The organism is Methylobacterium sp. P3_A11, assembly GCF_056403155.1.
Window position 1 is genome coordinate 1 of sequence record NZ_JBFUGA010000030.1, and the last position, 54791, is coordinate 54791.

A 54791-nucleotide genomic window follows, 5' to 3' on the forward strand; every position below is an offset into this window, starting at 1 on the left:
GGGCGGCCCCATTCGTGCCCGGCACCTGGAGCGAGGCCTGCGCGATCCTCTCGACTGCCCTCGCGATCGGCCGCCAGGCGCCCGAGGTCGCCCTCGCCGGAGCCCAAGCGCGCCTCGACGCGGCCCGCGCGCTGGCCCCCGCCTGATCAGGCCGCGGCGGGCGCGGCGTCGAGATCGAGCGCGATGGAGCCGCAATTCTCCAGGAACGTGCCGGTCAGATGGTAGAAGAACGTCCCGTGCCCCACGACCGCGATGGCCCGCTCGGGCCGGGCGCGCAGCCAATCCCGGAACGCGGCGACGCGGGCGTCGAACAGGGGACGCGGCTCGACCGGATAGCCGCCCACCTCCGAGCCCGGCTCGGCGTGCCACCAGACCTCCGGCAGATGCCCGACATCGAGGTGCGGGAACTCGGCGGCGATCTCTGAGGCTGCCCGACCGACGTCGCAGCTGCTCTCCTGGCATTCCCGATGCAGCACCTCGACCAGCACGCGCGGCTGGCGCGGATGGTCGCCGAACAGGATCGCGGCGGTCTCGATGGCACGGGTCAGGGGCGACACGACCACGAGGTCGAACGGGTGCGCCCGGAGCCGGTCCCGCGCCGCCCGGGCCTGGGCCTTCCCCAGTTCGGTCAGGCGGGCGTCGGGGAAGCCGGGATCCCCGCCTCCCGACCTGTGCGCGGCATTGAACGTGGATTGCCCGTGGCGGATGCAGAGGATGCGTGGCGTGTCCGGCATGGTTCTCAAGGATGCGTCTCGAAGGGGCGAGGCGGGGACGGCCAGGCGAAACGGCCGCCGCGCTGGATGACCTCGATCTTGTAGCCGTCCGGATCCGTCGCGAAGAAGAACCGGGCGAGCACCGCGTCCGCGTGCTTGAGCGTCTTGACGTCGGTGACCGTGAAACCCTCGCGCCGATGCCGCGCGTGCTCGGCGTCGAGGTCGTCGACCACGAAGGCGATGTGACCATAGCCGTCGCCGAGGTCGTAGGGCTTGTCGCGCCCCTTATTGACCGTGAGTTCCAGTTCGAACGGTGAATTCGGGTCGCGCAGGTAAATGAGGGTGAAGTCCGGAAAGTCGAACCGGTCGGAAAGCTCGAGCCCGAAGGCACGAGTGTAGTAGTCGCGCGCGCGCTCCTCTTCGAGAACGCGGATCATGGCGTGGACGGGCTTGGACATGCGCTCGTGATTCCGTGAGCACGCTGGCGACGTGCCGAGCCCCCTATGTGGCGTCCCGCCGGACGCTGAAAAGGTTGGCGCCCCGGGCATGCCTGTCCGGCACCATGCCCCGCCGATGAGGCTGCAGCGGTGTCATGAACCCAATAGGCGCGGAACGCTCTGATCACAAATATGCGGCGTCTAGACTACAATTCGAGATTTTAAGAGCTAAAAAGTATGTTTTCAAGTCAAACATCGGTTCTATTCGAAATGCAATCGATTATTATTCATGACACAGAACGTTGATTTGAAGGCGACGTAACAATCATGTCTTGACAAAAACGCAAAATTAGGATTTTTTTACTCATGATAGCCAAGATCGATCCCGCCGACACTCAGCCGTGCGTCATTGATTTCGAACGGGGCCCGAAGACCGTGCTACGATTGTCAAACATCAAGGTTCTGCCCAAACTGGCCACCGTCATCGCGTTGATCAGCCTGATCGTCGGCGGCTGTGTCTGGTACGCACAGTCGCGAATGACCACGATCGACGACGGATACAGTCGCTTCATCGTGAACGAGGCAGCGGCCGTCGCCGAGGCGCGCCGGCTCAACCGCCTGATGATCGAACTCAATTATTACGTGTACCGGGTCATCGCGGAGACCGAGCCCTCCCAGATGCAGGAGGCCAACAGGGGCTTCGAGGCCGCTCTACCGAAGGTGAARGAGCTGCTCCCGGTCTTCCGCGCGCACGCGCCGAGCTTCGCCACGCGCATCGACGAGCAGTCCGCCCGCGTCGAGCGCTACGTCCGGGACGTGAGCGAGGTCCGCCGGCTCGGTTCCGCCAACCAGAACGATCAAGCCATCGCGCTGGTGCATTCGGCGATCGATCCGGTCTTTTCCAGCATGTTGGCCGACGGCAACGCCCTCGCAGAGGATATTAACGCCTACATGCAGAAGGGTTCGGACGACCTGACCGACCAGACCAACACCACCCGCCAGACCTTGATGATCGTCAGCGCCCTCGGAATGCTGGCCGGCCTGCTCGCTGCGGTCGTGATCGCGACGATCGGAATCACGCGCCCGCTCGACCGCCTGGTCAAGGTCCTGCAGCGGATGGCCCAGGGCGAGATCGACGCCGAGATCACGGAAGCGCAGCGCCGGGACGAGATCGGGGCGGTGGGCAAGGCGGTCGAGGGCATCAAGGCCATGGTCGCGCGCAAGGCCGCCGAGGAGGCCGAGGTCAAGCGCCTCGCCGACGAGGCCGCGGCGGCCGAACGCAAGCGCACCATGCTGGAACTGGCGGACGGGTTCGAACGGGCGGTCGGGAGCATCGTCGGGATGGTATCGTCCTCGGCCACCGAGCTTCAGGCCACCGCCCAGACCATGACGGCGAGCGCCACCGAGACCGCCAGCCAGTCCACCACCGTGGCGGCCGCGGCCGAGCAGGCCGCCGCCAACGTCCAGACCGTAGCAGCCGCGGCGGAGGAGCTGGGGACGTCGGTGCAGGAGATCGGCCGGCAGGTCCTGGGCTCGGCCGGCCTCGCGCAGACGGCGGTCGGGGAGGCGGATCAGACCCAGCACCTCGTGCAGGCCCTGAGCCAGGCGGCCACCCGCATCGGCGACATGGTCGGGCTGATCTCGAACATCGCCGGTCAGACCAACCTCCTGGCCCTCAACGCCACGATCGAGGCTGCCCGCGCCGGCGAGGCGGGCCGCGGCTTCGCGGTCGTCGCCTCCGAGGTGAAGGAGCTGGCGGCCCAGACCGCCCGGGCGACCGACGAGATCAGCCAACAGATCGGCCAGATCCAGGGCGTGACGGGTCAGGCGGTCTCGGCCATCGACACGATCACGGCGCGCATCCGCGAAATCGACGGGGTGGCGGCCACGATCGCGGCGGCGGTGGAGCAGCAGGGCGCGGCCACGCAGGAGATCGTGCGCAACGTCTCCCAGGCCGCCACCGGCACCGACGAGGTCACCAGCAACATCACCGGCGTGGCCAAGGCCTCCGAGGAGACGGGCGCGGCTGCCGCCCAGGTGCTCGGCGCGGCGGGTGAGCTGTCGCGCCAGTCCGAGCATCTCGGGGCGGAGGTCTCCCGCTTCCTGAGCACGGTGCGGGCGGCCTGAGGCCCGTCAGGCCCCGATCCGGAGCACCTGGGTCCGGGCGCCGGCCTGCGCGAAGGCATCCGGGTCGGCGCCGGTCATCCAGACCTGTCCCGGCAGCGCCTCCAGGGCCTCGAACAGGCCGGCCCGCCGCCGCGGGTCGAGATGGGCCGCCACCTCGTCGAGGAGGATGAGGGGCGCGATCCCGCTCATGGCCCGCACCAGCCGGGCATGCGCGAGGACGAGCCCGATCAGCAGCGCCTTCTGCTCCCCGGTGGACGCCGTTCCCGCCGGCACGTCCTTGGGACCGTGGCGGACCACGAGGTCGCTGCTCTGCGGCCCGATCAGGGTGCGGCCGGCGGCCCGGTCCCGGTTGCGGCCGTGGCGCAGCGCCATGCGGTAGCGGTCCTCCGCCTCGATGGCGGGCCAGACCGCCACGAGGTCGTCGAGGTCGCCTTCGAGGCGGATGGAGGCCCAGGGAAAGGGCTGCCCGTCGTCCCGGGTCTCGGCGATGAGCCGGTCGAGGCGCTCGGCGGTCTCCCGGCGGGCAAGGGCCACGGCGACGCCCAGCTCGGCGACCTCCCGCTCCACCGCGTCGAGCCAACGGTCGTCGTCGGGCCGCTCCTCCAGCAGGCGGTTGCGCGAGCGCAGAGCCCGCTCCATCGCGGAGACCCGGGCGCCGTGCGCGGCATCGACTGCCAGCACGAGACGGTCGAGGAACCGCCGCCGGTCCCCGGCCGCCCCGCGGAACAGCCCGTCGAGGTCGGGGGTCAGCCAGACCACCCGCAGGAACTCGCTGAACGCCACCGGCGAGGAGGCCGTGGCGCCGTCGATCCGGCAGAGCCGGCTCGCCCGCCCGTCGGGACCCGGCGGCTCGAGACCCGTACCGAGCCGGTGCTCGGCGCCATCCCGGTCGAGGGTGAGCGAGACCGCGAACCCTCCCGGACCGCCATCGCGCGCCATCGCGGCGAATTCCGCCCGGCGCAGGCCCCGGCCCGGCACGAACAGCGAGAGCGCCTCGAGCAGGTTGGTTTTGCCCGCGCCGTTCTCTCCGACCAGCGCCACAAACCGGGCCGTTGGGCTCAGCTCGAGATCGGCGTGATTGCGGAAATCGCGGGCGATCAGGCGGGTGACGCGCAGATCCGACCCGTTGGGCTCGACCCGCGGATCGACGACATCGCTCATCGGTGAACCCGGAGGTCGAGCCGCACCGCGCTCAACCGTCCCTTCCTATCTGACATCCCATTCAACACCCTCCTCCTGAGGTGTCCGCGTCGGCGGGCCTCGCAGGAGGGCTCCAGAACCCATGTCGCACTCTGGCGACCTCTCGCGAGGCCCCCGCTACGCTCCGGCACCCCAGGACGAGGGCAGGAACAGGACGTGCCGCGGCGGTCTCACACCCGCATCGGCATCAGCACGTACAGCGCCGGCGCGCCTTCGCGGTCTTGGATCAGGGTCGGGGAACCGGGATCGGCGAGCTTGAACAGGGCGGTGTCGCCCTCGAGCTGCGCGGTGATATCGAGGAGGTACCGGGCGTTGAACCCGATATCGAGATTGGCCGCCTCGTAGTCGACATCGAGTTCCTCGGTGGCACTGCCCGAATCCGGGTTGTTCACCGAGAGCGCGAGGCGACCCTCGACGAGCCCGAGTTTGACGGCGCGGCCGCGCTCCGACGAGATCGTCGAGACCCGGTCCACGGCCTTGGCGAAGGCGTCGCGCTCGACGGTCAGCCGCTTGTCGTTGTTGGCCGGGATCACCCGCTGGTAATCCGGGAAGGTGCCGTCGATCAGCTTGGAGATCAGGGTCAGGCCGCCGGCGAAGCGCAGGCGGATCTTGGCGGGCGACAGGTCGACCGCGACGGTCTCACCGCCGTCGTCGAGGAGCTTCTGGATCTCGGCGACCGCCTTGCGCGGCACGATCACGCCCGGCATGCCGACGCTGCCCTGCGGGGCCGGAAGCTCGACGCGGGCGAGCCGGTGGCCGTCGGTGGCCACCGCCCGCATCACCGGGCCGCCCTCAGTCTCCAGCGTGTGCAGGTAGATGCCGTTGAGGTAGTAGCGGGTCTCCTCGGTGGAGATCGCGAACTGGGTCTTCTCGATCAGCCGCTTCAGGTCGGCGGCGGCGATCTCGAAGCCGTGCGGCATCTCGCCGGCGGCGAGATCCGGGAAGTCGCCCTCCGGCAGGGCGCCGAGGGCGAAGCGCGAGCGGCCGGACCGGATCGTCATCTGGCCGGATTCGCCACCGGTCTCCAGGGAGACCTGCGCGCCGTCGGGGAGCTTGCGCACGATGTCGTAGATCACGTGCGCCGGCACCGTGGTGGCGCCCGCATCCGACACGTCGGCCGGCACGCTCTCGGTCACCTCGATGTCGAGATCCGTCGCCCGCAGCTGGAGCCCCGACCCTTCCGCCCGCAGGAGCACGTTCGACAGGATCGGAATCGTGTTGCGGCGCTCGACGACCCGGTGCACGTGGCCGAGCGACCTGAGCAGGGCCGCGCGCTCGACAGTGACTCTCATCGCAATACTCAAGTGATGTGGACGGCGCCGCGGCCGGCAGCCGTCGCGGAATATGGCCGTTCAGCTTGGCGAACGGGACCGGGGAACGCAAGGCCGCCGCTGGTGCGCCGCACAGCGACCTCCGAGCCCCCGTCGCCCGGCCCTGTCGGGTACCCGGTCGGGCAGCCGAGAGGGTCGGACAAGTCCGGCAGCCCCGTCGGGCACCCATGCCGAAACCGGGGTACCCGCGTGGGCCGCCCCGTGCGAAAGCGCCGCAATCGCCCCGGCCCCCTCCTTCCGCACCCCGATCATGTTGCAGACCGTCGACACCGCAGGCACGCCGCTTGCCGCACCGAGCGCCGCCCGGATCCTCGCCGCGAGCTTCGTCGGCACGGCGATCGAGTTCTTCGACTTCTACATCTACGCCACCGCCACCGCCCTGGTGATCGGCCCTGTCTTCTTCCCGGCGGGCGCACCCGGCGTCCAGCAGCTCAGCGCCTTCGCGACCTTCGCCATCGCGTTCATCGCGCGGCCGGTGGGCGCGGCCCTGTTCGGGCATTTCGGCGACCGCGTCGGCCGCAAGGCGACGCTGGTGGCGTCGCTGCTGATCATGGGTCTCTCCACGGTCCTGATCGGCTGCCTGCCGACCTATGCCGCCGCCGGCTGGTGGGCGCCCGCCGCCCTCTGCGTCCTGCGCTGCGGCCAGGGCATCGGGTTCGGCGGCGAGTGGGGCGGAGCGGCGCTCCTGGCGGTCGAGAACGCGCCGCCGGGTCGGCGGGCATGGTACGGAATCTTCCCGCAGCTCGGCGCGCCGGTGGGCTTCATTTTGGCCAATCTCGGCTTCCTGGCCCTCAGCTTCGGCCTGTCGCCGGCGAGCTTCCAGGCCTGGGGCTGGCGCCTGCCGTTCCTGGCCTCCGCGGCGCTCGTGGGCGTCGGGCTCTATGTCCGCCTCAAGCTGACCGAGACGCCCGCCTTCAGGGCGGCGCTCAGCGAGGCGCGGCCGGAGCGCGTCCCCTTCGCGACGATGCTGACGCAGCATGGACGCTCGGTCCTGGTCGGCACCCTCGCGATGGTGGCGGTCTACGCGGTGTTCTACCTCTCCACCGTCTTCGCCCTGGGCTACGGCACCGGGACCCTCGGCTACAGCCGGCCGACCTTCCTGCTGTTCGAGTGCATCGCGGTCTGCTTCATGGCGCTCGGCACCGTGGTGTCGGGTGCCGCGGCCGATCGCTTCGGGCGCCGGCCGGTCCTGCTCTCCGGGATGGCGGTGACGTTCCTGCTGGGTTTCCTGATGGGGCCGATGCTCGGTCACGCCGCCGGCAGCGGGACCTGGCCGCCCGTCCTGGGCTTCCTGTGCCTCAGCCTCCTGACGATGGGCTGGGTGTTCGGGCCGATGGGTGCCGTCCTGCCCGAGCTGTTCCCGACGCGGGTGCGCTACACGGGTGCCTCGGTCACCTACAACCTCGCGGGGATCCTGGGCGCCTCAGGTGCGCCCTACATCGCGCAGGAACTCGTGGCGTTCGGCGGGATCGGCTTCGTCGGGTTCTACCTGTCGGCGGCCGCGATCCTCAGCTTCCTCGCGGTCCTGGCGATGCAGGAAACCGCTGGGCGCTGACGGCACGCGGCTGCGCGGCTCGGTGCGCCCTCAAGACCGAAGGATCGCCCCCCGCCCCCGCGAAGCCGGTTCCGGTTTCAGCGTTCCAGCTGGGCCGAGGGATCCAGCCCATCGGACACGACGGGCTCGAAGCGCCCGAGGAACCGGGTCCGTTCCCAGAGTTCGATCGCGTCGCGTTCGACCATCGCCCGGGCGCGGCGGCGCGCCTGCGTGTCGTCCTCGGCTGGCACGATCTCGGCCGCGAAGACCCGGCCGGCCCGGTCGAGCCTGAAGGCCCTGTAGGCGCGACTGCGGTGAGCGGTTTCGGCGTTCGTTGCGAGCATCGGACAACCTCCGCGACCGAACGTCCCGGATGAGGGTTAACCGATGGTTAATGGCAGGTCTCGTCGCCCTGCTCCGCCGACCGAGACGCATTCCGACGGCCCTGCAGGCGAAACGCGACGGACCCCGTTTATGGGCGTGCCTGCCTCGCGGACAGACTGCATTGCGCCGCGATGCGGGCGTTCAGCTCCGCTTGTCGAGGGGGCGGCCGAGAAGGCGGGCGAACTCAGCCTCGATCTCCTCCACGGAGAACGGGTTGCCGGATGACTTCGCTTCCGGGGGCTCTACGGCGGGCGGGGGTGCCGGCGGCGGCGGCGCGAAGACCGGAGCGGCCTTCGGCATAGCCGGAGGCACAGGCGGCGCGGGAGGCGGCGGCGCGGGTACAGGAACGCTCGGCGCCTTGGTTGGGGGCGAGGGCGGGGTCGCCACATGCTGGGCAGCAAGGGGCGGCCCCGGATCAGCGGGGGCGGAGGCCATTGCGGCCGCGACCGGATCGACGCCCTGGGTCGGGGCGGGGGACGGCGCGATCTGGGGCGCCGGGGTCACCGCCGAGGACGAGCGCGACAGAGCGGCCTGAAGCTGTCGAGCCATGTCGGACAGGACGACCGGATCGACCGACCGGCGCTCGGAGGGCACGGCGAGGGCCGGCGCCGGACGGGGGGGCTCCAACTCCGCGGGTACCGTCTCCGGCTTGCGCTCGGAGGCGGGATCGGGCCGCGGTTCGACGAGGGGCGGTGCGGTCCGGCTCAGGATCCGCCGGGGGATGGTCGGCTCGCGCGCAGGGGGGGCGGGCGGCTCTGCCACCAGAGGAGGCGCCGGCGGGCGCAATGGTGCCGGCGGCGGGGCGAGTGGCACGGGCGCGGGGATATCCTGGCCGGGCTCATCGCCAACGAGCAGGGCGGCATCGAGGGGGAGCCGCACCGACGGGCCAGCCGCAGAACGCGGCACCGGCGGCGGTACCACCACCGGCATCTCAAAGCCCGGATCGAACAGGGGCTCCGCGCGGCGCCCCGCTGACTCGGGCAGGACCCGCGGCGGCTCGGGCAGGCGACCGCCCTGGACGAGCGGGTCCTGGAGCGGCTCGGCGAGAGGCTCGGTCGTCAGTTCCGGCCGAAGGGCCGCCTCGGGCAGCGGTCGCTGGCTGCGCTGGATGTTGCGCTCGACCACCACGTCGTTGGGGCCGCCCACGAGCAGCAGGTGCTCGACGTTGTCCCGGCGCAGAAGGATCAGTTGCCGAGCGCGGTCGAGTTCGTAGACGTCGACGATCCCGAGACGCGGCTGCCGCCCGCGATTGCCGGTACGCCCCGGGAGCGCCAGGCTTCGGCCCGTCAGCCGGCGCACCGTGAACACGATGGCCGCCAGCGCCGTGAAGATGACGGCGAAAATGACAATATACTGGACGATGGGGGAGCCGTCAGAGCCGAACACGAATTGCAGCCATCGCAAGGTTACGCACTCGTCCGTTCCGGCCGCCGCGGATGCGTGCCGGCACGGCTTCATCCTTACCACGCCGGGGGGGCGGCAGGGCAAACGACGTTAAGAGTTCGTTAACAGACCTTTTAATTGTCGGCGATCAAGACAATAGGGCGAGGATCAGGGACCGGCGCGTCGCCATCGCGCATCGACGATCCCCTGTGGACCGGCGCGCGATGCACCTCCCACCATATCTCTCCCTGGCTCCGCGATCCGAACGGCGCCTTCGCACGCGAAGCGGGGACGAACCTCGCCTTCCCGAGAGCACCGGTCACGAGACCGGGTCGACGGCGTCGAACGGCTTAACGCGGCGTTAACCATGCGCGCGGCAGATTTTGCCGAGCCCGCTCGTTCCGGCGCGGCCACGCCACAGCGGAGGCGACCTTGGCCCTCACCGACCTGCCCGTGCTGGGCATGCTGCGCACGCGGATGCAATGGGCGCAGGCGCGCCAGGGGTTGATCGCCGAGAACGTGGCCAACGCCGACATGCCGGGCTTCAAGCCCCGCGACCTCGTGGAGCCGCACTTCGACCGGGCCAGCGGCGCCCTGGCCGCGACCGCGTCAGCGACCGCGGCCAGCCTGTCCCTGACGAGCCCCGGCCACATGGCTCCGGCCGGGCAGGGGGTGGGGACGGATTCCAAGCGCGCGAAGGGCTTCGAGATCCGCCCCAGCGGCAACGGCGTCAACCTCGAGGACGAGATGATGAAGGCCGGCGACAACCAGTCGGATTATCAGCTGGCCGCCTCCCTCTACCAGCACAGCCTCACCACCCTGAAGATCGCGATCGGCAAGAGCTGACGCGCGGCCGCCGGCAGTCGAGCGCCGTCTCCATACGGTCGCGGTAGGATAGAGGGTCCCGAACCATGGAATTCAGCAAGTCGCTGGCGGTGGCGGCCTCCGGCCTCAAGGCCCAGTCCGGCCGGATGCGCATCATCGCGGAGAACATCGCCAACGCCGATTCCGCGCCGGCCTCCGCCGGGGCGCAGCCCTACCGCCGGAAGATCCCGAGCTTCACGAGCCATCTCGACGACGAGACCGGCGCCCGGCTCGTGGAAGCCGGACGGGTCAAGCGCGATCCATCGGCCTTCCGGACGAAGTACGAGCCGGGCAACCCCGCGGCCAACGCCCAGGGCGAGGTGCAGATGCCCAACGTCAACGCGCTCATCGAGAACATGGACCTGCGCGAGGCCCAGCGCTCCTACGAGGCGAACCTCAACATGGTCAGCGCCACCCGCAAGATGCTGGCGCAGACCCTCGGGATCCTGAAGTGACCGGTCGGGACGCTTAGCAAGGACGCATGGCGATGGCTTCGAGCAACTTCGCGGCGGGTGCCTACGCGGCCGTCCAGGGCCTCGCCGGCGGCCGGCCCGCGCCCCGGGTGCAGCCGACGACCGGCACCGGCACCGACTTCATGCAGATGCTCGGGCAGACCCTGGACAGCGTCGGCGATACCGGCCGCCGGGCCGACGCCCAGGCCGTCTCGGCCGCCACCGGCAAGGCGAATGTCGTGGATGTGGTCACCGCGGTGGCCGAGAGCGAGACCGCCCTCCAGACCATGGTGGCGGTTCGCGACCGGATGATCTCCGCCTACGAGGAGATCATGCGCATGCAGATCTGAACGGCCGTCCGGCACGTCCTCCACCCGCGCCACCGCCCATGCCCCTTGCACAGATCGCATCCCCATGACCGGCCTCGCCATCCTCGACATCGCCCGCGACGGCATCTTCGTCTTCCTCAAGGTCGCCGGGCCGCTGATGCTGGTCGCCCTCGCGGTCGGGCTCGCCGTCTCCCTGGTCCAGGCTCTCACGCAGATCCAGGAGCAGACGTTGATCTACGTGCCGAAGGTCGTGGCGGTGTTCGCCACCCTGCTGCTGATGCTGCCTTTCATGGGCGACGCCATGGCCGGCTACATGACCCGCATCGCAGCCCGCATCGCGGCCGGCGGCTGATGCGCGGGCCGGCCGCGACAGGCGAGGACCGCGCGTGCCATACGGGCGGCGATGAACCTGCTCCTGCCCGGCATCGCCTCGGCCTACCTGATCACCTTCGCGCGCATCGGCACGCTGATCATGCTGATGCCGGGCATCGGCGAGCAGACCGTGTCGCCGCGCCTGCGCCTCGCCTTCGCGCTGCTCACGACCCTGGTGCTGTTTCCGACCGTGCGGCCGCTGCTCGGCGGGACGGAGGGCGTAGCCGGCCCGCGGCTGATCGGGCTCCTGTTCGGCGAGACGATCGTGGGCCTGGTGCTCGGGCTGACCGTGCGCATGGTCCTCGCAGCCCTGCAGACCGCCGGTGTGATCATCTCGGCGCAGGTCGGCCTGTCCTACGCCATGTCGGTGGATCCGAGCCAGGGCGGCCAGCAGGTGGCGATCGGCAACTTCCTGTCGTTGCTCGGGATCACGCTGATCTTCGCCGCCGACCTGCACCATCTCGCGATCGAGGGTGTGGCCCGCAGCTACGAGGTGCTGCCGCCCGACGGCGTCCCGGCCTTCTCGGACGCGCTGATGCTGGCCACGAAGGCCCTCGCCCGGGGCTTCACCCTGGCGGTGCAGATCTCCGGTCCGTTCATCGCCTTCGGAATCCTATTCAACCTCGGGCTCGGCGTGCTCTCGCGGCTGATGCCGCAGTTGCAGGTCTTCTTCCTGGCGGTCCCGGCCTCGGTCCTGATCGGCATGCTGATCCTGATGGGCTGCCTGGGCGTCATGATGGGCGTGTTCCTGGACGATCTGGGCCGGTATCTCGGGGATTACGTCGGCCGCTGAGCGGCCGCGCCGCCCGCACCCCGATCCCTCGTCCGCGCTGAGAGCGACGCCCGATGGCCGACGATACCGACGACGAGGACAAGACCGAGGAGCCGTCCCAACGGCGGCTCGATCAGGCCATCGAGCGCGGCGACGTCGCGACCAGCAGCGAGATCAACACCTTCGCGATGCTGGGCGCGTTCACCCTGACGCTGCTGGTCGCCGCCCCCGGCATCGCCACCAACCTGCTGCACGGTCTCAAGGCTTACCTCGCCAACGCCTCCACCTTGCCGGACGACGCCACGGCGATGCGGGCGGCCATGACGCACGGACTGTGGCTGTGGCTCCAGGCGGTGGCCGTACCCGTGGGGGCGGCCATCGTGGCCGGGTTGGCCGCGGGACTCCTGCAGCACCCCCTGGTCTTCACCACCGAGACGCTGATGCCGAAATTCTCGCGCCTCTCGCCGATGGCGGGCGTGAAGCGGCTCGTCGGCGTCGAGGCCTTGTTCCAGTTCGGCAAGGGTCTGGCCAAGATCGGCGCCGTGGGCATCGTCGGCGGCGTGGTGCTGTGGAACGACCGCGACCGGCTGGAGGTGTTCGCACGCCTGGACCCGGCGGCGTCCCTGCCGGCGATCCTGTCCCTCAGCCTGCGGCTGCTCGCCGGCATGCTGTGCATGCACCTCGCGATCACGCTCGGCGATGCGCTCTACGCCCGGTTCCGCTGGCGCAAGCGCCTTCGCATGTCGAAGGAGGAACTCAAGCAGGAGATGAAGGAGTCGGAGGGCAACCCGGAGGTCAAGGGGCGCCTGAAGCAGCTGCGGATGGCCCGGGTGAAGAAGCGCATGATGGCTGCGGTCCCCACTGCCACCGTGGTGGTGACGAACCCGACCCACTACGCGGTGGCGCTGCGCTACGAGACCGGCATGGGCGCGCCCGTCTGCGTCGCCAAGGGCGTCGATGCCCTGGCGCTGCGGATCCGCGCAGTGGCCGCCGAGCACGGCGTCGCGGTGATCGAGAACCCGCCGCTCGCCCGGGCGCTCCACGCCACCGTGGAGATCGACCGCGAGATTCCGGCCGAGCACTACCGGGCGGTGGCGGAAGTCATCGGCTTCGTGCTGCGCCTGCGGAAGCGGGCGGCGTAGGGCGCGCGGGCGACAGCCGGGACCGTGAGGCGCGTGGAACCGGACGGCATTGTGAGCCGGAGACGGTCGCCGTGTCGGAAGGCCACGCTTCCTCCACCTTTTTTCGCGAGGCTGTAGCGAGGCTTGGCGCGACGAGAGTGGTGCCGCCCCGCGCGTGTCCTGTTATGGCCGGCAAGCCCAACCGGGTGACTGTTCTGGAATGAAGCCGATGGCCGATGTCACTGGACCTCCGGCGCCCGCCGCGAGCCCGCAGAATTCGGGTCTTCCGGTCTCGCAGGCGTCTGCCCTGGTGGGGACGGGCTCGATCGACCGCTCGGAGCAGCCGGGTCGGGTCGGGCTGCTGCTCGTGCTCGCCGGCCTCCTCGTCGGGGCGGCCATCGGCCTGTCCTTCGTGGCCAACGAACAGGCCCAGTCGCTCATCGTGTGGCTGCTCGCCCTGCTGGCCATGGCGGGCGTGTTCTTCCTGTTCGCCCTCGCCATCGGGGCGCTGCAGCTGAGCGGCAGCGCCGCCCGGGACGACATCACCAAGGGCATCGTCGATGCCTCGCCCGACGGGCAGCTCGTCGTCGAGGAAGGAGGCCGCCTGATCTACGCCAACGAGGCCTATCTGCGGATCGCCAGCGGCAACACCTTCTCCAACCTCGTGCCGGTGGAACGCATCCTCGTCGGCTCCCCGGAGGTCTCTGAGGCCGTCTATCGCCTGTCGCAGGCCTCGCGCGACGCCCGCGCCCATACCGAGGAGGTCCGGATGTCGCCGCCGCTCGGGCCGACAGCCGGCGATCGCGGCTTCGGGTGGTACCGGGTCTCGGTGCGGCCGCTCGCCCGTCCACGCCGGGCCGCCTCGCTCTGGACCGTGGCCGACATCACCGCCGAGCGGGAGCGGCAGGAGAACGTCTTCCAGGAACTCCAGCACGCCATCGACTACCTCGACCACGCCCCAGCGGGCTTCCTGTCGATCGATCCGGCCGGCGCCATCGTCTACATGAACGCGACCCTCGCGGCCTGGCTCGGCTACGACCTCGCCAGCGTCGGCCCCGGCGGCCCGCATCTGACCGAGATCGCCCCGGAGGCGGACGTCCTCGTCCGGACCGCAGGCCTGCCGGGCGAGGTGCGGACCGACCGCTTCGACCTCGACCTGCGCCGCCGCAACGGCCACACCCTGCCGGTGCGGCTCTATCATCGGGTCGCCTTCGGCAAGGACGGCAAGCCCGGGTCGTCGCGGACCTTCGTGATCAACCGGTCGGCCGGGGCCGAGACCGACGAGCCGCAGCGCGCCGCCGAGGTGCGCCTCGCCCGCTTCCTCAACAACTCGCCGATCGCGATCGCGACCCTCGACCGCGCCGGCTGCATCGCCCGGGCGAACGCCTCGTTCACCCGGCTGTTCGGAACCGTGCCGCGCCAGGCCGACGACGGCGCCCTCGACGGGGAGGGCACGCCCCGGGTCGAGCCGAACGTCGGCGACTCGGTGGCCGACCGCACCGCCCTGGAGGCCGGGCTCGCCCGTGCGGCGAGCGGCCGGACCGATCCGGAACCCATCGAGGTCCAGCTGTCGGGACCGGGCGGCCGCTCGGCCCGGGTCTGGCTCAGCCCGGCCGACGGCGGCGATCCGGGACAGCAGACCGACGAAGCCGAGCGGGTGATCCTGTACGCCCTCGACACGACGGCGCAGCGGCAGCTGGAGCAGCAGGTCGCCCAGGCCCAGAAGATGAACGCGGTGGGCCAGCTGGCAGGCGGCATCGCGCACGATTTCAACAACGTGCTGCAGGCGATCATCGGCTACTCGGACCTGCTGCTCGCGAGCCACCGGCCGACCGATCCGGCGTTCCAGGACATCATGCAGATCAAGCAGAACGCCAACCGGGCGGCGGGCCTCGTCCGCCAGCTCCTGGCGTTCTCCCGCCGTCAGACCCTGCGCCCGGAGGTGATGAACGTCGGGGAGGCGCTCTCCGAACTCACGCTCCTGCTCAAGCGCCTCCTCGGCGAGCGCGTCGCCCTCGAATTGAAGCACGGCCGCGAGGTCTGGCCGGTGAAGGCCGACGTCAACCAGTTCGAGCAGGTGATCGTCAATCTCGCGGTCAACGCCCGGGACGCCATGCCGGAGGGCGGCAAGCTGATGATCCGCACCGAGAACGTCACCGATCCGGGAGCAGCCAGCGGCGCCGAGGGACGTGGCGGGGCGCCGGCTGGCGACCATGTGCTGATCGAGGTGCGCGATACCGGCCAGGGCATCCCGCCCGAGCTGATGGAGAAGATCTTCGAGCCGTTCTTCACCACCAAGGAGATCGGCAAGGGCACGGGACTCGGCCTGTCGACGGTGTTCGGCATCGTCAAGCAATCCGGCGGCACCATCGACGTGCAGTCGAAGATCGGGGAGGGGACGGCGTTCCGGATCTACCTGCCGCGGCACGTGCCCGTGGCGGAGCCCGAGGAGGTGCCGTCCCTGCCTTCCGACACCACCCTGCCGCGGGCGGAGCCCCTCACGGCGATCGCCGCCTCGCCGAAGTCGGACGCCAAGCCTGGCGAGCCCGGCGCGGCGCCCGGCACCGCGACCAAGAGCGAGAAGCCAGCGCCGCGCAAGCCCGCGGCCGATCATACGGGGCAGGGGACCATCCTCCTCGTAGAGGACGAGGACCCCGTCCGCGCCGTCAACAGCCGGGCGCTCTCGGCCCGTGGCTACACCGTGCTGGAGGCCGCCTCCGGCCTCGAGGCGCTGGCCATCGTCCGCGAAGGCAGCCAGCCGATCGACCTCGTGGTCTCGGACGTGGTCATGCCCGAGATGGACGGACCGACCCTCCTGCGGGAGGTCCGCAAGCACCAGCCCGACCTGAAGGTGATCTTCGTCTCCGGCTACGCCGAGGATGCGTTTCGCAAGAACCTGCCGGAGGGCGAGACCTTCAACTTCCTGCCCAAGCCCTTCAGCCTCAAGCAGCTGGTCGAGACCGTCAAGAAGACCATGGCCGATTGAGGGACGGGCGCGCCCGAACCCTTCGGAACGGCGCGGGCTCGTGCGGAGCCCGTGCCACCCGCTCTCCGCGGGAAACCACCCACCGGCCCTTGCCGAAAGAGAACAAAACAGGTACACAAAGCGGGTGTTGGCGCGCGTTGTGAACTGCGCCCAACCCCTTCATAAGGAGCCCGCCAGATGGCCCAGCCCGCATTGAAAGTGGTCGACATGCCCCCGGTGGACAAGGACAAGTCCAAGGCCATTGACGCCGCCCTGGCCCAGATCGAGCGCGCCTTCGGCAAAGGCTCGATCATGCGGCTCGGCAAGAACGACAAGGTCCAGGAGGTCGAGACCATTTCCACCGGCTCCCTCGGGCTCGACATCGCGTTGGGCGTCGGGGGCCTGCCGCGCGGGCGCGTGATCGAGATCTACGGTCCCGAATCCTCCGGCAAGACCACGCTGGCACTGCACACGATAGCGGAGGCCCAGAAGAAGGGCGGTGTCTGCGCCTTCGTGGATGCCGAGCACGCCCTCGACCCCGTCTATGCCCGCAAGCTCGGCGTCAACCTCGATGACCTGCTGATCTCGCAGCCCGACACGGGCGAGCAGGCCCTGGAGATCACCGACACGCTGGTGCGGTCCGGCGCCATCGACGTCCTCGTGGTCGATTCGGTGGCCGCGCTCACGCCGCGGGCTGAGATCGAAGGCGAGATGGGCGAGAGTCAGCCCGGACTCCAGGCACGCCTGATGAGCCAGGCCCTGCGCAAGCTCACCGGCTCGATTTCGCGGTCGAACTGCATGGTGATCTTCATCAACCAGATCCGGATGAAGATTGGCGTGATGTACGGAAGCCCGGAGACGACCACGGGGGGCAACGCCCTGAAGTTCTACGCCTCCGTGCGCCTCGACATCCGCCGGATCTCGACCCTGAAGGATCGCGACGAGGCGATCGGCAATCAGGTCCGCGTCAAGGTGGTGAAGAACAAGGTCGCGCCGCCGTTCAAGCAGGTCGAGTTCGACATCATGTTCGGCGAGGGCGTGTCGAAGGTCGGCGAACTCATCGATCTCGGCGTGAAGGCCGGCATCGTCGAGAAGTCCGGCGCCTGGTTCTCGTACAATAGCCAGCGCCTCGGCCAGGGTCGCGAGAACTCGAAGGGCTTCCTGCGCGACAACCCGGAGATTGCGTCCAAGATCGAGGCCTCGATCCGGCAGAATTCCGGCTTGGTGGCCGAGAAGATCCTGGAGAACGCAACGCCGACGGCCGACGATCTCGAAGAGGGCGACGCCTAGGCGCTCGCGGCCGAACCCGTCGACGACCCGGATCGCCAAGCATTGAAGGCGGTCGCAACCCCTTCCGGGACCTGAGGGTCGCGGAGGGGGTTTCGCTTTGCGCCGGGACCGCCGCCCGTCGCATTCGCGGCTGGATGCAGCAACTGGATGCAGCAACGGGGGCCAACCGCGCGGCGGCAACACCCTAGGTCGCGCCGAACCGGAGCACCGGCATCGCTGCAACGCCTCTGGACGCAGCCGCGCCAACCGCGGCGGGCATTCCGCCTCGAGAAGCCCCGGCCCCTGACGGCGAACGCGCAAACGACGACGCCCGGAGCGAATCCGACTCGGGTGAGCCGAACTGCTTCCGGGCGTTCGTCGTTCGACCCTGGTGTTGCCGTCACCCAAGCGCTCAGGAGCGCATGCCGCTCGGCAACCGGATCGACAGAGACCGGGCGGATGCGGAAGACCGCGCCTGCCGCAGCCCCAGGATCAGGCGGCCTCGCCAGCCTCGGGGGCCTGGGCCACGTCGCCCTCGACCAGCTTCCAGGTCTTGGTCTTCGAGAACGGGCGGCACTCCTCGATGAACACCGTCTGCCCGACCTTGGCGACATTCGCCTCGTCGTGCGCGTGGTAGTTCTTCGAGCGACGCACGGTCTTCTTCATCACCGGGTGCGTGAAGCGACGCTCCACCTTCACCACGATGGTCTTCTCACCCTTGTCGCTGACGACGGTGCCCTGAAGGATGCGCTTCGGCATGGTGTTCTCCTAGAGGCCCGCGTCAGCTCTTGGGCTGCTGCAGCGTCTTGGCGCGCTGCAACGTCCGGACACGGGCGATGTCGCGTCGGACCTCACGGACGCGAGCGACGTTCTCGAGCTGGCCGGTGGCCCCCTGGAAGCGCAGGTTGAACTGCTCCTTCTTGAGGTTCAGCAACTCGTCATTCAACTGATCCGGCGACAACGCCTTCAGATCAGACACTCTCTGGGTCGACTTCACGATATCCTCCGTTCAGTCGGCGATGCGCTGGACGACCCGCGTGCGGATCGGGAGCTTCGCGGCGCCGAGGCGGAGCGCCTCCTTGGCGATGTTCTCGGCAACGCCGTCGACCTCGAACATGATCCGACCGGGATGCACGCGCGCAGCCCAGTAATCCGGGGCGCCCTTACCGGAGCCCATGCGGACTTCAGTGGGCTTCGACGAGACCGGCACGTCCGGGAAAACCCGGATCCAGACACGGCCCTGACGCTTCATCTCGCGGGTGATCGCGCGGCGGGCCGCCTCGATCTGGCGGGCGGTGACGCGCTCGGGCTCCACCGCCTTCAGGCCGAACTGGCCGAAGTTCAGCTCGAAGCCGCCCTTGGCCGCACCGTGGATGCGGCCCTTGAACTGCTTGCGGAAGCGGGTCTTTTTCGGTTGCAGCATGGCTTCCTACCTTACGCGTGCTCGCGCTCGCGGCGTCCGCGCTCGCGGCCGCCCTCGCCATCGCGCTCACGGCGTCCGCCGGAGCGGCCGCCCTCTTCCTGGGCCTTCTTGTCCTGGGCCATCGGGTCGTGCTCGAGGATCTCGCCCTTGAACACCCACACCTTGATGCCGCAGGTGCCGTAGGTCGTGAACGCCGTGGCGGTCCCGTAATCGACATCGGCGCGCAGCGTGTGCAGCGGGACGCGACCCTCGCGGTACCATTCCTGGCGAGCGATCTCGGCGCCGCCGAGACGGCCCGAGCAGTTGATCCGGATGCCCTCGGCGCCCAGACGCATGGCCGACTGAACGGCCCGCTTCATGGCGCGCCGGAAGGCGACGCGGCGCTCGAGCTGCTGGGCGATCGAGTCGGCCACCAGGGTGGCATCGATCTCGGGCTTGCGCACCTCGACGATGTTGATGGTCACGTCGGCCTTAGTCATCGTGCCGACGAGCTTGCGCAACTTCTCAATGTCCGCGCCCTTCTTGCCGATCACCACGCCCGGACGGCCCGAGTGGATGGTGACCCGGCACTTCCGGTGCGGGCGCTCGATGACGATCTTGGAGACCGCCGCCTGCTTCAGCTGCTTCATGAGGGCGGCGCGGATCGCGACGTCCTCGTGCATGAGCTTCGCGTAGTCGCCCTTGTTGGCGAACCAGCGGGAGTCCCAGGTCCGGTTGATGCCGAGCCGGAGACCGATCGGATTGACTTTCTGGCCCATCAGATCCTCCTCAGGCCGCTTCGGCCTGGCGGACTTCGCGAACCACGATGGTGAGGTTCGAGAAGGGCTTCAGGATACGCGCGCCGCGGCCGCGGGCGCGGGCGTGAAAGCGCTTGAGAACCAGCGCCTTGCCCACGAAGGCCTGGGAGACGACTAGGTCGTCCACGTCCAGATCGTGGTTGTTCTCGGCATTGGCGATGGCGCTCTCGAGGCACTTCTTGACCTCGGTTGAGATCCGCTTGCGCGAGAACTGCAACTCGGCGAGCGCCGTGTCGACCTTCTTGCCGCGGATCATCTGCGCCACGAGGTTGAGCTTCTGCGGGCTGACGCGCAGCATGCGCGCGACGGCCTTGGCCTCGTTCTCGGGGAGCGCGCGGGGGGTGGCTTGCTTGCCCATCTCAGCGCCTCTTCGCCTTCTTGTCGGCCGCGTGGCCCGGGAAGGTGCGGGTCGGCGAGAACTCGCCGAACTTATGCCCGACCATTTCCTCGGTGACGTAGACCGGGATGTGCTTCTGCCCGTTGTGCACACCGAAGGTGAGCCCGACGAACTGCGGGAGGATCGTGGAGCGGCGGCTCCAGATCTTTATGACCTCGGAGCGCGAGGAGCCCCGCGCCGCCTCGGCCTTCTTGAAGAGGTAGCCGTCGACGAACGGCCCCTTCCAGAGAGAGCGTGCCATAGCGATTACTTCTTGCGGTTGTGGCGGCTGGACAGGATGAACACGTCGGTCCGCTTGTTGGACCGGGTCTTCTTCCCCTTGGTGGGCACGCCCCAGGGCGTGACCGGGTTGCGGCCGCCCGAGGTGCGACCCTCGCCGCCGCCGTGTGGATGGTCGACCGGGTTCATTGAAACGCCACGGTTGTGCGGGCGCTTGCCGAGCCAACGGTTGCGCCCAGCCTTGCCGAGCGAGATGTTCATGTGGTCCGGGTTCGAGACCGCGCCGACGCTGGCGAAGCACTGGCCGTGAACCAGGCGCTGCTCGCCCGAGTTCAGGCGCAGGGTCACGTAACCCTGGTCGCGGCCTACGATCTGCGCGTAGTTACCCGCCGAGCGGGCGATCGCGCCGCCCTTGCCGATCTTCAGCTCGACATTGTGGACGATCGTGCCCACCGGCATCGAACCGACCGGCGCAGCGTTGCCCGGCTTGATGTCGACGCTCTCGCCGGCCACCACCTTGTCGCCCGGCTGCAGGCGCTGCGGGGCCAGGATGTAGCTCTGCTTGCCATCGGGGAAGTTGATCAGCGCGATGAACGCCGTGCGGTTCGGATCGTACTCGATCCGCTCCACCGTGGCGGCGACGCCGAGCTGCTCGCGCCGCTTGAAGTCGACGTTGCGCAGGACGCGCTTGTGGCCACCGCCGCGGAAGCGGACGGTGATGCGGCCCAAATTGTTGCGGCCGCCGGAGGACGACTTGCCCTCCGTCAGCGCCTTCACCGGCTTGCCCTTGTAGAGCTCACGGCGGTCGACGAGCACGAGCTGGCGCAGGCTCGGCGTGACCGGTTTGAATGTCTTCAAGGCCATCGGCTTGGATCCCTAAAACCCGTCCTCAGAGCCCGGTCGTGACGTCGATCGTGTGGCCCTCGGCCAGGGTCACAATCGCCTTCTTCACGTCGGAGCGCTGTCCGCGGAGGCCGCGGAAAATCTTCTTCTTTCCCTTGGTGACAAGGGTGTTCACGGCCGTGACCTTGACGTCGAACAGCTTCTCCACGGCCTCCTTGATCTGAGGCTTGGTCGCCTTGGGGGCGACCCGGAACACGACCTTGTTCTGCTCGGTCAGGTTTGTCGCCTTCTCGGTGATGACCGGGGAGACGATGATGTCGTAGTGGCGCGGATCGGCACTCATTTGAAACGCTCCTCCAGCGCGTCGACGGCGGCCTTCGTCAGGACGAGCGTGTCGCGGCGCAGGATGTCGTAGACGTTGATGCCCTGCACGGGCAGCACGTCGATCTGCGGGATGGCGCGGGCAGCCCGACCGAAATTCACGTCGACCTCGGCCCCGCCGATGATCAGCGCGTTCGACAGGCCCATCTTGCCGAACCGCTCGACGAGACCCTTGGTCTTGTGATCCTCGATCTTGATGTCGTCGACGACGATTAGGGTCGAGGCCTTGGCCTTGGCCGAGAGCGCGTGGCGCAGGGCCAGGGCACGGACCTTCTTGGGAAGGTCGTGGCTGTGGTCGCGCACCACGGGACCGAAGGCCCGGCCGCCGCCGCGGAACTGCGGCGCCGAGGCCGCGCCGTGGCGGGCATTACCGGTGCCCTTCTGCTTGTACAGCTTCTTGCGGGTCCGGTTCACGTCTGAGCGGTTCTGCACGGCATGAGTGCCGGCGCGACGCTTGGCGAGCTGCCAGCGGACCATGCGCTGCAGCAGGTCGGCGCGAGGCTCAAGGCCGAAGATGGCCTCATTCAGCTCGACCGAACCGGCGCCGGCGCCGTCGAGAGTGGTGATATCGAGCTTCATCACGCGGTCTCCTCAGCCGCAGCGGCCTCGGGAGCCGGGGCGGACGCGCCGTTTTCACGGAACTTGCCCGGCAGCGGAACGTCGGCGGGCAGCTTGCGCTTCACCGCGTCGCGGATCTGGATCCAGCCGCCGGCCACGCCCGGAACCGCGCCCTCGACCAGGATCAGGCCGCGCTCGGGATCGGTGCGCACGACACGGAGATTCTGGGTCGTGACCCGCTCGACGCCGAGGTGACCCGGCATCTTCTTGTTCTTGAAGGTCTTGCCCGGATCCTGACGCCCGCCGGTCGAACCGATCGAGCGGTGCGAGATCGACACGCCGTGGGTGGCGCGCAGGCCGCCGAAGTTCCAGCGCTTGATACCGCCCGCGAAGCCCTTACCGGTCGTGGTGCCGGTGACATCCACGAACTGTCCGGGGATGAAGTGGTCCGCGGTGATCTCCGCGCCGACCGGGATCAGCGCGTCCTCGGAAACGCGGAACTCGGCGAGCTTCTTCTTCGGCTCGACCTTGGCGACCGCGAAGCGGCCCCGCTCGGCGGCCGAGACGTTCTTGACCTTGGCCTTGCCGACGCCGACCTGCAGCGCAACGTAGCCATTCTTCTCGACGGTGCGGTGGGCAACCACCTGGCACTGGTCGATCTTGAGCACCGTGACGGGGACATGCTCCCCCGCGTCCGTAAAGACGCGGGTCATGCCGACCTTCTGTGCGATGACGCCTGAGCGCATAGGTTCTCTCCCTCGCGCGATGAAACGGTAAGCTCTAAGTCCTCAGCGGACTCAGAGCTTGATCTCCACGTCCACGCCGGCGGCGAGGTCGAGCTTCATCAGCGCGTCCACGGTCTGCGGCGTCGGATCGACGATATCGAGCACACGCTTATGCGTGCGCATCTCGAACTGCTCGCGCGACTTCTTGTCGATGTGCGGCGAGCGGTTCACGGTGAACTTCTCGATATGCGTCGGGAGCGGGATCGGACCCCGGATGGTCGCGCCGGTGCGCCGGGCCGTGGAGACGATCTCCTTGGTCGACGCATCGAGGATGCGGTGATCGAACGCCTTCAGGCGAATACGGATGTTCTGACCGTTCATGATCCTGGAACCTTGAGAGGGACGGCGGGGTGTGCGGGGCCTGGACCCCGCCGCGCCCTGCTAAGGATGCTTTCTCGAGCTCAATCGTTGATGGCGGCGACGACGCCGGCACCGACGGTGCGGCCGCCCTCGCGGATGGCGAAGCGCAGCTTCTCCTCCATGGCCACCGGCACGATCAGCGCCACGTCCATGGTCACGTTGTCGCCTGGCATCACCATCTCGGTGCCCTCCGGCAGCGTGCAGATCCCGGTCACGTCCGTCGTGCGGAAGTAGAACTGCGGCCGGTAGTTCGTGAAGAACGGCGTGTGACGGCCACCCTCCTCCTTGGTCAGGATGTACGCCTCGGCCTTGAACTTCGAGTGCGGCTTCACCGAACCGGGCTTGCACACGACCTGGCCGCGCTCCACGTCCTCGCGCTTCGTGCCGCGCAGCAGCACGCCGACGTTGTCGCCCGCCTGACCCTGGTCGAGCAGCTTGCGGAACATCTCGACGCCGGTGACCGTCGTGGTCTGCGTGTCGCGGATGCCGACGATCTCCACCGTCTCGCCGACCTTCACGATCCCGCGCTCGACCCGGCCCGTCACCACCGTGCCGCGGCCCGAGATCGAGAACACGTCCTCGATCGGCATCAGGAACGGCAGGTCGATCGGGCGCTCCGGCTGCGGGATGTAGGCATCCACCGTCGCCATCAGCGCCAGCACCGCCTCCTTGCCGATCTTCGGCTCCTTGTCCTCCAGCGCCATCAGCGCCGAGCCCTTGGTGATCGGGATGTCGTCGCCCGGGAAGTCGTACTTCGACAGAAGCTCGCGCACCTCAAGCTCGACCAGCTCCAGCAGCTCCTCGTCGTCGACCATGTCGACCTTGTTGAGGAACACCACCAGCGCCGGAACGCCGACCTGACGGGCCAGCAGGATGTGCTCGCGGGTCTGCGGCATCGGGCCGTCGGCCGCCGACACCACCAGGATCGCGCCGTCCATCTGCGCCGCGCCCGTGATCATGTTCTTCACGTAGTCGGCGTGGCCCGGGCAATCCACGTGCGCGTAGTGCCGGTTGGCCGTCTCGTATTCCACGTGCGCCGTCGAGATCGTGATCCCGCGCGCCTTCTCCTCCGGAGCCTTGTCGATCTGGTCGTAGGCCGTGAACGTCGCCCCGCCCGTCTCCGCAAGAACCTTCGTGATCGCCGCCGTCAAGGACGTCTTGCCGTGGTCAACGTGCCCAAYCGTGCCGATGTTGCAGTGYGGCTTGGTGCGGGAGAACTTTTCCTTGCCCATGATTCCCGTTCCTGCGGCGGGGACCGGATCGGTGCCCCGGATCTACTCGACCGCCCCGAACTCGGAACGGGGCGAAAAGCGGGGTCCGCTTAGAGGCTCGGCCGCCAGGGATCAAGCTCCAGCCTGTCGGAGGCGCCCGACCGCAGGTTCGACTGTCAAGCCGCGGCGGCGAATCGTGAACTTGGAAACATCAGTCTCCGGGAATATCGGGGACGCTTTCGCGACACACTGTGGCATTGCGGGCATAGCGCGATTCCTGCGGCCGAGCTTAACTGCGACCAACAACGCAGCACCTCGGACCCCGCCATGATCAAGAAGTTCCTCCTCGCCACTGCCGCGACGGCGCTGGTCTCGACGGCCGCCTCCGCTGCCGATCTGCCGCGCCGCGCCGCGCCGCCGCCGGTCTTCACGCCGGTGCCGGTCTTCACCTGGACGGGCTTCTACGGCGGTCTCGAGACGGCCTACACCTTCACCGACCGTGAGCGAATCTCCACCGTCGGCGTCCTGCCGGGCAACGCCAACAACGTCGCCCTCGGCCGCCGGCCGTTCCTGACCTCGACCTCGCAGGACGGCTTCGCCAACATCGGCGGCACCGCCGGCTACAACTACCAGTTCACGCCGGGCTCCGGCATCGTCGTCGGTCTGGCCAACAGCATCGACTGGACGGACATCACCAAGAACCGGGTCGTCCTCGGCACCGGCAACGTCGCCGGCGGCCCGCCGAACATCAGCCAGTTCCGCCAGAGCCTCGACTGGCTCGGCACCCTGACCGGCCGCGTCGGCTACGCCTTCGACCGGGTCATGGTCTACGGGATGGGCGGTCTCGCCTACGGCAACGTCTTCCACGACGCCAATTTCTACACCCCCGGCGGCCGCCTGCAGTTTGCCGGCCGCTACGACGACTTCAAGATCGGCTACGCCTATGGCGGCGGCATCGAGTTCGCCCTTCCGACCGACAGCTTTCTGAACACCTTCGCGCTCGGCCGCTACATCGGCATCAAGTACGACGCCATCACCGTGAAGGCCGAGTACCTGCATTACGATCTCGGCAGCCAGAACGTGCTCGTCGGCGCGGTCCCGGGCGTGGGCACCGGGTCGTACATCTCGCGCTTCCGCACCGAGGGCAGCATCGTTCGCGCTGGCTTCAACTACAAGTTTGGCGGCCTCTAAGGCCTGCCGCGTCGGGATCGTCCCCGGCGGATTGCAATCAGGGTGGGTGCCGGCAGCGGCGCCCACCCTTTTTCGTGTCTGCATCGGCGCGACATGGTCAGCCCGCGGGGCGGGCCGATCGGCGTGAACAGCGCATCCCGAATCGAAAGTGCCCCGTCAGCAGGCGCGCAGATGCGCGACCAGCTTCGCCGCGGCTTCATCCGGTGCGCCGGTATTGAGGATCGTCAGATCCGCGGTGACGCCGCCCGCGCGGGCGAGACGCGCGGCGAGGTCGCCGTCCTGGGGCCGGCCCCGGGCGGCGAGGCGCTGCGCCAGGATCTCGGGCGGCGCCGTGACCTCCACGACGCTCACCCGCGGGCAGGTTCTGCGCGCCTGCGCGACGACGCGGCGCGAGACGTTGCAGATCACCACAGAGCCGCCGGCGGCGCGCCTTCCGGCCTCCGCCGGGAGGGCGTAGCCGAGGCCGTGGGCGTGCCAGCTCAGGGTGAAGCGGCCTGCCGCGCAGCCCTCGGCGAAGGCGACGGCGTCGATCTCGTCGTTGTCCTCGTCCGCCGAGGGCGGCCGGGTGACGAGGCGGCGCGGGAAGACGTAGCGCGGATCGTCGGCCAGGGCCGCCCGGGCCAGCCGGATCAACGTGTCCTTGCCGGCGCCGCTCGGGCCGACCACGAGGACGAGGCAGCCCGGCATCAGGCGACCCGCCGGCCGGCGCGCCAGACCTCGCGGACCACCGGCACGCCTTCGGCCCGCTGCACGCGCACGAGGTCGGCGCGCAGCCCGGGCGCCAGGGCGCCGCGGTCGGTCAGGCCGGTGGCGCGGGCGGGGTTGGCCGTCACGGTGGCGAGCGCCTCGGGCAGCGTGATCGCGGGCGCCCGCTCGGGCAGCAGGAAGGCCGCCATCAAGAGGCTCGCCGGCACGTAGTCCGACGACAGGATGTCGAGGTGCCCGGCTTCCGCCAGCGCCAACGCCGCGACGTTGCCGGAATGCGAGCCGCCGCGGATCAGGTTCGGCGCCCCCATCATCACGGTGAGTCCCTGCCCGTGCGCGGCCTCGGCCGCCTCGCGGGTGGTGGGGAACTCGGCGAGCCGCACGCCCTCGCCGACCGCGAGGTCGACATCGGCCAGGGTGGTGTCGTCGTGGCTCGCCAGCGGGATGCCCATCTCGCGGGCGAACTGGACGAGAGCCGGGCGGTTCTTCGCGTTCAGCGCCCGGCCGTCGCGGAACTTGCGCTCGGTGTTGGCGCGGATCTCCTCCATGGGCCGGCCGCCGCGGGTCGCGTATGTGTAGTACTTCTCCATGTCGCGGAACTGCCGCTGGCCCGGGGTGTGGTCCATCAGCGAGATCAGGCCGACGGGGTAGCGGGCCGTGAAGGCCGCGACCGTGTCGAGCACGTCCGTGGAGGGCAGTTCGCAGCGCAGGTGCGTGAAGTGCTCCGCCCGGAACAGGTCGCCGGCCCGCGCGGTGGCGATGGCGCCGGCGAGCTGCTCCAGTTCGGAGCCGAGGCCGCTGCCGTCCGGGTCGCTGCCGGCGCGGAGCGAATCGAACACCGTGGTGATGCCGGAGGCGGTGATCTGCGCATCGTAGGCGAGCACGGCGCCGAGCGGGTGCCAGCGCACCTTGGGGCGCGGCGCGTAGTGGCTCTCGAGATGGTCGGTGTGCAGCTCGATCAGGCCGGGGATCAGGTGGTCGCCGCCGCAATCGAGGCCGCGGGCGGGCGGGCGGCCCTCGCCGATCTCGGCGATCGCCCCGTCCGAGACCGCGAGCCAGCCCCGCTGCACCCGGTCCGGCAGGACCAGGGTCGCGTTCTCGAGGATGAAGTCGTCCATCGTGAAATCCTCAGGCTGCCCGGGCTTGCGGCGCGAAGCGGGTGACATCGACCACCCGGGTCGCCACAGCGTCGCGCATCTCGCTGTCGTGGAAGATGCCGAGCACGCCGGCGCCGGCCTTCAGCTTCTCGCGGACCAGCTCGGCCACCACGGCGCGGTTCTCCGCGTCCAGGGAGGCGGTGGGCTCGTCGAGGAGCAGCAGCGGCCGGTCGGCGATCAGGCCCCGGGCGATATTGACCCGCTGCTGCTCGCCGCCCGAGAAGGTCGCGGGCGGCAGGACCCAGAGCCGCTCGGGCAGGTTCAGCCGGGCGAGCAGGGTCTTGGCCCGCGCGCGCGCCGCGTCTTCGGACAATCCGCCCTCGCGGCCGGCGGCCTCGACGACGTCGAGGGCCGAGACCCGCGGGATCACCCGCAGGAACTGCGACACGTAGGCGATGATCCGCGCCCTGAGGGCCAGCACCGCCCGCGGATCGGCCCGGACGACATCCACCAGGGCGTCGCCGTCGCGGACCAGGATGGCGCCGGAATCGCAGCGGTAATTGCCGTAGGCCATCTTGAGCAGCGAGGACTTGCCCGCACCGGAGGGACCGCCGAGCACCACGCACTCGCCGGGCTCCACCGCGAGGCTCACGCCGCCCACCACCGGCAGGACGATCCCGCCGCGCAGGTGCAGGGTGAAGCTCTTGGCGACGTCCTGGAAGGTGAGGAGCGCGGTCATGCGGCGAGCACCGAGGAGACGAGGAGCTGGGTGTAGGCGTGCTCGGGATCGTCGAGCACCCGGTCGGTGAGGCCGGTCTCGATGACCCGGCCGGCGCGCATGACCATGATCCGGTGCGAGAGGAGCCGCGCCACCGCGAGGTCGTGGGTGACGATGATCACCGCGAGCCTCAGCTCGGCCGAGAGCCGGCGGATCAGGTCGAGGAGCCGGGCCTGGACCGAGACGTCGAGGCCGGAGGTCGGCTCGTCCATCAGCACCAGGCGGGGGCCGGTGACGAGGTTCCGGGCGATCTGCAGGCGCTGGCGCATGCCGCCGGAGAAGCGCGTCGGCGGGTCGTCGATCCGATCGGCGGCGATCTCGACCCGGCCGAGCCAGTCGAGGGCCTGGGCGCGGATCCGGCCGTAATGGCGCTCGCCGAGCCCCATCAGCCGCTCGCCGACATTCCCGCCGGCCGAGACCGCCATGCGCAGGCCCTGGGCCGCGTCCTGGCGGACGAAGCCCCACTCGGTGCGCATCAGCGCCCGGCGCCCGGCCTCGCTCAAGGTGCCAAGGTCGCACAGCGCGCCGTCGCGCATCCGGTAGGCGACCGTCCCGGAATCGGGCGCCAGCTCGGTGGCGATGAGGGAGAGCAGCGTCGACTTGCCGGACCCGGATTCGCCCACGATGGCCAGCACCTCGCCCGGGACGAGGTCGAACGACACATCGGCGCAGGCGAGGCGGGCGCCGTAGCGCTTGGTCAGGCCGCGGACCTGAAGCAGGGATTCGCTCATCGGGTCACCTCAGCGAGGTCCGGCACGAAGGGGGGATCGAGGCGGAAGCTGTAGCCGTAGCGCTCGAAGCCGAGGCTCTCGTAGAAGGCGTGGGCCGGCTTGGCGTCGACGTTCGACGACAGGGCGACCTTGTAGCAGCCCCGCGCCTCGGCGAGGCGGGACGCCGCCTGCATCATCGCCCGGCCGAGACCGCCGCCGCGGTGCCGGGACGAGACCACGACGCTCTCGACCAGCGCCGAGGGCGTGCCCCAGTGGGCAATGTTGTCGAGGATGACGAGGCAGAAGGTACCGACGACCGCGCCGTCGCGTTCGGCCACGTGGAGCCCGTAATCGGGATAGGCCGCGAGCCGGTCGAGGAGCGCCCCGGCCTGCTCCAGGGTCGCCACCCGCCCGCCGTTCAGCTCGGCGTAGAGGTCGAGGGTCGCGGGAAGGTCGGGCTGTCCAGCCTGGCGGACCGTGAGGTCGCTCATGTCGCGTCCCCCGTGCCGACATGGCCGTCCGCGCGGCGCCCCTCGCAATGGTCGGTGTCCGAGCACACGAACATCCGCCGGCCGGCATCGTCGAGCAGCATCTCGTCGAGGTAGACGCCCTCGGCGCCGCACAGGGCGCAGGGCTGATCGAAGTGCTGCACCCGGAACGGGTGGTCCTCGAAATCGAGGCTGCGCACCCGCGTGTAGGGCGGCACCGCGTAGATCCGCCGCTCGCGGCCCGCGCCGAAGAGCTGGAGCGCCGGGCAGTCGTCCATCTTGGGATTGTCGAATTTCGGCGTCGGCGACGGGTCCATCACGTAGCGGCCCGCCACCTCCACCGGGTACGCGTAGGTGGTGGCGATGTGCCCGTGGCGGCTGATGTCCTCGTAGAGCTTCACGTGCATGGCGCCGTACTCGGCCAGCGCGTGGAGCTGGCGCGTCTCGGTCTCGCGGGGCTCCAGGAAGCGCAGGGGCTCGGGGATCGGCACCTGATAGACCAGGGTCTGGCCGTCGGTGAGCGGCGTCTCCGGAATGCGGTGGCGGGTCTGGATCACCGTCGCCTCCGCGGTGCGGGTGGTGGTGGCCACCCCGGAGGTCCTGGCGAAGAAGCGGCGGATCGAGACCGCGTTGGTGGTGTCGTCGGCGCCCTGGTCGATGACCTTGAGCACGTCCGAGCGCCCGAGGATCGCCGCGGTGACCTGCACGCCGCCGGTGCCCCAGCCGTAGGGCATCGGCATCTCGCGGGAGGCGAAGGGCACCTGGTAGCCCGGCACCGCGACGGCCTTGAGGATGGCCCGGCGGATCATCCGCTTCGTGCCCTCGTCGAGATAGGCGAAGTTGTAGCCGGAGCCGCGTGCGTCTCCTGCCGCGTCGAGAACGGACGCAACGGGCTCCCTCTCCCGTTCGGGAGAGGGTTGGGGTGAGGGGTCAGGTCTGTCCGGAGAGGTCGCATCCCTCACCCTGTCCCACTCCCGCACGGGAGAGGGAACCTGCGCGTCATCCGGTACGCGGCCCGGAAGCTCCCGCGAAACGGAGCCACCACGGAAAGGAGACATCCCTGTCGCGCTCATTCGGCGGCCTCCTGGATCTCGCTGGCGTCGGACGTCGCCTCGAACTCGGCCCGCAGGCGCCGGACCAGCTCCAGCTCCGCCTGAAAATCGACGTAATGGGGCAGCTTCAGGTGCTCGACGAAGCCGGTCGCCTGGAGGCTGTCGCAATGGGCCAGGACGAATTCCTGGTCCTGGGCGGGGCTCGCCACCGGCTCGCCCAGTTCCTCCGCGCGCAGCGCCCGATCGACCAGGGCCATCGCCATGGCCTTGCGCTCGCTCTGCCCGAAGCTCAGCCCGTAGCCGCGGGTGAACTGGGGCGGGGTCGCCCCGGCGCCCTTGAACTGGTTGACCATCTGGCACTCGGTGAGCCGGACCCGGCCGAGGGGCACCGCGAAGCCCAGTTCCTCGGGCACGAACTCCACCGCCACCGTGCCGACCCGGATCTCGCCGACGAACGGGTGGGTGCGGCCGTAGCCGCGCTGGGTCGAGTAGGCGAGGCTCAGGATGAAGCCCTCGTCGCCCCGGGCCAGGGCCTGGAGCCGCAGCGCCCGGTCGGCGGGGTAGTCCACCGGCTCGCGGGTGAGGTCGCCCACGGGGGCGCCGTCGTCAGCGGGGGAGGCCTCGATCAGGCCGTCCCGGCCCAGCATGTCGGTGACCCGGGGGCAGCTCCCGGCATCGGCACGGGGCTCGGCCTCGGCGGCGGGCTCCACCGCACCCTCGGCCGCGAGGGCGAAGTCGATCAGCCGGTGGGTGTAGTCGAAGGTCGGCCCGAGCACCTGCCCGCCCGGCAGGTCCTTGAAGGTCGCCGAGATCCTGCGATCCACCGCCATGGCGCCGGTCTCCACCGGCACGGAGGCGCCGAAACGGGGCAGCGTCGTCCGGTAGGCGCGCACCAGGAACACCGCCTCGACCACGTCGCCCCGCGCCTGCTTGAGGGCGAGCGCCGCGAGGTCGGGGTCGTAGAGCGAGCCCTCGGTCATCACCCGGTCGACGAGGAGCGCCATCTGCTCGCGGATCTGAGCCACGGACAGCTCCGGCACGGCGGGATCGCCCCGGCGCACCTCCGCGAGGAGCCTGTGAGCGTTGTCGATGGCGGCCTCGCCGCCCTTGACGGCCACATACATGGGCTAGGCCTCCGTAACCGTCGTGGAGCGCGGCAGACCGGCCACACGGCCGGGGGCCGTGAGGATCAGGTCGACGCCGAGCGGAAAGTCAGCGCGGTTCTCGGCGAGCTGCGCCGCGAAGCCGTCCGGCAGGGGCGCCAGCGCCATGCGGGCGCCGCCCCGGATGCCGGGGCCGGCGAGGTGCAGCCCCGTGCCCTTCAGGATCGCGTCGAGGGCGAACACCAGGGTGGTGGACGTATCGGGATAGGCGGGCGTGCCGGGGGCGAAGCGGGCCAGCGGCGGGCAGCGGGCGGGCTCGCGGACCAGCGCGAAGGCGGCCCCGGCCGGGTCCTCGGTGAGTGGCGCGCCGGTATGGAAGCGCAAGTAGGCGGCGACCTCCGGTGCCTCGGCGAGGGCGGCATCGAGCCAGACCGGCGTGTCGGCATCGGTGAGCGCCAGGGCGATGGCGGCCAGCTCGGGCGTCAGCGGCGCGGGCGGCGCGAGGCCCGTAGCGAGGGGCCGGACGCGGCCGGGCCGGGCGAGGGCGTCCATCACGGCACGGAACGTCCCCTGGGCGTCGTGGACGGGATCGGCGAAACCGGGTGCGAGCATGCTCAATCCTCCCCGCGGGCGAGGGTCAGGAAGTCGACCCGGGTGGCGGCGGTGCGCCGGGCCGCCTGCGCCCGGGACGCCTCGATCCGCCGGGCGGCGGCCTCCAGGGCGGTCTCGACGCCTGCGCGCCGGGCCGGATCCTGCCAGAGGGCATCGAGGATCGCGGCGAGCCGCGCCTTCGTGCGGTCGCGCCCGAGATGGTAGGCGAAGCCGGGCGGCCCGTCCGCGAGGCGGATCGCGGCCCGGGTTACGCTGACCTCGCCGAGATTGAACGGCCGCCCGTCGCCGCCGATCCGGCCGGTGGCCATCACGAGCCCGGTCTGCGGCGGCCGCAGATCCACGCTGGCGGGGCTGCGCAGGGTCGACAGCGCCGCCTCCAGGTCGGCCCGGCTCGCCTCGGCGCAGAGCGCCATCACGGCCTGGCGCGCCGCGACCTCGCCCTGGGGGCTCGGCTTCCTCGGGCTCGTCGTCATCGCGAATCCCTCCATCGCACGGTTGTATAGGTGTATAGACAACTGGCGTGCCGGTCACAAATGAAGTTTGGATGACAGGATGGATGCGCAGGAGCAGGCGCCCGGTCTCGTCCGGGGCGAGGGACTGACGGCGTGGCGCCAGATCGCCGACGCGCTGACCGCCGAGATCGCGGCCGGCCGCTACGCGGCGGGACAACAGCTGCCCGCCGAGGCCGCCCTGGCGGCGCGGTTCGCGGTGAACCGGCACACGGTGCGGCGCGCCCTCGCGGCGCTGGCCGAGAGCGGCCTCGTGCGCGCCAGCCAGGGCCGGGGCACCTTCGTCGAGGAGGCGCCCCTCGCCTACCCGATCGGGCCGCGCACGCGGTTCTCCGAGATCGTCGCGGGCGCCGGACGCGAGGCCTGGGGCGACCTGATCACAGCCGCCACGATCGCGGCCGGCCCCGAGCAGGCAGCGGCCCTCGCCCTCCCCCCTGGTGCACCGACCCTGGAGCTGCTGACGGTCCACCGGGCGGACGACGCGCCGCTCTCGACGGCGCTGACTTGGCTGCCGCTGCCGCGCTTCGCGGGCTTCGCCGAGGCCTATGCCGAACGCGGCTCGATCACCCGGGCCTTCGCGGCCTGCGGCGTCCACGACTACACCCGGCTCTCGACGCGCATCCGCGCCCGTCCGGCCGATGCCGCGGAGGCGCAGCGCCTCCAGATCGCGCCGGGGCGGGTCGTGCTCGCGGTATCGAGCGTCAACGTCGATCCCGCCGGCGTGCCGATCCAGGCGAACCGCACCCTGTTCGCCGCCGACCGGGTGGAGCTGGTGATCGGGGAGTGATGCGGCGTCCGCGCGACCGCCTCGGCACAGCGTCTTTGCGAGCGGAGCGAAGCAATCCAGGGCAGCGCGACAAAGGCCGATGTCGCGCGACCCTGGGTCATTTCGCTTCGCTCATGATGACCGAGAGGTCCGTCACCCGAGGGCGCTAACCGGAAGCCGTATGATACGAGGCCTCGTTCAGCGCGCCGCCGGCCCGATGATCGCCCGGCGCAGGCGGGTCGAGACCCAGTCGATCGCCGCCACGGTCACGAGGATCATCAGCACCAAGAAGGCGACCTGCTGCAGTTCCAGCACGCGGATCAGCTCGGTGAGGTACTGACCGATGCCCCCGGCCCCGACGATGCCGATGATCGTCGCCGAGCGGGTGTTCGATTCGAAGAAGTACAGGACCTGGCTCGCCAAGACCGGCAGCACCCCGGGGATCAGGCCGAAGCGGATGCGGTGGAGCGCCGAGCCGCCCGAGGCCACGACGCCCTCGCCGGGGCGCTTGTCGCAGGTCTCGATCGCCTCGGAGAACAGCTTGCCGAGCGCCCCGAAATCCGAGCACGCGATGGCGAGCGCCCCGGCGAACGGACCCAGGCCCACGACGTTGATCCAGATTAGCGCCCAGATCAGCACGTCCACCGAGCGCATCACGTCGAGGCCGCGGCGGACGGCGAACCGCGCGAAGGGGTTCGGCACGACGTTCCGGGCCGCCAGGAACGCCACCGGGAAGGCGAGGATCGCCGCCGTCAGCGTGCCCAGGAAGGCGATGCCGAGGGTCTCGCCCAGCGCGTGCAGGAAGGTCCAGAACTGGCCCTCCGGCGAGGGCGGCAGCATCAGCACCGCGAAGGTGCCGAGCCGCCCGAGCCCGTGGAGGATCCGCGCCACCGAGAAGTCGAGGCGCCAGGTGCCGAACGCCGCGAGCCCGACCAGGACGACGAGCAGGGCGGCCAGTCGCGCCCGTCCCGGCCAGTCGGTGCGGAACTGCGCGGGATAGCGCGCGCGCAGGCGGGCAAGGTCGGCCCGGGCCGCCGCCCGCAGGGCCTCGGGACGCGCACTCATCGGGCGGCCTCCGGGCCGATCAGCCGGTGGCGGACCCGCTCGGTGGCGAGGTCGATGCAGAACACGGTCAGGATGATCAGCACGAGGATCGCGCTCACGTCCGCGTAGTAGAAGTTGCGGATCGCCACGAGGAATTCCTGGCCGATGCCGCCGGCACCGACGAAGCCCATCACCCCGGCCCCGCGCACGTTGATCTCGAAGCGCAGCAGCGCGTAGGAGGCGAAGTTCGACAGCACCTGCGGCAGCACCGCGAAGCGCACCGTCTGGACCCAGGTGGCGCCCGAGGCCGACAGGCCCTCGACGGGACGCATGTCGATGTTCTCGACCACCTCGGAGAACAGCTTGCCCAGCGCCCCCGTGGTGTGGATCGCGATGGCGAGCACGCCCACCATCGGGCCGAGGCCGAAGGCGATCACGAAGATCAGCGCGAACACCACCTCGGGGACGGTGCGGCACAGCTCCAGGAGGCGCTTCGCGCCGAGCCGCAGCAGGCGCGACCGCACGAGGTTGGCGGCGGCCACGAAGCTGAGGGCGAAGCCCGCGAGCCCCCCGAGCAGCGTCCCGAGATAGGCCATGAGCAGGGTCTCGCCCAGCAGGCCGAGCCACTTGGGCAGGCCCCAGTACCAGGCGCGGACGTCCTCGAGGGGGTGCTCGAGGCCGATCGGCGGCAGGATCTGCCGGATGTAGGCGGTGAACTTGCCGATGTTCTCGGCGAAGACCAGCGGCCGCACCTCGGCGGCGAGCCCGGCCACGACGGCGAGCAGCGCCACGACGGCGAAGCTCGCCAGCGTGCGGCGACGGGCGGCGCCGGTCGCCGCTGCGTAGAGGCCGGAGAGGGCGGCTGCCCGCTCCGGCGACAGGGGTGTCGGACCGCGCAAGTCCGGCGGCTCCGGATCAGGACTTCCGGCGCTGCTCGTCGTTGAACCGCAGCATGTCGATGATCGGCTGGTAATCCTTGAGGGTCACCGGCGTGAGATCCTGGTCCTTGCCGTCGGAGAGCCGGTCGAAGGCGGCCTTGTCGGCCTTCGGCAGGGCCACGAAGGCGGCGCGGATCTTGGCCTTCAGGTCGTCCGGCAGGCTCTCCAGCATGGCGAAGGGTCCCTCCGGAAGGAAGTCGGACTTGAACACGACCCGGAAGTCCGACTGCTGCATCGGCGTCCCGTCGGGCTTCTTGAGCATGCCCTTGGCGGCCATGCGGGTGACCATCGTGTCAGTCTCGGAATTCCACAGGTTGGCGGCGGCGTCGGCCGTGCCCTGGGTGAGCGCCAGCACGGCGTTCTCGTGGCTGCCGGCGAAGAAGGTCTTGCCGAAGAACTTCTCGACGTCGTAGCCCGCCCGCTTCAGGAAGAAGCGCGGCGCCTGGTTGCCGGAGGTGGAGTTCGGATCGACCAGGGCGAGGTTCTTGCCCTTGAGATCCTCGACCGTCTTGTACGGGCTGGAAGCCAGCACGTAGACCACCGAATAGTAGCCCGAGGCGCCGGTCTCGTGCTTCTGGTTGACGATCGGCTCGATCTTCACGCCGGTCATCACGGCCCGCGCGAAGGAGGCCGGCCCGTACCACGCAATCTGGATGTTCCCGGCCCGCTGGCCCTCGATCACGGCCGCGTAGTCGCTCGCCACCCGCAGCTTCACCGGCACGCCGAGGGTCTTGGTCAGGTAGGCGGTGAGCGGCGCCCAGCGGTCGGACGTGCCCGAGGCGTTCTCGGCCGGAATCACGCCCAGGGTCAACTCGGGGTACTGGGCCTTCCAGTCCTGGGCGGCGGCCGGCAGGCCGAGGAGGGCGAGGGCCGCGGCGGCGGCGAGGGTGCGTCGGGTGATCATCGTGTCGTCCTTCGTGTCGGCGTGTGTCGCGGGTTCGGCCGGCCGCGGGGCCGGCCGGGCGTTTCCCGATCCGTCGTTGGTGTTGGGGCCGGATGGCCCGGTTCAGGCGCCGAGGGCGGCCTCGCGCACCGGCCGGGCCGGCACAAAGCCGGGCCGGCCCGGCATCGCCGCCCGCTGCTCGGCCTCGCGCTGGGCCGCATCATCGAGCACCTCGCCGGCCTCCAGGCCGTAGAGCCGGCGGGCGACGTCCTCGGTGAGGTCGAACGGGCCGCCCTCGAACACGACGCGGCCGGCCGCGAGGCCGACGAGGCGGTCGCAATAGGCGCGGGCGAGGTCGAGGGAGTGCAGGTTGCACAGGACCGTGATGCCGTAGCGCCGGTTCACCTCGGCCAGCGCGTCCATCACCAAGCGGGTGTTGCGCGGGTCGAGGGAGGCGACGGGCTCGTCGGCGAGCAGGATCTCGGGCTCCTGCACGAGGGCGCGGGCGATGGCGACACGCTGCTGCTGCCCGCCCGACAGGCCGTCGGCCCGCTGGCCGGCGAACTCGCCCATGTCGAAGCTCTCCAGGGCCGCGAGCGCCATGGCGCGGTCCTCCTCGGACCAGAGGCGCAGCAGGGATCGGTGGCTCGGCGCGTGGCTGAGGCGGCCCATCAGCACGTTGGTCATCACGTCGAGGCGGCCGACGAGGTTGAACTGCTGGAAGATCATGGCGCAGCGGGTGCGCCACGCCCGCAGGGCTCGGCCCTGCAGGGCCGTGACGTCCCGCCCCTCGTGGAGGATGCGCCCGGACGTGGGGTCGGCCAGCCGGTTGATGAGGCGCAGCAGCGTCGACTTGCCGGCACCCGACCGGCCGATCACGCCGACGAAGCTCCCCGGCTCGATCCGGAGCGACACGCCGTCGACGGCGCGCCGGTCGCCGTATTGGCGCGTGAGACCCTCGATAACCAGCATGCCACCATCCGCCGGGGAATGGCCGCAGCTAAACGCCGATTTCACGACGATTGGATGACGAATACAGGTCGATTAAGTTTGCCGGCGCAGCGACTGTAGTTCGATAGCCGACTTAATCTTCGTATCTCTCCAGGAATGCTTCGATGGGCAGCCTGCGAAAATCCGGGAGCGCCCGGCGCAGGCGCTCGTGATCCCAGTCCCACCAGGCCAGACGCATCAGGCGCGCGGCGACGCCTTCGGGAAAGCGGCGCCGGACCGGCTTGGCGGGATTGCCGACGACGATCGTATAGGGTTCGACGTCGCGGGTGACGATGGCGGCCGCGCCCACCACGGCGCCGGTGCCGACGGTGCGGCCGGGCAGCACCACGACGCCATGGCCGATCCAGACATCGTGGCCGATCGCCACCGGGCTCGACCGGCGCCGGTCGAAGAAGGCCGGCTCGTCCGCCTCGTCCGGCCAATAGGCGTGCGCCCGGTAGGTGAAGTGCGCCTGCGACGCGCGTTCCATCGGGTGGTTGCCGGGATTGATCCGCACGCTGGCGGCGATCGAGCAGAACTTGCCGATCGTCGTGTAGATCACCTCGCAATCCTGGCCGATGTAGGAATAGTCGTCGAGGATCGTCTCGGTGAGGCGGGTGCGGGCGCCGACCTCCGTGTAGCGGCCGAGGCGGCCATCGACGACCCGGGCGCTGGGATCGATCGCGGGTTCGAGTCCGAGGGCGCGGTCAACCACGGGCCTCTCCGAAGGGCAGGCGCGCCAGGAGCCGGAACGAGCCCGACCCGTCCTGGGTCAGGAGGCAGACGGCGTCGATCACGAGGGGATCCGGCCCGGCGGCGGCATAGGCCTCGGACAGGCGCCGGTGCCACGCGTCGCGCTCCGCCTCCGGCAGGGCGTCGGTCAAGGTCATGTGGAAGCGGAAGGCCTCGAACACGTACGGGTAGCCCCAGCGCGCCAGCAGCGCCCGCCCGCGCGGGTCGAGGCGCTCCGGGCGGCGTCTGGCCCGCTCGGTCTCGGTGAGCGGCGCGCGGAACGGGTCGAGGGCGGCGACGCACTCGGCGGCGAAGAGCCCCAGGCCCGGCGGCGGGGCCTCCGGCACCAGGGCGAGGAACGGCCCGAGGGCGGCGACCACCAGATTTCCGACCGCCACCGGCGGGTGGGCGGCCGCGAGGTCGCGGGTGGCGGCGACGAGATCCGCCTCCGTGGTGCCCGTCGCGAGGCGCAGGGGCGCCTTGAGGGTGGCGTGGAACCCGTAGACCCGGGCGCCCGCCGTGACGGCGGCGAGGTCGCTCAAGCCCTCCGGGTGCGGGACCGCTGCCCCCGCGACGGAGTCGGTGCCGAGGACGGACCGGCCGAAGGCTTCCAGCCGGGAGCCCGGGGCAGGCAGGCAATAGAGGGCGTAGCGGCGCGACACGTCTCGGCCTCCGATCGTCGAGCGGTCAGGCCGTCGGCGCGTAGGGACGCGCATCGGCGGCCCGCCGGGGACGCACATCCATGGCGTTGCCCCGCCACACGATGGCGCTCTGCATCCAGGCGCCGAGCCAGATCGCCGGGATCAGGACGTCGCGCGCCAGGAAGGCCGCCAGCATGCGGGGCGAACGGTGCCAGCCCGCGCGGAATGCGAGCCGGTGCTCGGCGGCATAGCACAGGGCGGCGAGGCCGGCAGCGCCGGCGAGGCCCGCGAGGCTGCCGGCCCAGAGGGCGACGAGGAGGGCCGGCAGCAGGACGCCGCTGCCGATCTCGGGGGCGAAGAACAGCGGGAAGGTCACCCGCCGCAGCCGTGCCCAGCGCAGCTGCCGCGCCCAGACCTCGCGGAAGCCGCGCGGGCCGAGCGGCTGCTCGAACGGACTCGCCACGAGGTGGACCCGCTTGCCGGCGGCGCGCACCAGCTTGGTGGCGGCCGCGTCCTCGGCGATCTCGGCCGCGAGCGCCTGAAGGCCGCCCTGCGCCTCCAGAAAGGGCTTGTGCCAGAGCATGCTCTTGCCCTGCGCGAAGCCCAGCCCGAAGGCCTCGGCGGCGTATTGCCAGCGGGCCTGCAGGGTATTGAGGAAGGCGCATTCCACCTCGGCCATGAAGCTGCGCGGGCGGGCGCCGGCCGGCGCGGAGCAGACGAGGCCGGTGTCGTCCCGCCACGCCGCCTGGAGGCGCTGGAGGTAGTCCGGCGGCATCGCGACGTTGGAATCGGCGAGCACCACCCAGTCGTGGGCGGCGGCGCGCCAGCCGCGCAGGCAGTTGTTCAGCTTCGGATTCGCGCTGACCCGCTCGTCGCCGAGGATCAGGCGGGCGGGCACCTCCGGATGGGCCTCGATCAGGCGCCGGACCATCGGGAGGATCGGGTCGCCCGGATCGGCCACGCAGAAGATCAGCTCGTAGGACGGATAATCGAGCCGGAAGCTCCGGGTGAGCATCTCCTCGCTGTAGGCCTCGACCCCGTGGAGCGGGCGGACCAGGGACACGGGCGCGCCGGCCGGGAAGCGCGACGGTCCGGGGCTCCGGCCGGGCGCCCCGCCGAGGCGCCGGCCCGCGACCGCGATGCTGCCGATCTGGACGAGGGCCAGGAGCGCGCCGAGGGACAGGGCCGGCACCGTGGCGTCAATCATGCGGATCCCTCGAGCGAGAGGCGAGCGGTCCGGTCCGCTAGCGGCCGGACCGCGTCAGGCGTGTGACAGAGGCGGCCGCCGGGTGCTCCTCAGAACCGAAAGGTGAAGTTGCCCTTCACGGCCTGGTCCTGCGCCCGTGCGCCGGTCTGGCCCGTGTAGGCCACGCCCAGGCTCGCGTTCGGCGCCACCGCGAGGTCGAGTCCCACCTCCGCCACGAAGGCGTCCCGGTCGATCGGCACGCCCGCGCTCAGGAAAGCCGGCCCCGTGCCGAACCGCAGCAGCGCCGCCGGCACCACGTCCCCGAACGCCCGCCGGTAGCCCACCAGCCCGCGCGCCGCCACCGGCAGGCCCAGGCCCAGATCCAGGCTCGTCTGCGCCCGCACGCCCACGGTCGCCGCGCCGAGATCGTAGTCCCGCGCGAGACTCGTCAGCGCCGCGGCACCCCCGGCCTCCACGAAGGCGTCGCGCCGGATGCCGACATAGGCGGCGCCGACGAACGGCTCGACATAGGCCGCCGCGGGCTGAACCGCGATCGCGCCGGCTCCGTCCTGGGAGACCAGCACAGCCGCGGCCGGCGCGGCCAGCGGGATCTTCCAGCCGATCTCGCCGAAGCCCTGCACCGTGTGGCCGCCACCGTGCCCGGTCGGGGTGTCGGACAGGCCGTACAAGACCACGCGGCGGGTGCGCGTATCCGTATCGGCGTAGACTGCGCCGAGCCGCAGCGAGACCGACCCGACTTCATAGCCGCTGTAGACGCCGCCGAACCCGCTCTTGAGCGTGGCGCTTTCCAGACCGCCCGTGCCGCCGAGCCGGCCGGCGCTGTCGAGATACGCCTCGGTGTAGCCCCCGACCACGCCGAACCGCATTCCGCCCGGCAGGCGCAGGTCCGCGCCGGCGGCGAAGCCCGCGATCTGCCGGTTCAGGTCGGCCGCGTTGCCGCCGCCGTCGGCGGTGCCGAACGCCCCGAAGCCCTGGCCCCAGAGGCCGAAGACCTGCGGATCGAGGGTCCGGACCGGCACGGCCGCCACCACCGGCGGCCGGCCCGGCAGGTCGGCCGCGTAGGCGGACGGCAGGGTGCCGTAATCCAGGCCCGTGCCGGGGTTGCCCCAGCGCAGGCGGTCGAGCACCGCCTCGCGGACGAAGAACGCCGTCTCGTAGGCGGTGGACACGGTGCCGGCATGGATATCGCCCGCGAGCGCCCGGAAGCCGCCCGCCGCCTCGCCGGACGTGAACGCGACCGCCGCGTCGTAGAGCCGGCCGGAGCCGGACGCCTGGACGGCATTGGCCGCGGCCGCGCCGTTCCGGCTGGTGGCGCTGCTGGAGAACGCCACGTCGTTGCGGGTCAGCGTCAGGTCGACCGCGCCGGGCCGGTAGCGCAGGCCCGGGCTGAGGAAGGCGAGGTTGGCGGTCACGCCGGCGAACTGGCCCGACACGCCGCCGGCCGCGGAGAGGATGGTGTAGGTGGTGCGCGGGCTGTACGCGCCCGAGGCCGCCAGAACCTGTACGGTGCCCCCGGACAGGAAGGCGGCGCCCCCGGCGGCGATCCGGTCGGACTGGCCGGCGGCGTTGGCCTCGACCTGATAGATCGAACCCGGCGCGAAAGCGACGGCGCCGGTGACGGCCAGCGCGCCGATGGAATGGCCCGGCGCGACCGTGCCGCCCGGCAGGGCGCTGATGCCGCCCAGCGTGCCCGTGCCGCCGAGGAGGCCGCCGGCCCCCACGAAGGCGGTGCCCGCGATGGTGCCGTTGGCGTAGAGCGCGCCGCCCTGGCCGATGCCGACGTCGATGCCGAGACGGTCGCCGAGGTCCATCCGCAGGGTGCCGGTGACGGACCCGAAGTATCCGGCTGTCGCATAGAGGTCGATGCGGCTCCAGTAGCTGAGCGGGCTTCCGTAGAAGGCCGCGAGTGCGTTGGTCTCGGTGTTCACGAGGATCTGGTTGATGGTGCCCGTCGCGAGCTGGCCGTAGAGGCCGCCGTTCGGCGCGAGGGTCCGGGCCGCCGCGGTCGAGCCGCCGTACAGGGGCGCGAGCAGGATGGAGGCGTCCGGCCCGCCGGCGGGGGCCGCCTCGCGGGGCGCCTGGGCGAAGGACAGGGTCGGCAGGCCGTAGGTCAGGCGGCTCTGGTAGGCGGTCTGGTTGGCCGCGGAGGGCACGTAGGGGTTGCCCGCGCTGTTGGCGGCGCTGCCCGCGCAGGCCGCGACCGTGTTGCCGCACTGGGCCGCGAGATAGGCCTGGATCTGGCCCTGCGCCTGGACGAACTGGGTCGGCAGGTTGAGCGCCGTGCCGGTCACCGCGGCGTTGTTGATGTAGGCCGGGTTGGTGAACGCCTGGGCGAGGTCGTAGGTGGCCAGCGCCCGGCCGCCGATGATGTCGAGGGGATAGTGCACGCCCAGCGCGATGCGGCTGTTGGCGTAGTCGGCGGCCCGGGCCAGCATGCTCTGGTACTGCTGCGGCACCAGCATCGCGAGCAGGATGCCGTCGGTATAGGCGTAGGTGGTGTGCCCGCTCGGGAAGGACGGGTTGGTGGCGATGCCGTTGAGGGCCGACGGGTCGAAGACGTTGAACCGGGCCGGCGCCGCCTGGACGGGCCGCGAGGAGCCGTAGACGTCCTGTCCCGCCTGCGTGTTGGTCACGCTGTAGGCGAGGTCGTAGACGCTGTTGGTGGTGTTCGGCAGGCCGTTGGCGGTGGGCAGGCTGGAGCCGGCCGGGGGCACGGCCGGGACCGCTACGTAGCCGGCCGGGGTCACGCTCGGATTGTTGGCCGCGCCGTTGGCGAAGTAGTTCTTGGCGACGCCGAGGTTGTTCCCCGTGACGCTGTAGGCGCCCACCAGCAGGTTGACGACGCTGCCGAGGGGGCCGCTCGCCCCCTGCGCGACACCGCGCTGGTAGATCGGGCCGAGCTGGGCGCCGAGGCCGCCGACGAGCTGCTGCGGGACAAGGCCGTTGATCGGCGTCTGCCCCGGCAGGCCGCCCGCGAGGTTGGCAGCGACGCCGTAGGTGCCGAGCCCCACCGCGGAGAGGTTGTTGCTCGCCGAGCCGAGCAGGCTCTTGTCGCTGATCGCAAGTTCCTGCTGCGCCCGGCCGGCGCCGGTGTTGACCGCCGCCGATTGCGACAGGTTGAGCTGCAGCGTCTGCTGGCCGGTCGCACTCGAGTTGAGCAGAAGATACGGCGCCAGCAGACTGAGGACATTCACGTCCGAAGCCGTGGTGTTGACGGTCTGGGCCTGCGCCCCCGGACCGAACGCCGCGACCGCCAAGGCCGCGATCGAGACCCCGTATCGAACCAACATGTCGAGCCCCCGCACATCGCGACCCTTCGGCCTGCGGGCGGAAGCTTTAGCCAAGTATACCCACGATAATCTGTCATAATTCAGTCATACTTCTCAAGTTTTGCATCTGTATCTTCGTGGCAACAGGCGATAAACTTTGCCAACACAGATATCATCAAGTCCTAATCTTTGATTCAGCATGACTTCGATTGCCGGCCGTCAAGCCGGCGCGGCCGCGTCGACGGCCGGGCGAGCGCCGCCAAGGTCGATCCGCCCTGTCCCGGCCGAGCGGGGACGGTCCGGACGGATCGATCGGCGCGCGCCGGCAGCAGATCTCCGGGAGGCGAAAGCCGTTGTTGCCTGTCCGGGGAGCGCCGGCGTCACCGGCCCGTCATGGGCACCTCCTAATTCCCGGTTCCCATCGAGAAGGTGCTGCGCGAGGATTCATGTCCGATTCCGCCATGATGCCTTCGGGAGCGGCCGGACGGCGGTCCGCGGGCGGCCCGCGCCTCGATCACGGGATGCATCTCGGCGGGGTGGTCGCCTTCCTGCTCGTTCTGGTGGCGGGTCTCGGCTACGCGGTGGTGAGCCTCATCGCCGACATGAACGCCGTCGGCGAGGCACCCCTGGCCTACGGCGCCTTCGCGTTGCTCGGCCTCGCCCTGCTGATCGCGCTGGCGTTCGAGTTCGTGAACGGCTTCCACGACACCGCCAACGCGGTCGCCACGGTGATCTATACCCACTCGATGCCCCCGCTCGTCGCGGTGATCTGGTCGGGCTTCTTCAACTTCCTCGGCGTGATGCTGTCCTCGGGCGCCGTGGCCTACGCCATCGTGACGCTGCTGCCGGTCGAGCTGATCCTCAACGTCGGCTCGCATGCGGGCTACGCGATGATCTTCGCGCTCCTGCTGGCTGCGATCCTCTGGAATCTCGGGACCTGGGCCTTCGGCCTGCCCAACTCCTCATCCCACGCGCTGATCGGCTCGGTGCTCGGCGTCGGCCTCGCCAACCAGCTGATGAACGGCGGCGACGGCACCGCGGGCGTCGACTGGAACCAGGCGCTCAACGTCTTCAAAGCGCTGCTGTTCTCGCCGGTCTGCGGCTTCGTGCTCGCCGCGCTGCTGCTGCGCACGCTGAAATTCGCTGTGCGCCGCAAGGACCTCTACGAGGCGCCCAAGGGTGAGGCACCCCCGCCCCCGTGGATCCGCGGCCTGCTGATCCTCACCTGCACGCTGGTCTCGTTCTTCCACGGCGGCAACGATGGGCAGAAGGGCATGGGCCTGATCATGCTGATCCTGATCGGCGCCGCCCCGACCGCCTACGCGCTCAACCGCACCATGGCGGACGACACGACTCCCGCCTTCGTGCAGGCCTCGACGGCGGCGAGACAGGTCTTCTCCGCCCGCGCGCAGGGTGCACCGATGCCGGACGCCGCGGCGGCGCGCCGGACGGTGACGGAGGCGCTCAAGACCAAGGTGCTCGACACGCCGCCCGTCTACGCGGCGCTGGCGGCGCTCTCCGACGACATCGCCGCCAGCGTGAAGAATTACGGCGCGATCCGCACGGTGCCGGCCGCCCAGACCCAGAACCTGCGCAGCGACATGTATCTCGCCGCCGACGCGGTGCGGGTGCTCCCGAACGCCGGAGCCGGCTTCTCGGAGGCCGACAAGGCGACCCTGAAAGGCTATTCCGGCCTTCTCAACGACGGCACGCGCTACATCCCGGGCTGGGTGAAGGTCTGCGTCGCCCTGGCACTGGGCCTCGGCACCATGGTCGGCTGGAAGCGCATCGTCGTGACGGTGGGCGAGAAGATCGGCAAGATCCACCTGACCTACGCGCAGGGCGCCTCGGCCGAGATCGTCGCCGCCGGCACGATCGGGCTGGCCGAACTCTACGGCCTGCCGGTCTCGACCACACACATCCTGTCGTCCGGCGTCGCCGGCACGATGGCGGCCAACGGTTCGGGGCTGCAGATGGCCACCGTGCGCAACATGGCGCTCGCCTGGATCCTGACCCTGCCGGCGGCGATCACTCTCGCGGCCGTGCTGTTCTTCATCCTGCGCCACGTGTTCTGACGCCACGTGTTCTGACGCCAGGTGTTCTGACGCCAGGTGGTCTGACGCAAGGTGTTCTGACGCCACGTGTTCTGACGCCAGGTGTTCTGACGCCAGGTGGTCTGACGCAAGGTGTTCTGAGCGGCCGGACCGGAAGCCGAGCCCCGCGTGACGCGGAGCGGACGGTCTCCGGTCCGGCTCCCTGCGGCGCCCCCCGACGCCTCAGGAACTGGCCATGGCCCGCACGAAGGCCAGGCAGGTCCGGCGCGCCGCGGGATTGTCGATCGCCACGAAGGCCGTGACGAGGTCGGCGGCCTGGCTGATCGCCATCTCGGACCGGTCGGCGTCCGGGTAGAAGCTCGCCACCGGCACGTCGAGGATCCGGGCGATGCGGGTCAGGGCGTCCTGAGTTCCCGGCGAGGGCGCGGACGTCACCGGCATCCGGTCGTCGGATGAGTCCGGGGTCATCGCTCAGGCCGCCTTCTGGCCGAGCTGAATCGCCCTGGCGATCACCGACCGCCGCGCCGCGTAGCCCGGAGCAACCATCGGATAATCGGCCGGCAGGCCGTACTTGGCCCGGTAGCGCTCGGGCGTGAGCCCGTGCGCGGTGAGGTGGCGCTTCAGGGTCTGGTAGGGCCGGCCGTCGATGAAACTGATCAGGCCCGCGTCCTGGATCGAGGCCTCGACCTGCGCTTGGCTCAGGCCGCCCGAGCCCGGCGCGGTCCCACGGAGACGCGCGATCGCCGTGTGCACTTGGTCGATCAGCCCCGGCAGGGCCGCGGCCTCGACCGCGTTGCGGGACACGTAGGCCGCGACGATCGCACCGACCTTTTCCAGCATGAACGTCGAACGGTGATCGGTATGGGTATCCATTTGAGACATCGCTGTTGTACGGCGCGCCACCGCCGGCACCTCATCCGGGCGATCGAGCCGGGACGGAACGGTGGCGCTAAGTTGTTGCAGGGCCAGGGATTGGCCGGTGAGGAGTCGACCCCCGCGTGCGGATTTCCCGCCGCTTCTTGAGGATGCAGATAATATACAATATGAGCGGAGCGCGGTTTGTCTGGCGGCGCGAGGTCTCTTGTCCGACCGCGCAAACGGCGGCGCCCGCGGATTGGTTACTGTGGCGTTCACTGATTTCAGCCGACATGATCTGCACTTGAAGCCGTCTTCGGCTTTGGTCTGCGCGTGCGGCCGCCAGGCTGCGAAGCGCGCGGCATCGTGCGGTGCGTTCGCCGGTCATGGTCGCGATGCAACCGCAGGACTCCCGGAGCGGCAGGGATGCAGACGCTTTTCACGACCGCCGGGCTTCATCCCCGGGACGGCTTCCGGCGCTGGCGGGAGACCCTGTTCGACCAGTGCGAACCCATCGAGCAGCTGCGTCTCGACGACAGCCCGTTCGCGGCGCGCCTGGACGTCGCGGCCGTCGGCCCGCTCCTCGTCAGCCGCATCGCACAGAGGTCCGTCCGGAGCGAGGCGACCCCCGACACGCTCCGCCGTCGGAGGGCAGAGGGGCGGGTCTGCGTCGCCTTCGCGCTGGCCGGTCGTACGACGAGCCTTCAGGACGACCGGTGCTCGGTGCAGAGGGCTGGCGACATCGTGGTGCTCGATCAACGGCCCGGGGTCGTGGCCTCGGACGCCGACAGCGAATACCTGTTCATGGAACTTCCCCGTGAGCGCCTGGAAGGCGAACTCGGGCCGACCCGGCTCTACACGGCGCTGACCCTCAACGGGGATGCCGGCCCCACCCTCCTGGCCCAGACCTTCTTTCGCGACCTGCTGGGCATGAGCCACCGGCTCGACGCAGTCACGGCGGCGCGCATGGCCGGCATCGGCATGGATCTGATCGTGGCGAGCCTCGCCGATCGGCTGGCGCAGGAGATCCCCCGCTCGGTCCAGGGCAACGCCACGGTCCAGCGCGCCAAGGCCTACATCGAAGCGAACCTGTGCGACCCGACCCTCGATCCCCCCGCGCTCGCCGCCGCGATGGGGCTGTCGCTGCGCCGCCTCCAGGAGCTGTTCCACGAGCGCGGCCGGCACATCTCCGACTACATCTGGGACCGCCGGCTGGAGGCGGCCGCCTGGCGGCTGACTGATCCCGCCTGCGCCCACCTGTCGATCGGCATGCTGGCCTACGGGTGCGGCTTCGCCAGCCAGGCCCACTTCGCCCGCCGCTTCAGGGACCGCCACGGCGTGACGCCCCGGGACTACCGGACCGCGGCCCGCGCGGGCGTCCCGTGATCTGCCGTCCGGGACGCGCGCCGCCTTCGTCTCACACCGCGCGGTCGCTGCGGCGCAGGCTCGCCGGCATGGCGAAGAGCGCGAGCCCGGCGGCGACGAGGCAGAGGACCCCGATGCCGTAGAGGGCCGGCGTGGTCGACCCGGTCAGGTCCTTCACACAGCCGACCATCACCGGGCTGACGATGCCGCCGAACTGGCCGAGCGTGTTGATCAGGGCGATGCCGCCTGCCGCGCCGACGCCGGTGACGAGCTTGGCCGGCAGGGTCCAGAAGGTCGGGATCGACGCCACGATGCCGGCGCCCAGCAGCGCGAGGGCGAACATGAGCGGCACGATGTGCTTGTCGAACAGGCCGGCCCCAAAGAAGCCGAGCGCCGCCGCGACGGCGAGGCCGGCGACGAATTTCGGCCGCTCGCCCGAGGCGTCGGACAGGCGCCCGATCACCACCATGCTGATCGCCCCGCAGATGTAGGGGATCGCCGTCAGGAAGCCGACGGAGGCCGCCTGCCCGCCGCTCGCGGTCTTGATCAGGTCCGGCCCCCAGAAGTTCAGGCCGTAGGAGCCGATCTGCAGCAGGAAGTAGATCAGCGCGATCATCAGGAAGCCCGGCTGCCGGATCGCCCCGAGGAGCGAGTGGTCGCCGATCTCGCGGTTGTGGTGGGCGATGCGGCTCGACAGGAATTCCTTCTCGGGCTCGGAGAGCCAGCGGGCGTCGGCGATCCGGTCGTCGAGGCGGATCAGTACGAGCAGTCCGAGGACTAGGCAGGGCAGGCCGCCGGCCAGGAACAGCCACTGCCAGCCTGCGAGGCCGCCGACGCCGTTGAGCCCGCCGAGGATCAGGCCCGCCACCGGCGCCCCGAAGATGCCCGAGAAGGCCGAGGCCACGAACATGAAGCTGGTGATCCGCCCGCGATGCGAGGCCGGGAACCAGATGGTCAGGTAGTAGAGGATGCCCGGTGCGAAGCCCGCCTCCATGGCGCCGATCAGGAAGCGCAGGGCGTAGAAGTGCCACTCGCTGCGGATCAGGATCATGAGCGCGGTGGCGATGCCCCAGGAGATCATGATCCGGGCGATCCAGCGCCGCGCCCCGACCCGGTAGAGGAACAGGTTCGAGGGCACCTCGAAGATCACGTAGCCGATCACGAACATGCTCGCGCCGAGCCCGTAGGCGACGTTGCTGAAGCCGAGGTCGCTCTGGAGCTGGAACTTGGCGAAGCTGATGTTGATGCGGTCGAAGAACGCGAACATGTAGCAGATCATGATCAGGGGCATGAGCCGCCACGCGACCTTGCGGACGACGCCGCTCTCCGTCACCGCGCCGGCCTCGACGGCGGCCGGCGAACCCGACAGGGCTGCGGTCATGGTTTCCTCCGTGGTGGTTCTTTCGGAACCTATCGGGCGCGGGGCCGCCTTCGGGTGGGCGGCTTCCCGCGGAATCGAGTTTGGGTCGGCCAACGGCACACGACAGTGATGCCACGTTGGGCGGACGAGGCGCCGGTCCCCTTTCCCGTGCGGGAGGGGGACAGGGTGAGGGAAAAAATCTGTCCGGGGAGGTCGCACCCCTCACCCCAACCCTCTCCCGTACGGGAGAGGGCGCGCATTGCGTCCGTCAGAGACGTCGGCGTTTCACGGGCCGCGTCCGTGGGGCGGGCCATTGCGAGCCCACCGCAGTTCTTCTCCGGTCAAGCCGCCTTGGCCGGCGGCGGGTGGAGGTCGCAGGGTCGTCCGGCCTTGGCGACCTGGCCGGGCACCTCGTGACCCACGAGGCGGGGCAGGTCCCGCGACAGGCCGATCAGCGCCGGAAGGTCGAGGCCCGTCGGCACACCCATCTCGTGGGCCATGCTGACGAGATCCTCGGTGCAGATGTTGCCAGTGGCGCCGGGCGCGAACGGGCAGCCGCCCAGGCCGCCGAGGGCCGCGTCGAAGCGCCGGGCGCCCGCGTCGTAGGCCGCCAGCACGTTGGCGAGGCCGAGGCCGCGGGTATTGTGGAAGTGGAGCGTCAGGCGTCCGGGACCGATCAGGGGCAGGACCCGCGCGACGAGGCGGCCGACCTGCCGGGGATTGGCCATGCCGGTGGTGTCGGCCAGCGTCACCCCGTCGACGCCCAGCGACAGGTATCGCTCCACCTGCGCGACGACCCTGTCGGCCGGCTGGTCGCCTTCGAAGGGGCAGCCGAAGGCGGTCGCCACCGTGGCGTTGGTGCTGACGGGCGCACCCCGCACCGAATCCATGATCCGCGCGAAGCCGGCGATCGAGTCGGCCGGGCTCATGCCCATGTTGGCGCGGTTGTGAGTCTCGCTCACGGATGCGACGAGGTTGATCTCGTCGACCTCGGCGGCGAGCGCCCGCTCGGCGCCCTTCGGGTTCGGCACCAGGGCGACGTAGACGGTGCCCGGCCGGCGCCGGATCCCGGCGAACACCGCGGCCGCGTCGGCGAGCGCCGGCACGGCCTTCGGCGAGACGAAGGACGAGACCTCGATCCGGCTGAACCCGGCTTCCGCGAGGGCATCGATCAGGCGGATCTTCTCGGCGGTCTCGACGAAGACCGGCTCGATCTGGAAGCCGTCGCGGGTGGCGACCTCCTGGACGATCAGGGCGTCGCCGCTCATGCCACGGCTCCCTTCTCGCGCAGGGCGGCGATGCGGGCCGCGTCGAGGCCGAGTTCGGTGAGCACGGAATCCGTGTGGGCGCCGAGGGCCGGTCCCTGCCAGCGGACCTCGCCGGGGGTCTCGGAGAGCTTCGGGACGATGCCGGGCATCTTCACGGCCGTCCCGCCGGGCAGCTCCGCCTGCAGGATCATGTCGCGGGCCTGATAGTGCGGATCGGCCACGATGTCGGCCACCGAGTAGATCCGGCCGGCCGGCACGTCGGCGGCGTCGAGGACGGCGAGGGCCTCCGCGACGGTCTTGGTCTTGGACCAGTCCGCGATCGTGCCGTCCAGCAGGGCGGACTGCTTTGAGCGGCCCTCGTTGTTGCGCAGGGCCGGATCCTCCGCGAGGTCGGGCCGGCCGATCGCCGTCATCAGGCGGCGGAAGATCGGGTCGCTGTTGCCGGCGATGACCACGTAGCCGCCGTCCCGGGTGGGATAGGTGTTCGACGGGGTGATGCCGGGCAGCGCCCCGCCGGTGCGGGTGCGGACCTCGCCCAGCAGGTCGTATTCGGGGACGAGGCTCTCCATGACGTTGAAGACGCTCTCGACGAGGGAGACGTCGATGACCTGGCCCGCGCCCTGCCCGGTCTTGACCCGCAACAGGGCCATCAGGGCGCCGATGACGCCGTGGAGCGAGGCCAGGGTGTCGCCGATGCTGACGCCGACCCGGGCCGGCGGCGAATCCGGGCTGCCGGTGGTGAAGCGGATGCCGCCCATCGACTCGCCGATGGCACCGAAGCCCGGCCGGTCGCGGTACGGGCCGGTCTGGCCGTAGCCCGAGATCCGCACCATCACGAGGTTCGGGTTGAGGGCCGAGAGCACGTCCCAGCCGAGACCGAGCTTCTCCAGGCCGCCGGGGCGGAAGTTCTCGACCACGACGTCGGCGCTCCGGGCGAGCTGCTTGACGATGTCGAGGCCTTCCGGAGACTTCAGATTGATGGCGATCGACTTCTTGTTGCGCGACTGCAGGTACCACCAGAGCGAGGTGCCCTCGTGCATCTTGCGCCACTTGCGCAGCGGGTCGCCCTCGCCCGGCGGCTCGACCTTGATCACCTCGGCGCCGAACTCGGCCATCAAGCGCGTCGCGAACGGCGCCGCGATCAGCTGACCAAGCTCAAGAACACGGATGCCGCTGAGCGGACCGGACATTCTCTCCTCCATCTTTATTGATTGTGTGATTACTGCAATTCAGCAATTTAAGTCCAAACGTCATGCACCACCGTGCGTTCGCGTACGGAGAACGCACGTCGTCAGCGCGCAGCCGCCCTGAGATGCGCCAGCAGGAGCGTCGCGGCGGGCGTCAGGGGACCGGGGCGGACCACGAGGCGCAGGGTACGCTGCGCCCAGGGATCCGTCAGGGCGACGGCGGCGAGGCGCATCGGCGGTCCGAGCAGGGCGTAGACGTGCTCCGGCACGGTGCCGAGGCCCATCCCGACCTGCGCCATCCGGCAGATCGCGTCGAAGCTCGGCACGTGCATGCGCAGCCGGAGGGGCCGGCCGAGGCGCCGCGCCTCGTCCCGCAGCGCGGCGTAGATCGAACTCTCCGCGTGCAGGCCGACATGGTCGTAGTCGAGGGTGTCGGCCAGGGCGACGGCGTCGCGGCCGCTCAGGGGATGCCCGGCCGGCATCACCAGGACGAGGCGATCGGACCGATACGGGTGGGCGTCGAGGGACCGCGTATCGGTCGCCCCCGCGCAGATGCCGAGATCGGCGAGTCCCTCCTCGACCCCTGCCACCACGCCGCCGCTCGGGCGCTCCTCGAGGTCAAGACGGATCCCGGGCTGCGCCGCCAGGAAGGCCTGCAGATCCTCGGGGAGGAATTCCACGATGGCCGAGAGGTTGGCGAGCACCCGCACGAAGCCGCGGACGCCGCGGGCGTGTTCGGCGAGTTCCAGGGCGATCTGCTCGGCGCTCGCCAGCATTCGCCGGGTATGATGCAGCAGCGTCTCGCCCGCGGGCGTCGGGCGCATGCCGCGGGGCTCGCGGGTCAGCAGCGTGCAGCCCAGCGCGTGCTCCAGTTCGGTGAGGCGCTTGCTCACCGCCGAAGGGGCGATGGCCGCCCGCCGGGCCGCGCCATTGAGCGTCCCCTCCTCGCAGATGGCCGCGAACAGGCGGAGCGTCTTCAGGTCGAGGCGGCTCAGGGTTGCGGCCGCGGGCAGGTCGGCGGGCATCCGGCGCTCGGTTCAGGCGCGCCGTCAGTCGCGGGATCCGACCGGCTGGCCATAGGTGCCGAGACCGGCCTTGGCCCCCTCCCGGTTGACGCGGCCGAAGCGCAGCACCGCCTGTTCGAGGTAGTCGATCGCGTCGACGAGATGGGCGCGCGCCTCGGCGATGGTCTCCTCCCCCTCCTCGACCGGCGTCTCGGCGAGCTTCACGGCGGCGATCAGGACGCGGTCGCGCTCGTCCTCGATCCGAGGATCGCGGGCGAGGTTGCCACGGACCCGGGCGTCGAACGCCTCGATGATCGACCAGGGGAGCGCGTCCTTGCCGGACGGCGCCCGGAACGCCCGGGCGTGGCGCCGCGCGGCGGCGCTGGCGGCCCTGACATGGTCGGCGAGTGCTGCATCCATTCCCGGTCTCCGCGGCGCCGTGCCGATCGGTCCGCCCGCTGATCCGAACGTGCGCAGGCCCGGACCGTTGCCGCCCCCTTACCGGGCGGCGCCACAAACCTTCAAGGCAACGGACGCAAGGGCCTTACCTTGACGGTTCGTGCCCTTATCTCTCGTGTTCGTGATCAAGCGGCCGAGTCTCGGCCGGCAGAAGGGGGACGATATGGGAACGACGCTGACGGCCGGCGCGGTGCGCCGGACATCGCCCGCGGCGCGCCTCCTCGGCGTGCTCTCGGCGATCCTGGTGGCCGCCGGTCTCTCCGGCTGCGGGGCGGTCAACCGGGTGCCGACGCTGCAGGAGCAGGCGAAATCCTCCTGGAGCGAGGTGCAGAACCAGTACCAGCGCCGGGCCGACCTGATCCCCAACCTCGTCGAGACCGTGAAGGGCTACGCCCAACAGGAGAAGGACGTGCTGATCGGGGTCACCGAGGCGCGCGCCAAGGCCTCTAGCGTGAAGGTGGACGCCTCCACGGTCAGCGACCCGCAGAAGTTCAAGGAATATCAGGACGCCCAGAACCAGCTCTCCGGCGCGCTCGGCCGCCTGCTGGTGACGGTGGAGAAGTATCCCGACCTCAAGTCGAACCAGAACTTCCTCGCCCTGCAATCGCAGCTCGAGGGCACCGAGAACCGCATCGCGGTGGCGCGGCGCGACTACATCACGGCCGTCCAGGCCTACAACACCGAGGTGCGCACCATCCCGGGTCGCTGGATCGCGGCGATCCTGTATCCCGACGCCAAGCCGATGGAGACCTTCACGGCGACGCCCAACGCCGACCGGCCGCCGAACGTGAAGTTCTAGGGTGCCGCCCATGGGCAGGACCGAGGGTCGGGCCATGAGCCGGGCCATGAGCCGGGCCATGAGCCGGGTCATGCCCGTCCGGGTGCGGCTCGCCCTGTCGCTGGCCGTCCTGGCGGCCTGCCTGACGGTCTATGCGATCGGAGCGCTGGCGGCCGAGCTGAGCTTCCCGGCGCTGACCGGCCGYGTGGTCGACGCGGCCGGCATCCTCACGCCGGAGCAGCGCGGCACGCTCGAGGCGAAGCTGAAGGCGCACGAGGACAAGACCTCGGACCAAGTGGTCGTCGCCACGGTGCCGAACCTCCAGGGCACGACCGTCGAGGACTACGCCAACCGCCTGTTCCGGGACTGGAAGCTCGGGCAGGCCAAGACCAACAACGGCGTCCTGCTGCTGGTGGCGCCGAGCGAGCGGAAGGTGCGGATCGAGGTCGGCTACGGCCTCGAAGGCGCGCTCACCGACGCCCTCTCCCGGGTGATCATCGCCAGCGCCATCACGCCGCGCTTCAAGACCGGCGACTATTTCGGCGGCCTCGACGCGGGCGTCGACGGGATCCTGTCGATCCTGTCGGGCGACGCGCAGGAATGGCAGCGCAAGCCGCAGGTGCGCGCCGACGAGGTCGATCCCGCGCAGGTCGCGGTCTTCATCGCCCTGTTCCTGATCGTGCTGTTCGTCGCTTGGCGCATGAACCGGGGTGGCCGGTCGGGGCGCGGCGGCGGCATCGTCTTCCTGCCGGGTCCCGGCTCGGGTGGATGGGGCGGCGGCTTCTCGGACGGCGGGTCGTCGGGGGGCTTCGACGGCGGATTTTCCGGCGGCGGCGGCTCGTCGGGCGGCGGAGGAGCCTCCGGTGACTGGTAGGGGCGCGGACGTGCTGACACCCGAGGCGCGGGACCGGCTCGCCCGGGCGGTGGCGCGCGCCGAGGCCGGGACATCCGGCGAGATCGTCGTGATGGTGAGCCGGCGGGCGGGCGCCTATCGCTCGTTCGTCCTGCTGACGGCCCTGGTGGCGGCGCTGGTCCTCCCCTGGCCGCTGCTCGTCCTGACGGCCTGGAGCGCCGCGTCGATCCTGCTTGCCCAGGCGGCCCTCGTGGCCGCGATCCTGGCGGCGAGCCAGAGCGAGGGGCTGCGCCTCGCCCTCGTCCCGCGCCGCCTGCGCAGCGCCCGCGCCCGGGAAGCGGCCCAGCGGGCCTTCTGGTCCCGGGGGCTGAGCCTGACGCGCCGGCGCACCGGCGTCCTCCTCTACCTGTCGCTCGCCGAGCGGCACGCGGAGATCGTCACCGATCTCGGCGTCCTGCGGGCGATCCCGCCGGCCACCTGGGACGGCATTCTCGCCGACCTCGTGCTGGCCCTCGGGCGCGGCGCCGTCGAGCCCGGCCTGACCGCGGCGGTCGAGCGGGTGGGCGCCTGTCTCGCGGAACGCCTCCCRGCGGAGCCGGGCGATCCCGACGAGTTGCCGAACCGGGTGATCGTCACCGATTAACGCGCGGCGGCCCGGTGCCGCCG

General features: G+C 70.5%; 59 protein-coding genes. 17 read left to right on the top strand and 42 right to left on the bottom strand.

What is annotated here, in order from left to right; genetic code table 11:
- Positions 1–146 precede the first annotated feature (146 nt).
- Together AC1DXK_RS11850 and AC1DXK_RS11855 are read right to left on the bottom strand one after the other, a co-directional pair.
- Positions 147–734 (bottom strand): histidine phosphatase family protein, encoded by a 588-nt coding sequence (locus AC1DXK_RS11850; RefSeq protein WP_457107247.1) that lies wholly within the window; start codon positions 732–734, stop codon positions 147–149.
- Between the two features lie 5 nt (positions 735–739).
- Positions 740–1171 (bottom strand): VOC family protein, encoded by a 432-nt coding sequence (locus AC1DXK_RS11855; protein ID WP_457107248.1) that lies wholly within the window; start codon positions 1169–1171, stop codon positions 740–742.
- A gap of 414 nt (positions 1172–1585) precedes the next feature.
- Between AC1DXK_RS11855 and AC1DXK_RS11860 the strand changes: the two genes are divergently transcribed.
- A complete protein-coding gene (locus AC1DXK_RS11860; protein WP_477297845.1) occupies positions 1586–3277 on the top strand; it encodes a methyl-accepting chemotaxis protein in 1692 nt (563 codons plus the stop codon).
- Positions 3278–3283: 6 nt separating this feature from the next.
- On the opposite strand, the gene recF is transcribed toward AC1DXK_RS11860, so the two are convergent.
- Both recF and dnaN read right to left on the bottom strand, forming a co-directional pair.
- Positions 3284–4438 carry a DNA replication/repair protein RecF gene (recF, locus tag AC1DXK_RS11865; RefSeq protein WP_457107250.1) on the bottom strand — a complete coding sequence of 385 codons (1155 nt, stop codon included), beginning with the start codon at positions 4436–4438 and terminating at the stop codon, positions 3284–3286.
- Between the two features lie 209 nt (positions 4439–4647).
- A complete protein-coding gene (gene dnaN / locus AC1DXK_RS11870) occupies positions 4648–5769 on the bottom strand; it encodes a DNA polymerase III subunit beta (RefSeq protein WP_457107251.1) in 1122 nt (373 codons plus the stop codon).
- 289 nt (positions 5770–6058) lie between these two features.
- On the opposite strand from dnaN, the gene AC1DXK_RS11875 reads away from it, so the two are divergent.
- Complete coding sequence (locus tag AC1DXK_RS11875) at positions 6059–7363, top strand: MFS transporter (protein ID WP_457107252.1); 1305 nt, start codon at positions 6059–6061, stop codon at positions 7361–7363.
- Positions 7364–7440: 77 nt separating this feature from the next.
- On the opposite strand, the gene AC1DXK_RS11880 is transcribed toward AC1DXK_RS11875, so the two are convergent.
- Together AC1DXK_RS11880 and AC1DXK_RS11885 are read right to left on the bottom strand one after the other, a co-directional pair.
- The gene (locus AC1DXK_RS11880; protein WP_477297848.1) at positions 7441–7686 is read right to left on the bottom strand and encodes a hypothetical protein; all 246 of its coding nucleotides are present in this window, start codon (positions 7684–7686) and stop codon (positions 7441–7443) included.
- A 181-nt stretch (positions 7687–7867) separates the two neighbouring features.
- Positions 7868–9130, bottom strand: a complete 1263-nt coding sequence (locus tag AC1DXK_RS11885) for a hypothetical protein (RefSeq protein WP_457107253.1) — start codon at positions 9128–9130, stop codon at positions 7868–7870.
- 411 nt (positions 9131–9541) lie between these two features.
- Between AC1DXK_RS11885 and flgB the strand changes: the two genes are divergently transcribed.
- The 8 genes from flgB (at position 9542) to recA (ending at position 17274) form a co-directional block, all read left to right on the top strand.
- Positions 9542–9955 carry a flagellar basal body rod protein FlgB gene (gene flgB / locus AC1DXK_RS11890; RefSeq protein ID WP_457107254.1) on the top strand — a complete coding sequence of 138 codons (414 nt, stop codon included), beginning with the start codon at positions 9542–9544 and terminating at the stop codon, positions 9953–9955.
- A 65-nt stretch (positions 9956–10020) separates the two neighbouring features.
- Positions 10021–10428, top strand: coding sequence for a flagellar basal body rod protein FlgC (flgC, locus tag AC1DXK_RS11895; RefSeq protein ID WP_457107255.1), 408 nt, complete (start codon positions 10021–10023; stop codon positions 10426–10428).
- Between the two features lie 32 nt (positions 10429–10460).
- Complete coding sequence (gene fliE, locus AC1DXK_RS11900) at positions 10461–10775, top strand: flagellar hook-basal body complex protein FliE (RefSeq protein WP_457107256.1); 315 nt, start codon at positions 10461–10463, stop codon at positions 10773–10775.
- Positions 10776–10839: 64 nt separating this feature from the next.
- A complete protein-coding gene (gene fliQ, locus AC1DXK_RS11905) occupies positions 10840–11106 on the top strand; it encodes a flagellar biosynthesis protein FliQ (RefSeq protein ID WP_457107257.1) in 267 nt (88 codons plus the stop codon).
- Between the two features lie 51 nt (positions 11107–11157).
- A complete protein-coding gene (gene fliR / locus AC1DXK_RS11910) occupies positions 11158–11919 on the top strand; it encodes a flagellar biosynthetic protein FliR (RefSeq protein ID WP_457107258.1) in 762 nt (253 codons plus the stop codon).
- Positions 11920–11972: 53 nt separating this feature from the next.
- Positions 11973–13040: a flagellar biosynthesis protein FlhB gene (flhB, locus tag AC1DXK_RS11915; RefSeq protein WP_477297851.1), complete on the top strand. Its 1068-nt coding sequence runs from the start codon at positions 11973–11975 to the stop codon at positions 13038–13040.
- 208 nt (positions 13041–13248) lie between these two features.
- Positions 13249–16005: a cell cycle histidine kinase CckA gene (cckA, locus tag AC1DXK_RS11920; protein ID WP_457107260.1), complete on the top strand. Its 2757-nt coding sequence runs from the start codon at positions 13249–13251 to the stop codon at positions 16003–16005.
- A 207-nt stretch (positions 16006–16212) separates the two neighbouring features.
- Positions 16213–17274, top strand: coding sequence for a recombinase RecA (gene recA / locus AC1DXK_RS11925; RefSeq protein ID WP_457107267.1), 1062 nt, complete (start codon positions 16213–16215; stop codon positions 17272–17274).
- A gap of 471 nt (positions 17275–17745) precedes the next feature.
- Here the strand turns inward: recA and rpsQ are convergent, their stop codons facing one another.
- The 12 genes from rpsQ to tuf form a co-directional block, all read right to left on the bottom strand.
- Positions 17746–18012, bottom strand: a complete 267-nt coding sequence (gene rpsQ / locus AC1DXK_RS11930; RefSeq protein WP_457107261.1) for a 30S ribosomal protein S17 — start codon at positions 18010–18012, stop codon at positions 17746–17748.
- 22 nt (positions 18013–18034) lie between these two features.
- Positions 18035–18250, bottom strand: coding sequence for a 50S ribosomal protein L29 (gene rpmC, locus AC1DXK_RS11935; protein WP_457107262.1), 216 nt, complete (start codon positions 18248–18250; stop codon positions 18035–18037).
- A 12-nt stretch (positions 18251–18262) separates the two neighbouring features.
- Positions 18263–18676: a 50S ribosomal protein L16 gene (gene rplP, locus AC1DXK_RS11940; RefSeq protein ID WP_012319193.1), complete on the bottom strand. Its 414-nt coding sequence runs from the start codon at positions 18674–18676 to the stop codon at positions 18263–18265.
- A gap of 11 nt (positions 18677–18687) precedes the next feature.
- Positions 18688–19434: a 30S ribosomal protein S3 gene (rpsC, locus tag AC1DXK_RS11945; protein ID WP_012319192.1), complete on the bottom strand. Its 747-nt coding sequence runs from the start codon at positions 19432–19434 to the stop codon at positions 18688–18690.
- A 10-nt stretch (positions 19435–19444) separates the two neighbouring features.
- Complete coding sequence (gene rplV / locus AC1DXK_RS11950; RefSeq protein WP_012319191.1) at positions 19445–19831, bottom strand: 50S ribosomal protein L22; 387 nt, start codon at positions 19829–19831, stop codon at positions 19445–19447.
- A 1-nt stretch (position 19832) separates the two neighbouring features.
- The gene (rpsS, locus tag AC1DXK_RS11955; protein WP_012319190.1) at positions 19833–20111 is read right to left on the bottom strand and encodes a 30S ribosomal protein S19; all 279 of its coding nucleotides are present in this window, start codon (positions 20109–20111) and stop codon (positions 19833–19835) included.
- 5 nt (positions 20112–20116) lie between these two features.
- Entirely contained in the window at positions 20117–20953 is an 837-nt protein-coding gene (gene rplB, locus AC1DXK_RS11960; RefSeq protein ID WP_457107263.1) for a 50S ribosomal protein L2, read from the bottom strand.
- 25 nt (positions 20954–20978) lie between these two features.
- Complete coding sequence (locus AC1DXK_RS11965; protein ID WP_243950844.1) at positions 20979–21275, bottom strand: 50S ribosomal protein L23; 297 nt, start codon at positions 21273–21275, stop codon at positions 20979–20981.
- Positions 21272–21892, bottom strand: coding sequence for a 50S ribosomal protein L4 (rplD, locus tag AC1DXK_RS11970; protein WP_091783715.1), 621 nt, complete (start codon positions 21890–21892; stop codon positions 21272–21274). The genes AC1DXK_RS11965 and rplD overlap by 4 nt, the downstream gene beginning before the upstream one ends.
- Positions 21892–22617, bottom strand: coding sequence for a 50S ribosomal protein L3 (gene rplC / locus AC1DXK_RS11975; protein WP_043351246.1), 726 nt, complete (start codon positions 22615–22617; stop codon positions 21892–21894). The genes rplD and rplC overlap by 1 nt, the downstream gene beginning before the upstream one ends.
- Before the next feature lie 51 nt (positions 22618–22668).
- Positions 22669–22977: a 30S ribosomal protein S10 gene (gene rpsJ, locus AC1DXK_RS11980; protein ID WP_043351245.1), complete on the bottom strand. Its 309-nt coding sequence runs from the start codon at positions 22975–22977 to the stop codon at positions 22669–22671.
- Between the two features lie 80 nt (positions 22978–23057).
- Positions 23058–24248, bottom strand: a complete 1191-nt coding sequence (tuf, locus tag AC1DXK_RS11985) for an elongation factor Tu (protein ID WP_477297858.1) — start codon at positions 24246–24248, stop codon at positions 23058–23060.
- Between the two features lie 306 nt (positions 24249–24554).
- Here tuf and AC1DXK_RS11990 point away from each other — a divergent pair, with 306 nt between their 5' ends.
- Positions 24555–25418, top strand: a complete 864-nt coding sequence (locus tag AC1DXK_RS11990; protein ID WP_457106587.1) for an outer membrane protein — start codon at positions 24555–24557, stop codon at positions 25416–25418.
- A gap of 156 nt (positions 25419–25574) precedes the next feature.
- Here AC1DXK_RS11990 and phnN read toward each other — a convergent pair whose 3' ends face one another.
- The 9 genes from phnN to phnG all read right to left on the bottom strand — a co-directional run bounded on the left by phnN (position 25575) and on the right by phnG (position 32436).
- Positions 25575–26105: a phosphonate metabolism protein/1,5-bisphosphokinase (PRPP-forming) PhnN gene (gene phnN, locus AC1DXK_RS11995; protein ID WP_457106586.1), complete on the bottom strand. Its 531-nt coding sequence runs from the start codon at positions 26103–26105 to the stop codon at positions 25575–25577.
- Positions 26105–27241, bottom strand: coding sequence for an alpha-D-ribose 1-methylphosphonate 5-triphosphate diphosphatase (locus tag AC1DXK_RS12000; RefSeq protein ID WP_457106585.1), 1137 nt, complete (start codon positions 27239–27241; stop codon positions 26105–26107). The genes phnN and AC1DXK_RS12000 overlap by 1 nt, the downstream gene beginning before the upstream one ends.
- Before the next feature lie 10 nt (positions 27242–27251).
- Entirely contained in the window at positions 27252–27959 is a 708-nt protein-coding gene (gene phnL / locus AC1DXK_RS12005; protein WP_457106584.1) for a phosphonate C-P lyase system protein PhnL, read from the bottom strand.
- Positions 27956–28729 (bottom strand): phosphonate C-P lyase system protein PhnK, encoded by a 774-nt coding sequence (gene phnK, locus AC1DXK_RS12010; RefSeq protein WP_457106583.1) that lies wholly within the window; start codon positions 28727–28729, stop codon positions 27956–27958. The genes phnL and phnK overlap by 4 nt, the downstream gene beginning before the upstream one ends.
- A complete protein-coding gene (locus tag AC1DXK_RS12015) occupies positions 28726–29199 on the bottom strand; it encodes a GNAT family N-acetyltransferase (protein ID WP_457106582.1) in 474 nt (157 codons plus the stop codon). The genes phnK and AC1DXK_RS12015 overlap by 4 nt, the downstream gene beginning before the upstream one ends.
- Complete coding sequence (locus tag AC1DXK_RS12020) at positions 29196–30005, bottom strand: alpha-D-ribose 1-methylphosphonate 5-phosphate C-P-lyase PhnJ (RefSeq protein ID WP_457106581.1); 810 nt, start codon at positions 30003–30005, stop codon at positions 29196–29198. The genes AC1DXK_RS12015 and AC1DXK_RS12020 overlap by 4 nt, the downstream gene beginning before the upstream one ends.
- A gap of 260 nt (positions 30006–30265) precedes the next feature.
- Positions 30266–31372 (bottom strand): carbon-phosphorus lyase complex subunit, encoded by a 1107-nt coding sequence (locus AC1DXK_RS12025; protein ID WP_457106580.1) that lies wholly within the window; start codon positions 31370–31372, stop codon positions 30266–30268.
- Positions 31373–31375: 3 nt separating this feature from the next.
- Positions 31376–31963, bottom strand: a complete 588-nt coding sequence (gene phnH / locus AC1DXK_RS12030) for a phosphonate C-P lyase system protein PhnH (RefSeq protein WP_457106579.1) — start codon at positions 31961–31963, stop codon at positions 31376–31378.
- A gap of 2 nt (positions 31964–31965) precedes the next feature.
- Positions 31966–32436, bottom strand: a complete 471-nt coding sequence (phnG, locus tag AC1DXK_RS12035; protein WP_457106578.1) for a phosphonate C-P lyase system protein PhnG — start codon at positions 32434–32436, stop codon at positions 31966–31968.
- A gap of 79 nt (positions 32437–32515) precedes the next feature.
- Between phnG and phnF the strand changes: the two genes are divergently transcribed.
- Positions 32516–33259 (top strand): phosphonate metabolism transcriptional regulator PhnF, encoded by a 744-nt coding sequence (gene phnF / locus AC1DXK_RS12040; RefSeq protein WP_477297862.1) that lies wholly within the window; start codon positions 32516–32518, stop codon positions 33257–33259.
- Between the two features lie 177 nt (positions 33260–33436).
- On the opposite strand, the gene phnE (AC1DXK_RS12045) is transcribed toward phnF, so the two are convergent.
- The 8 genes from phnE (AC1DXK_RS12045) to AC1DXK_RS12080 all read right to left on the bottom strand — a co-directional run bounded on the left by phnE (AC1DXK_RS12045) (position 33437) and on the right by AC1DXK_RS12080 (position 42963).
- A complete protein-coding gene (phnE, locus tag AC1DXK_RS12045) occupies positions 33437–34303 on the bottom strand; it encodes a phosphonate ABC transporter, permease protein PhnE (protein WP_457106576.1) in 867 nt (288 codons plus the stop codon).
- A complete protein-coding gene (phnE, locus tag AC1DXK_RS12050; RefSeq protein ID WP_457106575.1) occupies positions 34300–35181 on the bottom strand; it encodes a phosphonate ABC transporter, permease protein PhnE in 882 nt (293 codons plus the stop codon). The genes phnE (AC1DXK_RS12045) and phnE (AC1DXK_RS12050) overlap by 4 nt, the downstream gene beginning before the upstream one ends.
- Positions 35182–35197: 16 nt before the next feature.
- Positions 35198–36124: a phosphonate ABC transporter substrate-binding protein gene (phnD, locus tag AC1DXK_RS12055; protein WP_457106574.1), complete on the bottom strand. Its 927-nt coding sequence runs from the start codon at positions 36122–36124 to the stop codon at positions 35198–35200.
- A 102-nt stretch (positions 36125–36226) separates the two neighbouring features.
- Entirely contained in the window at positions 36227–37075 is an 849-nt protein-coding gene (phnC, locus tag AC1DXK_RS12060; RefSeq protein WP_457106573.1) for a phosphonate ABC transporter ATP-binding protein, read from the bottom strand.
- A 112-nt stretch (positions 37076–37187) separates the two neighbouring features.
- Positions 37188–37808 carry an LbetaH domain-containing protein gene (locus AC1DXK_RS12065; protein WP_477297865.1) on the bottom strand — a complete coding sequence of 207 codons (621 nt, stop codon included), beginning with the start codon at positions 37806–37808 and terminating at the stop codon, positions 37188–37190.
- Entirely contained in the window at positions 37801–38487 is a 687-nt protein-coding gene (locus AC1DXK_RS12070; RefSeq protein ID WP_457106571.1) for a DUF1045 domain-containing protein, read from the bottom strand. Before AC1DXK_RS12070 ends, AC1DXK_RS12065 begins: the two co-directional genes overlap by 8 nt.
- Positions 38488–38512: 25 nt before the next feature.
- Positions 38513–39673: a ceramide glucosyltransferase gene (locus tag AC1DXK_RS12075; protein WP_457106570.1), complete on the bottom strand. Its 1161-nt coding sequence runs from the start codon at positions 39671–39673 to the stop codon at positions 38513–38515.
- Positions 39674–39762: 89 nt separating this feature from the next.
- Complete coding sequence (locus AC1DXK_RS12080) at positions 39763–42963, bottom strand: autotransporter family protein (RefSeq protein ID WP_457106569.1); 3201 nt, start codon at positions 42961–42963, stop codon at positions 39763–39765.
- Between the two features lie 425 nt (positions 42964–43388).
- Between AC1DXK_RS12080 and AC1DXK_RS12085 the strand changes: the two genes are divergently transcribed.
- Complete coding sequence (locus AC1DXK_RS12085) at positions 43389–45017, top strand: inorganic phosphate transporter (RefSeq protein WP_457106568.1); 1629 nt, start codon at positions 43389–43391, stop codon at positions 45015–45017.
- A 201-nt stretch (positions 45018–45218) separates the two neighbouring features.
- Here AC1DXK_RS12085 and AC1DXK_RS12090 read toward each other — a convergent pair whose 3' ends face one another.
- Positions 45219–45464, bottom strand: a complete 246-nt coding sequence (locus AC1DXK_RS12090) for a hypothetical protein (RefSeq protein ID WP_457106567.1) — start codon at positions 45462–45464, stop codon at positions 45219–45221.
- Positions 45465–45467: 3 nt separating this feature from the next.
- Entirely contained in the window at positions 45468–45869 is a 402-nt protein-coding gene (locus AC1DXK_RS12095) for a Ros/MucR family transcriptional regulator (RefSeq protein ID WP_457106566.1), read from the bottom strand.
- 408 nt (positions 45870–46277) lie between these two features.
- Here AC1DXK_RS12095 and AC1DXK_RS12100 point away from each other — a divergent pair, with 408 nt between their 5' ends.
- Positions 46278–47237 (top strand): helix-turn-helix domain-containing protein, encoded by a 960-nt coding sequence (locus tag AC1DXK_RS12100; protein ID WP_457106565.1) that lies wholly within the window; start codon positions 46278–46280, stop codon positions 47235–47237.
- 31 nt (positions 47238–47268) lie between these two features.
- On the opposite strand, the gene AC1DXK_RS12105 is transcribed toward AC1DXK_RS12100, so the two are convergent.
- The 5 genes from AC1DXK_RS12105 to AC1DXK_RS12125 form a co-directional block, all read right to left on the bottom strand.
- Positions 47269–48597 carry an MFS transporter gene (locus AC1DXK_RS12105; RefSeq protein ID WP_457106564.1) on the bottom strand — a complete coding sequence of 443 codons (1329 nt, stop codon included), beginning with the start codon at positions 48595–48597 and terminating at the stop codon, positions 47269–47271.
- A gap of 320 nt (positions 48598–48917) precedes the next feature.
- The gene (locus AC1DXK_RS12110; RefSeq protein WP_457106563.1) at positions 48918–49844 is read right to left on the bottom strand and encodes a hydroxymethylglutaryl-CoA lyase; all 927 of its coding nucleotides are present in this window, start codon (positions 49842–49844) and stop codon (positions 48918–48920) included.
- A complete protein-coding gene (locus tag AC1DXK_RS12115; protein ID WP_457106562.1) occupies positions 49841–51034 on the bottom strand; it encodes a CaiB/BaiF CoA transferase family protein in 1194 nt (397 codons plus the stop codon). Before AC1DXK_RS12115 ends, AC1DXK_RS12110 begins: the two co-directional genes overlap by 4 nt.
- A gap of 101 nt (positions 51035–51135) precedes the next feature.
- The gene (locus AC1DXK_RS12120) at positions 51136–52056 is read right to left on the bottom strand and encodes a LysR family transcriptional regulator (RefSeq protein WP_457106561.1); all 921 of its coding nucleotides are present in this window, start codon (positions 52054–52056) and stop codon (positions 51136–51138) included.
- Between the two features lie 24 nt (positions 52057–52080).
- Positions 52081–52455 carry a hypothetical protein gene (locus AC1DXK_RS12125; protein ID WP_457106560.1) on the bottom strand — a complete coding sequence of 125 codons (375 nt, stop codon included), beginning with the start codon at positions 52453–52455 and terminating at the stop codon, positions 52081–52083.
- A 202-nt stretch (positions 52456–52657) separates the two neighbouring features.
- Here AC1DXK_RS12125 and AC1DXK_RS12130 point away from each other — a divergent pair, with 202 nt between their 5' ends.
- From AC1DXK_RS12130 to AC1DXK_RS12140, 3 genes are read left to right on the top strand one after another with little or no spacing between them, the layout of a single operon-like run.
- Positions 52658–53293, top strand: a complete 636-nt coding sequence (locus tag AC1DXK_RS12130; RefSeq protein ID WP_457106590.1) for a LemA family protein — start codon at positions 52658–52660, stop codon at positions 53291–53293.
- A gap of 58 nt (positions 53294–53351) precedes the next feature.
- Positions 53352–54146, top strand: a complete 795-nt coding sequence (locus AC1DXK_RS12135) for a TPM domain-containing protein (protein WP_477297872.1) — start codon at positions 53352–53354, stop codon at positions 54144–54146.
- Complete coding sequence (locus AC1DXK_RS12140) at positions 54136–54768, top strand: TPM domain-containing protein (RefSeq protein ID WP_457106558.1); 633 nt, start codon at positions 54136–54138, stop codon at positions 54766–54768. The genes AC1DXK_RS12135 and AC1DXK_RS12140 overlap by 11 nt, the downstream gene beginning before the upstream one ends.
- Positions 54769–54791: the final 23 nt, after the last annotated feature.

Coding starts and splice junctions, on each gene's coding strand:
- rplV (WP_012319191.1), bottom strand. CDS start 19,831: ATGGGCAAGCAAGCCACCCCCCGCGCGCTCCCCGAGAACGAGGCCAAG.
- AC1DXK_RS12000 (WP_457106585.1), bottom strand. CDS start 27,241: ATGGACGACTTCATCCTCGAGAACGCGACCCTGGTCCTGCCGGACCGG.
- AC1DXK_RS12125 (WP_457106560.1), bottom strand. CDS start 52,455: ATGGATGCAGCACTCGCCGACCATGTCAGGGCCGCCAGCGCCGCCGCG.
- fliR (WP_457107258.1), top strand. CDS start 11,158: ATGAACCTGCTCCTGCCCGGCATCGCCTCGGCCTACCTGATCACCTTC.
- phnC (WP_457106573.1), bottom strand. CDS start 37,075: ATGCTGGTTATCGAGGGTCTCACGCGCCAATACGGCGACCGGCGCGCC.
- AC1DXK_RS12120 (WP_457106561.1), bottom strand. CDS start 52,056: ATGCCCGCCGACCTGCCCGCGGCCGCAACCCTGAGCCGCCTCGACCTG.
- rplB (WP_457107263.1), bottom strand. CDS start 20,953: ATGGCCTTGAAGACATTCAAACCGGTCACGCCGAGCCTGCGCCAGCTC.
- recA (WP_457107267.1), top strand. CDS start 16,213: ATGCCCCCGGTGGACAAGGACAAGTCCAAGGCCATTGACGCCGCCCTG.
- rplD (WP_091783715.1), bottom strand. CDS start 21,892: ATGAAGCTCGATATCACCACTCTCGACGGCGCCGGCGCCGGTTCGGTC.
- AC1DXK_RS12095 (WP_457106566.1), bottom strand. CDS start 45,869: ATGGATACCCATACCGATCACCGTTCGACGTTCATGCTGGAAAAGGTC.
- AC1DXK_RS11990 (WP_457106587.1), top strand. CDS start 24,555: ATGATCAAGAAGTTCCTCCTCGCCACTGCCGCGACGGCGCTGGTCTCG.
- AC1DXK_RS11880 (WP_477297848.1), bottom strand. CDS start 7,686: ATGCTCGCAACGAACGCCGAAACCGCTCACCGCAGTCGCGCCTACAGG.
- AC1DXK_RS11855 (WP_457107248.1), bottom strand. CDS start 1,171: ATGTCCAAGCCCGTCCACGCCATGATCCGCGTTCTCGAAGAGGAGCGC.
- rplP (WP_012319193.1), bottom strand. CDS start 18,676: ATGCTGCAACCGAAAAAGACCCGCTTCCGCAAGCAGTTCAAGGGCCGC.
- AC1DXK_RS12025 (WP_457106580.1), bottom strand. CDS start 31,372: ATGTATGTGGCCGTCAAGGGCGGCGAGGCCGCCATCGACAACGCTCAC.
- AC1DXK_RS11875 (WP_457107252.1), top strand. CDS start 6,059: ATGTTGCAGACCGTCGACACCGCAGGCACGCCGCTTGCCGCACCGAGC.
- AC1DXK_RS12085 (WP_457106568.1), top strand. CDS start 43,389: ATGTCCGATTCCGCCATGATGCCTTCGGGAGCGGCCGGACGGCGGTCC.
- AC1DXK_RS12105 (WP_457106564.1), bottom strand. CDS start 48,597: ATGACCGCAGCCCTGTCGGGTTCGCCGGCCGCCGTCGAGGCCGGCGCG.
- AC1DXK_RS12130 (WP_457106590.1), top strand. CDS start 52,658: ATGGGAACGACGCTGACGGCCGGCGCGGTGCGCCGGACATCGCCCGCG.
- AC1DXK_RS12110 (WP_457106563.1), bottom strand. CDS start 49,844: ATGAGCGGCGACGCCCTGATCGTCCAGGAGGTCGCCACCCGCGACGGC.
- AC1DXK_RS12075 (WP_457106570.1), bottom strand. CDS start 39,673: ATGATTGACGCCACGGTGCCGGCCCTGTCCCTCGGCGCGCTCCTGGCC.
- fliE (WP_457107256.1), top strand. CDS start 10,461: ATGGCTTCGAGCAACTTCGCGGCGGGTGCCTACGCGGCCGTCCAGGGC.
- rpsQ (WP_457107261.1), bottom strand. CDS start 18,012: ATGCCGAAGCGCATCCTTCAGGGCACCGTCGTCAGCGACAAGGGTGAG.
- rpsC (WP_012319192.1), bottom strand. CDS start 19,434: ATGGGCCAGAAAGTCAATCCGATCGGTCTCCGGCTCGGCATCAACCGG.
- AC1DXK_RS12115 (WP_457106562.1), bottom strand. CDS start 51,034: ATGTCCGGTCCGCTCAGCGGCATCCGTGTTCTTGAGCTTGGTCAGCTG.
- AC1DXK_RS12080 (WP_457106569.1), bottom strand. CDS start 42,963: ATGTTGGTTCGATACGGGGTCTCGATCGCGGCCTTGGCGGTCGCGGCG.
- AC1DXK_RS11850 (WP_457107247.1), bottom strand. CDS start 734: ATGCCGGACACGCCACGCATCCTCTGCATCCGCCACGGGCAATCCACG.
- phnE (WP_457106576.1), bottom strand. CDS start 34,303: ATGAGTGCGCGTCCCGAGGCCCTGCGGGCGGCGGCCCGGGCCGACCTT.
- phnF (WP_477297862.1), top strand. CDS start 32,516: ATGGATGCGCAGGAGCAGGCGCCCGGTCTCGTCCGGGGCGAGGGACTG.
- phnN (WP_457106586.1), bottom strand. CDS start 26,105: ATGCCGGGCTGCCTCGTCCTCGTGGTCGGCCCGAGCGGCGCCGGCAAG.
- phnL (WP_457106584.1), bottom strand. CDS start 27,959: ATGACCGCGCTCCTCACCTTCCAGGACGTCGCCAAGAGCTTCACCCTG.
- phnG (WP_457106578.1), bottom strand. CDS start 32,436: ATGACGACGAGCCCGAGGAAGCCGAGCCCCCAGGGCGAGGTCGCGGCG.
- phnK (WP_457106583.1), bottom strand. CDS start 28,729: ATGAGCGAATCCCTGCTTCAGGTCCGCGGCCTGACCAAGCGCTACGGC.
- rpsJ (WP_043351245.1), bottom strand. CDS start 22,977: ATGAACGGTCAGAACATCCGTATTCGCCTGAAGGCGTTCGATCACCGC.
- flgC (WP_457107255.1), top strand. CDS start 10,021: ATGGAATTCAGCAAGTCGCTGGCGGTGGCGGCCTCCGGCCTCAAGGCC.
- AC1DXK_RS12015 (WP_457106582.1), bottom strand. CDS start 29,199: ATGAGCGACCTCACGGTCCGCCAGGCTGGACAGCCCGACCTTCCCGCG.
- cckA (WP_457107260.1), top strand. CDS start 13,249: ATGGCCGATGTCACTGGACCTCCGGCGCCCGCCGCGAGCCCGCAGAAT.
- flhB (WP_477297851.1), top strand. CDS start 11,973: ATGGCCGACGATACCGACGACGAGGACAAGACCGAGGAGCCGTCCCAA.
- phnH (WP_457106579.1), bottom strand. CDS start 31,963: ATGCTCGCACCCGGTTTCGCCGATCCCGTCCACGACGCCCAGGGGACG.
- rplC (WP_043351246.1), bottom strand. CDS start 22,617: ATGCGCTCAGGCGTCATCGCACAGAAGGTCGGCATGACCCGCGTCTTT.
- AC1DXK_RS12090 (WP_457106567.1), bottom strand. CDS start 45,464: ATGACCCCGGACTCATCCGACGACCGGATGCCGGTGACGTCCGCGCCC.
- dnaN (WP_457107251.1), bottom strand. CDS start 5,769: ATGAGAGTCACTGTCGAGCGCGCGGCCCTGCTCAGGTCGCTCGGCCAC.
- rpsS (WP_012319190.1), bottom strand. CDS start 20,111: ATGGCACGCTCTCTCTGGAAGGGGCCGTTCGTCGACGGCTACCTCTTC.
- AC1DXK_RS12100 (WP_457106565.1), top strand. CDS start 46,278: ATGCAGACGCTTTTCACGACCGCCGGGCTTCATCCCCGGGACGGCTTC.
- AC1DXK_RS12020 (WP_457106581.1), bottom strand. CDS start 30,005: ATGATCCGCCGGGCCATCCTCAAGGCCGTCGCGGTGCCGGGCTACCAG.
- recF (WP_457107250.1), bottom strand. CDS start 4,438: ATGAGCGATGTCGTCGATCCGCGGGTCGAGCCCAACGGGTCGGATCTG.
- AC1DXK_RS11965 (WP_243950844.1), bottom strand. CDS start 21,275: ATGAGTGCCGATCCGCGCCACTACGACATCATCGTCTCCCCGGTCATC.
- phnD (WP_457106574.1), bottom strand. CDS start 36,124: ATGATCACCCGACGCACCCTCGCCGCCGCCGCGGCCCTCGCCCTCCTC.
- fliQ (WP_457107257.1), top strand. CDS start 10,840: ATGACCGGCCTCGCCATCCTCGACATCGCCCGCGACGGCATCTTCGTC.